This is a genomic window from Njordella calcicola (assembly GCF_056494125.1).
On the sequence record NZ_CM151396.1, the window covers coordinates 2,191,517 to 2,249,187 of the forward strand.

Here is a 57,671-nt window from a genome sequence, read left to right on the forward strand (position 1 = left end):
GGGGACACCGCAGTATATGTCGCCCGAGCAAGCGTCTGGAGATGCGTTTGATCATCGCAGCGATTTGTTTTCGCTGGGCAGCGTATTGTACTTTATGCTGGCTGGGCGACCTCCGTTTCGCGGTAGTTCTGCCGTCGCGGTGCTGCATCGCATTTGCAAATATCCGCACGAGACAATCACTTTAGTGAACCACCAAGTTCCCTTTGAAGTCAGCAGTTGTCTGGATGTACTGCTACGGAAAAAACCGCAGCAACGCTACAGTTCTGCAACTGATGTGGCAGAGAAGCTGGAGTTACTGCTTTCAAAACATCAAAGCGGTTGCTTGCGATTAGGTCGCTCTAGCGATGGCTGGTACGCCGCCGCCGTGTGTTTGGCAAGCGTGTTGACGGTTGCCCTTGTACTATGGGTCTGGGGCGTCCGTTCGACTGGGGTAAGCACCGAGCTGCCGGATTCCAATCGAGCGATCGCAGAAGCAACCAACGCTAAAGAGAACCTTGGAGAGGATCAAACCATCCCAGCTTCGAGCGATGTGGGTCAGCAAGCTGAAGCGGAACTCTTATGGATCATGGCTAGCGGGATTTACCCAGAGAGCGGTTCGGATTCGTTCCAACAATTGCAAACTGAATTCGACCGTATCGAATCGCAACCGATCCTTGATCCATCGACTCGCACGATGATCGACAATCTGCGATTGAAACTAGAACAACCTTGATTTTGCGTCTGAACCATTTACCGTTTCCTCTCTAGGAGTTTTGAAGATGAGAAAGTACTGGATCATAGGCGGCATTGTGATTGCCGCTGGCCTTACGACGTGGCAGTTGGTCGCGATGGCGCAACCGCCTGGGGACCGTCCACCGCCTCCGAGGGCTGAACAAGATCGCGAGGGCCGCAGGCCACCTCAACCTCGAGATGACAACGGTCGTCCCCGAGATTTTCGAGAACATGGGCAGCAAGATTTTCCGAAAGCTCGAAATTATTCAGATTTAGAACAACGGATGCGTATGCTAGAAGAGCTACGACAGAAAAATGAAGAAATTAGTAGGAGACTTGAGCAGAGTGAAGAGTATGTCATGCAATTGCAGTCTGAATCGCATGATCGCTTGAATGACAGAAGAGGTCATCCTCCGGGAATGATGGGGGGACCAATTCCAAACATAATGGGTGGACCGGGTCCAGAAATCAGGCGCGAGGTTCGCATTGTCCATTCGGGCGAACCATTCGGACCGGTGCTGATGACCGAGGAAGAGATGCGCCGCTTGGAGGATTTTCGTCGAACGGTTGATAACTATCGCCGCGAGCAAAATCCATCGCGTAAAGAGCAACTGCGCAACGAAATTCGTGAGCAATTGAATCAACAAATGCAACGCGACATCCAGCGACGCGAACAACAGATCGTGGAACTTGAACAACGACTGCAGCGTCTGCGAGAACAAGTTCAAGCGGCCGAAGGTACTCGCAAAGCGACGATCGAGTCTTTGGTTGCGATGCTAGATGGTAACGCTGGGCCTTTCGGTATCTCACCGGCATGGATGGAAGCTCTGCAAAATGACCCCCAACGCTCCGGAAAACCGCCGGGTCGAGAAGGACTTGGTCAGGGTAATGGTAAGGGCTACCACCCGGGCTATGACTATGGTGCAAGCTATGGTGCAGACTATGGTGCAAGCTATGGTCAGAGCCATGATGTAGCGCCTCCTCCGCCACGACCACCTCAACCACCTCGTCGCCCTGACGCACCGCCTCGCGAAAACCAATTCGAGTCTCGACGACGTGAAGGAGATCGCGAGCAACCGCAAGGCGTTCGTCAGCCAACGGCTGCTGAATACCAAAGCGAGATTGAACTGGAAAGCGAGATTGAAGTCGAACTGGACGATGCTGACGAAGCTGACGACGAAGCTGACGACGAAGCTGACGACGAAGCTGACGACGAAGCTGACGACGAAGCTGACGACGAAGCTGACGACGAAGCTGACGACGAAGAATCGCAAGAGACCCGCTAGCTCCCATTTCGGCTTTCCGTTCTGAGCTGTCCGGTTACGATTGGGCTTTACCGACAGGTACGCACCACGTAGACAGGCAGAGGAATGGCAGCGGCATTCGCAATTGGAATCGATTTAGGAACTACCAACACGGTTGTGGCTTATACGCGTCTGGATAGCGAAACGACTTCTATCCAGCGCTTGCCGATTCCGCAATTGACCGCTACCTCTCAAATCGAATCGCTTGGTTCACTGCCATCTTTTGTCTATATCGCCAGGCAAGATTTCGCATCCCTGGACACCATTTCGATCGCACCTGCCCTTGGTCGGGTGCCTTATTCGGATCTCAACAACATTTCGGGCAACCGATTTGTTGTCGGCGAGTTCGCGAGGCGGTCTGCGGCGGAAAATCCTGATCAAACGGTAGTGGCTGCTAAGAGCTGGCTGTGTCACCGCGGGGTGGATCGTCACCAAGCGATTTTGCCTTGGGGCACCGATGGCGACGTCGAATTGCTCTCGCCGGTACAGGCCACGCGGTTAATCTTGGAGCATGTGGTGGCGGCTTGGCAGGCGGCCTTCCCTGAGTTTCCGATTCAAGACCAACATGTTGTTTTGACGGTGCCTGCCTCCTTTGATTTGGCCGCTCGCGAGCTGACGTTTCAAGCGGCTCGCGAATCAGGTTTACCTGCCAGTCTGATCGCTTTGGAAGAACCTCAAGCGGCCGTTTACCACTGGATTTCGAACACCGGCGATCGATGGCGGCGAAGCTTGAGTGCAGGTGATCAAATCATCGTCTGCGATGTGGGGGGCGGAACGACCGATTTAGCGTTGATGCAAGTCGACGAGTCCAACGGCGATTTGATGTTGCAGCGAATTGCGGTTGGCGACCATTTGCTGGTGGGCGGTGACAACATGGATCTAGCTCTTGCCCACTTCGCGGCCTGCAAATTTGCGCAGGCTGGCCACAAACTGAATGCTTGGCAATCCATGTCGCTCTGGCATGCAGCGCGGAATGCAAAAGAAGCCCTGTTGTCGGGCAGCCAGCAAGCGAATTACTCGATCTCGGTTTTGGGACGCGGCAGCAAGCTGATTGGTGGCACGATTTCGACGGAATTGAGTGCGGCGGAAGTCGAACAAGTATTGATCGAAGGCTTTTTCCCAAAGTGTGAGCTGTCGGCTCAGCCAGAGCATGCGCCCAGCAGTGGTTTTCAGGAAATCGGCTTGCCCTACGAAAACGACACCGCGATCACCAAGCATATTGCGGCGTTCTTAAGTCATCACAGCGTTGGTGATTCTGGATTAAATCTGCCCAATCGCTTGCTTTTCAACGGCGGCGTCTTCAAATCGGATGCTTTGCGGCGTCGTATGGTCGACGTATTTAACGGTTTTGGCGCTGCTGATAGCTCGGTGACGATTCTGGGCGGAGTGGAAGATCTTGATGCCGCAGTTGCATGCGGAGCCGCCTATTATGCGTGGTCGAAGGTTCATGGCGGAATTCGTATTCGCGGTGGCACGGCTCGTAGCTATTATGTGGGGATCGAAAGTGCTGGATTGGCGGTACCCGGAATGGCGCGACCGCTCACGGCCCTGTGCGTTGTTCCCAAAGGTATGGAAGAAGGTTCGCAGACGGATGTTCCGTCACGCGACATCGGCTTGATTGTGGGGCAAGAAGCGACATTCCGATTCTTCGCTTCGACGCTGCGGCCGGATGACAAGGTTGGCACGATGTTAAAGTATTGGGATGAAGAAGAGTTGATTGAGACTTCGCCCATGCGATTAAAATTGGACGCCGATGAAGCGAACGAGAATCGACAAGTTGTCCCAGTGCGATTTCAGAGTCGAATCACCGAATTGGGCATGTTTGAATTGTGGTGCCATGGGTTGACCAATGGCGGCCACTGGAAATTGGAGTTCAGCGTGCGTGGGGAAGACGAGTAAGGGTCTGACCGAAAAGGGGTCTGACCCTCTCCGGCAAGTCAAAAATAACAATGAAGTCTGTTCGCATCGAAATGGGTCAGACCCCTTTTCGGTTAGCTGAGTTTATATGGCCATAGAAAAATTTCGCGTTCAAGCGAACATCCCTGCGCCGGGTCGGACCGTGATTGCGGTGATTCAATCGCATCTGAAAATTGCTAGAAAACAAGCGGAAGAGTTAGTTCATCGCGGGCTGGTGCGGGTCAACAACCGCGTGGTAAATCAAAACCACAAGCTATTGGAAATCGACGATCAGATCTCGGTTGACTACGTTCCTATGCCTGCTGCGATTCAATCCAAAAATTCATCGATTGCGACGGCGACTCCTTTTACGATTCTGTATGACGATGAGGACATCATCGTCGTCAATAAATCCGCAGGCTTGCTGACAGTTCCGACGCCGCACCGCGAAGCCAACACTTTGCTGGGCCTGCTCAATCGCTATCAAGAACGCAAACGTTCGCAGGACCGAGTGCACTGTGTCCATCGGTTGGATCGTGGCGTCTCAGGCGTCCTGGTCTTCGCAAAATCGGTCGAAATTGCCATGCAAATCCGCGATCAGTTCGCTGCTCGCAAACCAGAACGCGTCTATGCCTGTTTGGTAGCCGGGCGTATGCACGAAGCTTCAGGGACTCAGCGTTCCTACTTGGCAACCGATGATGATCTCAATCGTTATTCAACCGGTGATGCCGAGCGCGGACAATTGGCGATCACGCACTGGAAGCAGGAATCGGTCTATGCGGATGCAACTTTGTTAAAGGTCCAATTGGAAACCGGTCGTCGAAATCAAATTCGCGTTCATTTGGCAGAACTGGGGCATCCCATCTTGGGCGATCCACGTTATCGCAGTGATCTGGCGATCCATCGTCGCTGGCCATACAAGCGAATCGCTTTGCATGCAGAAAGTCTCACATTTCGCCATCCGCAGTCTGGGCAACTGATGAAGTTTCAGACCGACTGGCCTCAAGAATTTCGTACTTTTCATCGGCAAATGAAAGAAAAACCCAATCGATGAATCGCCGTAAACCCATTCCGCGGCTCTGGCTGATTTGTCTGGTGCTGGCCGTCACGCTAACCCCCCCCTCGATGGTAGTGGGTTTCTTTCTATATCATCGCCCGGCTCCCGAACCACTGTTGCAGGTGCAAGTGGATTTGACCGTCATGCAGTATCGCATGAGTCCGGACAATCCATCGGATATTCGCCTGTTATCGGCAGTGAAGGTTACCAATACGGGACGCGGCGACTACCGGAACTTGGCGGTCTCGTTGAACAAGCAATTCTTCTACTACCATCCCAAACCCTTGCCTGAGCAGCAGTCGATCGAGATACCGTTGGAGTTCTTCGTCACGAAAGGCGGCAGTGTGAAGTTTCAGACAGGGAACAAGAAAGTCAATCGCGTGACGGTTTTCGCTCAGATAGAATCTAACGCAAGAGCTGTCGCCGAACGGTACTTCGACGACAGCGGACTTGCGATCGATGGGCCTGCAGTCCAATCAGATCAATGACTTGGCTTGCTTGACGATCTCTTCAGGCGTGATCTTGAAGTGTTCGTATAGTTTGTTAGCTGGGCCAGAAGCGCCGAAGCTATTCATGCCGACAAACTTGCCATCAAAGCCCAGGAAGGCATCCCAGCTTTGGCGAATCCCTGCTTCGCAAGCAACGCGAGCAGTCACTGCCGGCGGCAGAACACTATCGCGATATTCTTTGCTTTGCATCGCAAAGAGTTCAAAGCAGGGCAACGAAACCAAGCGAGCCTTCACGCCCTCTTTGGTAAGTGCCGTATGCGCGTCGATTGCGATTGGCAATTCACTGCCGGTCGCCATCAAGATGACTTGAGGCGTGCCCTCGCAATCAATCAGGGTGTAGCCGCCTTTGGCACACTCAGAAGCGGGGCTCATATTCGTACGGTCCAGTGTCGGAACATTTTGCCGCGAGAGGACCATGATCGAAGGATGGTCTTGGATCTGCATCGCCGTTTTATAGCAATGGAGAACTTCGTTGGCATCGCCAGGGCGATAAACGAACACGCCGGGGATCGCGCGGCAAGCTGCCAGGTGTTCGACGGGTTGATGCGTTGGGCCATCTTCGCCCAAACCGATACTATCGTGAGTCATGACGTAAATCACATCTTGATGCATAATACTGCTCAGACGGATTGCGGGACGGCAGTAGTCGGTGAAGACGAAGAAGGTCGCGCCGTACGCTCGCAAGCCGCACAGAGACATGCCATTCAGAGCGGACGCCATTCCGTGCTCGCGAATACCGAAGTGCAGGTTACGACCTTTGTAGTCTTCGGCGCTGAGGCTGCCTTCGCCGTTTATCAGAGTCATGGTGGACGGAGCCAAATCCGCCGAGCCGCCGATTAGGGCAGGAACATAAGGGGACAGCATGTTGAGCACTTTGCCCGAGGAGACTCGGGTTGCCATGCCTTTTGGATCGGCTGGGAACTCCTTCAGACCGGTGTCCCAACCTTCTGGCAGTTTCTTGCTGATGATCGACTGCACTGCAGCCGCATCGGTCTTGTAGGTCGACTGGTACTGGGACCAGACGCTTTGCCATGCCTTGTTTGCTTCAGCGCCACGTTTGCCCATCGTGGCGGCGAAATGCTCCGGTACATCGGCTGGTACAAGAAACTTCTCATTTTCAGGCCAACCATAGGCTGCTTTGGTGAGTCGGATTTCTTCTTCGCCCAGAGGAGCTCCGTGTGCTCCGTGCGTGTTCGCCTTGTTGGGCGAACCGTAACCAATCACGCTCTTGACGACAATCAAAGTAGGTTTGTCATCGTTGGCTAGGAACTGTTCAAAGGCGGCCCGCAGTGCGTCCAAGTCGTTGACGTCCGAGATGGAAATTGTGTTCCAACCCAACCCTTCAAATCGCTTCGGCACCTTCTCCGAGAAAGCCAGTTCCGCATGTCCTTCGATGGTAATGTTGTTATCGTCGTAGATCCAGCAAAGGTTGCTGAGCTTAAGGTGCCCAGCAATGGAAGCGGCTTCGTAGGAAACACCTTCCATCAAGTCTCCATCGCCACACAATGCGTAGACGTTGTAGTCGAACAAAGTGGCGTCTTGCTTGTTATACTTTGCGGCCAAATGCTTGCCTGCCAACGCCATACCAACTGAGTTGGCGACACCTTGTCCAAGCGGGCCGGTGGTCGTTTCGATTCCTGCGGCGTAACTGAATTCAGGATGTCCCGCACAGGGGCTATCGATCTGTCGAAACTTCTTCAGGTTATCTAGTGTCAACGAAGGCTGGTTGAGGACTTTCCCGTTCTTATCCGTCGCCTTGATGCCTGATAGATGGATCATGGAGTACAACAGCATCGACGCATGGCCGCAGGACAACACAAAGCGATCGCGGTTTGGCCACAACGGGTCATTGGGGTCGTAACGCAGGAATTCAGACCACAGCGTGTACGTGACCGGCGCTAGGGCCATCGGGGTGCCTGGGTGGCCGCTGTTGGCGGCTTGGACGCCGTCCATGCTGAGTGTTCGGATGGTGTCGATCGCTAACTGTTCGATGCTGGCTGTTTGCAGATTCATAGTTTTCTTTGGATAAGTTCTTTCGAAGCAATTCGAGATATAGGTTAGCCGCTTGCCACCTTAGCGGACGCTTAGCCGAAAAGCATAGCAGCCCCGGCAAATTCGATCAATCATGGCCGGGGCTGACAAAGGATTTTGGATGGAAAACGCGGGCCACGAGCGATGATTTCCGCCGCAGCCGGGGGGATCGCGTCGTAAGTTCTCAGGGCAGGAATTGGTTGGTAAAGACGGTTTCCGGCTTGAGTTTACCCGCTGTAATGAAGTTCACCTTTTCCAACTGCTGGATGATCGTCTCCCAACGTTGGCTGCTCATGCTGCCAATGGTCTCCCCTGGGGCGACTTGGCAAAGCTCTGCGACTGCTTTGGCACCGAAATCTAGAGCTCCGGCGGTCATCTCTTGAGAGTTGGCAGCCAAGATCGCAGCGTTCGCCTGGGATGGATCCTCGATATAGGCGTTCAAGCCTCGAAGGGACGCAGAAACAAACTTCTTGACAAGCTCCGGTTGCTTTTCAATCAAGTCACGACTGGTGACCAAGAGCGAGCAGTAAGGATCAAAGCCCGTCTGGTTGACCAGCAGTACGTTGACCTCAATCCCCTGTTCGCCAGCCAAGTACGGTTCGCTGAAGCTGTAGCCTTGGCAGCCATAGCGTGCGTCGGTGGCTAGTGGAGCGATATTGCCAAAGTACGGCGCGATCTTGACGCTGTCTCCCAAATAGCCAAGGCTCTTGAGATAGGGTACGTAGGCTCGGGAGGAATCGAGCAGCAGCGTCACATCCTTTAACTGATCAAGGCTCGTGATGCCCGAATCCTTGCGAACCATGATACAGCGCGGCGTGTGTTGCATCGTGCTCATCACCGCCACTACTGGTGCATCTTGTTGTGCGGCCACGAGCACGTCATCGGCATTCCCGATACCAAACTGAACTCGTCCCAGTGTCAGTTCTTGTGCCAGCACGGTTGTTTTGCCGCCGGGAATGATTTCGACATCTAAACCCTCTTCGGCGAAAAAGCCTAGTTCTTTGGCTGCATAGAAGCAACCGTGTTCGGCTTCGGGGAACCAATTGAGCTGCAGTTTGACTTTTTGCAGTGTGCTCGCCGAGCCTTTGTCAGTCGCGTTGTTGCTGTCTGCCGTTGAGTTTGAGTTGTTGCAGCCGGCTAGCCATGCGATCAGGCAACACAACATCAGCGGCTTCAACCGGCCAAAACGGCTCGCAAAAGCAGCAGTAGACTTACGGCGAGAGATGTTGAAGCGATTTGCGTTCGGCTTCAAGCATCGAAGGATGCGGAGGGATTCGGTTGCCATTTTCATCAAGAGCCACGTCGTAGAGTCGGAGACAGCGTAAGGTGCGGAGCAAAGATTCTAACGGAAACAGCGGGCCGCTGCCGAATCGTTCATCCAAAAACGCGAACCACAATTCGAGGTCTGCGACGCGTTGCTGGCCAATCGTAATTTCTCCAGCCACAACAGCGCCCGACTCCTGGACGTTTTGAATCGTTGCCTTAAGCCTTAGTGTATCGCCTGGTAAAGCGCTGCGATGAAAAATAGCCTTGCCCACTTTTGCAAGGACAACGCGGCGCGAAAAACCAAACGGCTCAGCGATTAAAAGACCGCCCGTTTGGGCCATGCCTTCGATCATTAACGAGTGCGGATAATGAGGATATCCAAGTTGATAATCGTCCAACGGTTCTTCGGCCATGGTCACGTTCTTGATCGTAGTTGCGTGACTGCCGCGGACAAATTCCTCAAATCGGTCGATCCAAAACCAACGCATTAGATCTTGCTTTCGACGTATCGAACCAAATCGCCAACGGTTAGAAGGTCACCGAAATCTTGAACGCGAGGATTCGCTTCGAATTTCGTCAAATCAGCCCAAGGCAGTTTGCTCTTTAGCTCCGCTAAACCGGCCGGAGTGACTTTTCCATCAGCGATATAATCAGCGTTTGTCAAAATGTCGCCAGGGAACAGGTCTTCGCGAGGGATTTTGATATCGAATGCTTTTTCGAGCTTGAAGACAATGTCCAAAAAGTCGATCGACTCCGCGCCCAAATCGCCGACCAATGTCGCTTCCGGTGTTACTTCGTCGTCATCGACTCCGAGGGCATCGATAAGAGCTTCCTGTACTTTGCTATAAACTTCGTCGGATGTGGGGGCCATGTGCTGGAGAACTTTCTACCTTTTGAACCAACTCAAAACTAAACCATCGCGAGAACGTGGAAAACATCGCTCGCAAACCGAAAAACTACAGAGTTGTTGATAATCTCGATAGACCAGAATGTAGCGAAACGCCAACAGAATGCCTAGGGCCTCTAGCGTTTCTGGATAGAACACTTGGGTTAGGTCTGAGCACGAGCAAAAGATTTGGTTACACTGAAAGAGATTTTCCAATACTTCGCGAAATTTCTATTCAATAACTCAATACCGAGGGGTATTCGACCATGTTCAATCGCAGACAAATGATCCATACAACGGCCTTGTCGGCCGCGGCCATTGCCGCTTGCAGAACGCGGATTGCAAACGCTTTGCCCGCTGAAGATCCGTACATGAAAACCATGGGCCTGCAGCTTTGGACGGTTCGAAATCAAATGGCTGCAGAACCAGCCGAAACGATCAAAGCGATCAAAGCCGCTGGCTATGCACAGGTCGAATTGGGCGAAGTTATGGACGCGGACACCTTGGTTCCCCTCGCCAAAGAAAATGAACTGGATGTCACATCGTCTTTCATCAATTGGAGCACGATTGGGGAAGCGGATCCCAAAAATGCGCCGACGATGACGATGATTATCGATAAGGCCATCCAGCACGGGCTGAAGCACCTAGTATTTGGGTACATTGGCAAGGGGCACCGCGAGTCAGCGGACCAACTCAAAGCGATTGCGGACCGCGCCAACAAAGCTGGCGAGCAGTGTTCGGCCGCCAACCTACAGCTCTGCTACCACAACCACGCGTTTGAGTTTGAGAAGCTAGACAACGGCCAAACCGGCTTCGACATCTTCATGGAACGTTTTGATTCCAGTGCGATGAAGTTCGAGCTGGATATTTTCTGGGCCGCCATTGGTGGTTGGGACCCTTTGGAGACTATGCAGCGTTTGGATGGTCGAATTAGCCAACTGCACCTCAAAGATCTAAAGGCAGGCGTAGGAACGATTTACGACGAAGGCAAAGTGCCTGTAGACGCCTTTCAAGAGGTCGGCAGCGGCACGATTGACATGGCCAAAGTTATCCAACTGGCACGCAAAATCGGTGTGCAACAGTGCCATGTCGAGCAAGATCAATCGCCAGCACCGTTGGAAAGCATCGCCACCAGCTATGCTTATCTGAAAAATCTGGATGCGTAAATCCAAGTCACAGCGAACTTTGGGACGGGACGCAGGTTGCGTTTGCGGTCTCCCGAACAATTTGTGTCTTTCCAAGATTCGCTGGCTTGGTATCCTCATCGCCTGATTGATTTACTGGGAATGATAGCTAATTTAGTGTGGTCGGGGCATGGTTGCTTAGGCCGCACTGGCTTAGAAATCAGTTCGATTTTTGCTTCGCAGTCACAGGACTCTCGCATCGCAGGATGTCGCAGACAAATACACCGCCGAACAGTCGCGAGAAGTTGTTAAGCTCCTTACGGGAGGCTGCTCCACTTATTTTGCCATCGATGCTGCAATGCAATTTTGGCAACCTACAGGAGGAAATCGGCCAATTGGAGGAAGCTGGCATTGAGGCCATCCACTTGGATGTCATGGACGGACATTTTGTCCCGAATTTTACTTACGGGATGCCGATTGCGGAAGCGTTTCGGCGGATTACCGGGATGCCGATGGATGTGCATCTGATGATTCAAGATCCTGGGCGATATGCCAAGGATTTCATTGCTGCGGGTGCAGATCTGATTACCTTTCATATTGAGGCGGTGGAAGATCCGCGACCGTTGTTGGCCGAAATTCGACGCTCGGAAGTGGGCGCTGGCCTAGCAATTAACCCTTCAACGGCCGTGGAGCGTGTGCTGCCATATTTGTCGGAATGCGATTTGTTACTGGTGATGAGTGTCGAGGCAGGTTTTGGTGGCCAAGCGTTCAATGCCGGGATGTTGGATCGTGTCCGCCAGATTCGAGCAGAGATGGGCCCCGATTTTTTGATTGAGATGGACGGCGGGATTGGTGAAAGTACGATCCAGGACTGCTGTCAGGCAGGCGCAAACCTTTTGGTTGTTGGGTCTGCCATATTTGGCAAGTCGCAGTACGGAGCGGCTATTGCGCGGTTGGATGCATTGATTTCCGCCGATTCATAACTTTGTATTGAAGGTTTATATGGTAAACGTGGCTTTGATTCGTCCGGGCTCGACGCAGTTCGACGATGAAGGACGCATAAAGGGGTGCTTGGATTTTCCGTTGAGCACCAGCGGCAAGGATCAGGTTCGCAAATCTTCCGAGGAATTGCGGAGAGCACTGGCCGAGTCTAACGGCGGCGATGAAATAGAAGTGATTTATTGTGCGCCATGCGACTCGGCGCGCGAAACCGCGGCGATGATTGCTGGGAACTCCAATGCGAAGATTCGGGTGGTTGATTGTTTCCAGAACCTGAATTTTGGTTTGTGGCAAGGTCGCACGATTGATGAGCTGCGAAGGTTGCAGCCAACGATTTACAAGCAGTTTCAGTCCAATCCATTGAAATTCTGCCCGCCAGGTGGAGAAAGCATGGAATCCGCTGCGGTTCGGATCGGACGTATGTTGCAAAAACTGCTGAAAAAGCACCGAGGCGCAGGGACGGTCGGGCTCGTGATTCCTGAGCCGTTGGCATCTTTAGTTCGGCATATGCTCTGTAGCACCGACATTGGTGATCCATGGAAGGTCGAACAAGATCAGGCTCATTGGGAAATTATTGCATTAGATGGCGTGACGCCCGCTTTGGTCTAAAATCGAGCTTTTACGAGACCGCGATTGGCGATTAGAATATGTGCCAGTGAAGCTCCCTGTGTGCTCCGTCGCATCTAGCGAGGCGGAGTAAGGAAGCTGAAAGAAATTAAGCTGAAGGTAATTCAACGTGTCCATCGTCGATCGAACTGAAGTCATTCCCATTCCGGTTTCTGCAAAGCGTGGTGTGCCTGAAGGATTGTGGATCAAGTGCCCAGGTTGCTCCAATACGATCTATAAAAAACAAGCTGAGCGGCAGTTGAACATTTGCCCGGTTTGTCGATTTCACTTATATGTTTCGGCCCGCGATCGTATCTCGCATGTTTTGGACGATGGCACGTTTGAATCGTGGGATGAAAGCGTTTTGCCCACGGATCCTTTGCAGTTCTCCGACAAGAAACGCTATGCCGAACGTTTGGTTGCCGAGCAACATCGAACTGGGCTGGACGACGCGGCGATCACGGGCTGCGGGATGATTCGCGCTCGAAGAGTCGCCATTGGGATCACCGATTCGGCCTTCATCATGGGATCGATGGGATCTGTAGTGGGCGAAAGGTTGACTAGGCTCATTGAGCGAGCGACGGAGCAGACTTTACCGCTGATTATTATCAGTGCCTCTGGTGGTGGAGCGCGAATGCATGAGGGGATTCTGTCGCTGATGCAGATGGCGAAGGTTTCAGCGGCACTAGCTCGCTATCATGCTGCCGGCGGATTGTATATCAGCGTTTTGACCAATCCGACCATGGGCGGTGTGGCCGCTTCCTTCGCGTCGTTGGGAGATCTGATATTTGCCGAGCCTAAAGCGCTGATTGGATTTGCCGGACCGCGAACGATTAAGGCGACGATTCGCGTCGAGCTTCCGCCGGGGTTTCAGACCAGTGAATTTCTGTTGGAGCATGGCTATATCGATCGCATTGTAGACCGCAGCCGACTGAAGACCGAGATTGCACAAGCGATCGATTATTGCGGCAAATAGTGCCCTGGCGACGTTTGATGTTCGCGTTGCGAGCGAAACGTGCAGTATGTCGCAGCATTTTTACTGGGCGGAAGGCGACCAACCTTTTCCGCACGTCGGCGGAGCGACAACTTAGTCTTCGGTAAGGGTATCGAGCCGTAGAAGTCCTGAATATTTCGCTTCGAAAAAATCCGAAACACTGCCCAATATATCCAGACTACCGAGCAGTTCGGATTCGGTCAGCCACATCACGGCGGCAACCTCTTCGGGATTAGGAATGGGGTCGTAGGCGGCCGGTCGGCGGACATGAATCCATTCCAAGTGTGTGCCCCAACTGGTGATTGAGCTCCACAGATGCCCTACAATTTCGATCGGCAAGGCGAGTTCCTCTTGCATCTCGCGAATGATCGCTTGTTCGAAAGTTTCGTTCGCTTCGATATGTCCGCCGGGAAAGCAAAGCATATTGGGGGCGCGAACTTTTGCTGAGCGGCGGATCACTAGAAACCGATTTGCTTCATGGCAAACAGCCACCACTCCGTGTCGGACACCTTGCGTTTTTATTTGATCTAGTCCACGATTCTGATCGGGTGAATTCACGAGCGAGCCGCTTTCTTCAGAGAATCGTGCATCGGTAATGACGTTGGATAAAAGTTGGGATGAGTTGAATCGCGAATTTGCAGTGGAGATTGTCGCTCGACTGCGAGCTCAGCAATTCATGGCATATTTTGCCGGCGGTTGCGTTCGCGATCAATTGCTTGGCGAAACGCCGAAGGATTATGACGTCGCAACCAGCGCGTCTCCAGAGCAGATCATACAGATTTTTGGTCGCCGCAACACCCTGATGGTGGGTGCAGCATTTGGTGTGGCGTGCGTACATCGGAAATTGGACTCGCTGGTTTTCAATGTCGAGGTCGCTACGTTCCGTACCGATGGCGAATACGTAGATGGACGACGTCCCAGCAGTATTCGATTTGCAACCGCCCAGGATGACGCTCAGCGGCGTGACTTTACGATCAACGGCATGTTCTATGACCCGTTGGAAAACTGCTTGCATGATTTCGTAGGCGGCCAAAGCGATTTGAAGACGCGTGTGATCCGCGCTATTGGTGATGCTCGTTCACGCATCGCCGAAGACAAACTCAGGATGGTGCGAGCGGTGCGTTTCGCTGCGCGACTGAACTTTCTATTGGAAGCTGAAACCGAAGCTGCCATCGTTGCATCGGCCCCGGGCTTGTGTCAGGTTTCTCAGGAAAGGTTAGCAGACGAATTGACTAAGATCGCGCTGCTACCCCGCGCGGCCTGGGCGTTGGATCATTTGCATGTTTATGGATTGCTTGAGACGATTTGGCCTCGCATTGCGGATGCATGGACGAACGATCTTGCGTTGAAGCGTGCATGTTTACGCGTTGTTGAGGAATGTCCTGTCCGCGACATCGCTAGCTTGTTGGCAATTCTGTTGTATTACCTGTCGACGGGCGATCGCCAGCTTCATCGCCTGCAACTGGTTGATGAGATTGCGAAGCATTTGAAGCTGAGTAATCAACTTCGAGACGATGTAGCCTATCTGCTAATCAACATCGATCTCGTTTTATCCGCCGATCGGCTGCCCTGGTCGAAACTGCAACCGATTGCTATCCACCGCCGTGCATATGATCTATTAAGTATTGCGGGCACAATTGCTCTGGTATTGGGCTTAAGTGAAAAGGGGGGGCGATTTTTGAATGAGCGCATGACGCAACTCTCAGCCGACCAACTGAATCCGATACCACTTTTAGATGGCAGTGATTTACAAGAGATTGGTTTAAAGCCAGGCCCGATCTTCAAGCAGATTTTGAAAGATGTGCGAGACCAACAATTGGACGGCCAGTTGCACTCACGGCAAGATGCAATCGCGTATGTGAAACGCTGTTACTGCGACGCTTGATTGCCGCCTAATGTTATCGCCCTTTGGCGAAGCTAGTTTTCTGGAACAGCGCGGCTTGGTATCAAGCTAAAGATTCAATGCCTTTCGCGGTCGCCTCTGGCCTGCGGAATAACCTTTGCTGAGCGTGTGGACAGTAACAGTGTGTTTAGTACTGTTCATTTTCCTCCCACACTTGGAGAGACCACATGAAGGCATTTTTATTTCGTGTACTGTTGGTTGTGGCTTGTACGTTAATACCAACGATAAAATCGCGAGCCGAACTGATGACAGCCCTGGTGGACATACCAGAGCTTGGCAGTCAAGGGCTTTACTACTTTGATAGTACGTCGCCGCTGATTGGAACGCCGGTACTACTTTCTGGACTAGCGTTTGGTGAATCGATCGTTTCAATTGATTATCGCCCTGCGACAGCGCAACTGTATGGCTTGAGCAGTTCCAGCGCGGTTTACACGATATCGCAGTTCGGTTTTGCAACGCAAGTTGGGTCAGGCTTCGCGACTGCACTAGAAGGCACGCAATTCGGGTTTGATTTTAATCCAGTCATTGATCGAATTCGAATCGTAAGCGATACCAATCAGAACATTGTGGCCAATCCGATTACGGGCGAGGCGAACGTGGCGTCAACCGTACCCGTCTTTTATGCCGCTGACGATGACAATGTAGGAGTCGATCCCAATGTGGTTCATCACGCTTACACAAACAATGTAATTTTTGGCACAGCGGATACGACGCAGTTGTATGCGATTGATACTTCTCTCGATGCGTTGGTAACTCAAGCCAACAACGATGGGATACTCCGCACGGTCGGAAGCTTAGGTATTGATGCCAACGATGTTGGCGGCTTTGATATTTCGTCAACTGGAGCGGCCTATGCCGCTTTCGGTAACGGCGTGCTTTCTGATTTGTATTCAATTGATTTAGCATCCGGTACAGCAACCAATTTAGGCGTCATACCTTTCAATGTTCGAGGTTTGGCCGTTACAGCCGTTCCGGAGCCCGGTTCGGTCGCGATATTGGCTTTAACGACCGTTGGCGGTGCGGCTTGGCGTTGGCGGAAGGGGCGTGCCTTCGTCGAAAAGACGCTGTGTTAGTCGACGCTTGAAAACAGCGTCATTGATTGCAAGCCAAGTTAGGAAGCGAAAACTTGGGAAATTGATCTGTTAAAAAAATTTCGCTGGTTTATTATGTTCGACAGTGATTGATCCAAGCATTTAGCCTTGGCAGCCTGTCGAACGCTGGGAAGCGTGCGGCTCCGCTCTCTGTGAATCGCTCTTCGCACTCGTGAGATCCATGTTATGCCTAGATTCTAGGCCGTGTGCGATTTATTCTCCATTTCACCCGATGCAAGTAATCGTATGAAACCGCCACGCAACCGCCCGATGAAACTCGATTTGGACGGCAAACAAAGATTAAACAAAGTGCTAGCTGCGGCTGGCTATGGTTCGCGACGAAGTGTTGACGAATTGATTGAAGAAGGCCGCGTTGAGATCAACGGCGAGACCTGTTCCCGATTGGGGACACAAGTTGATCCAAGTGTTGACAAAATCAGTGTTGATGGAGAATCCATCAAGCTGGGCAAACCTACGTACTATGCCGTGAACAAACCGGCGGGCGTGGTTTGCACCAATCGCGATCCACAAGGTCGACCGCGCGTGATCGATTTGATTCCTCAGGGAGCTCGGCTGTTTAGCATTGGTCGATTGGACCGCAGCTCGACAGGCTTGATCCTGATGACCAACGACGGCACGGTCGCGCAGCGATTGACGCATCCTAAGTACGGTGTCCGAAAGACCTACCGTGTGTTGGTTGCTGGTAGCATTGACCGCGAAGAGCTAGGCGTGCTGCGAAAAGGCGTCTATCTGGCAGAAGGGAAGGCGAAAGCCGATGATGCCACGATCAAGAAATCGCATAAGAACTCCACGGAGATCGAGATTGTTTTAAGCGAAGGCAAGAACCGCGAGATCCGCCGCGTGCTGGCCAGGATCGGACATAAGGTGCTTGCGTTGCAACGCACTTCAGTCGGACCGATTAAGCTGGCCAACCTGGCCGAAGGCGATTACCGACCGTTAACACCTCAAGAGATCGATTCGCTCAAGAAGACGGCCGTTCGACTGAGCGAAGGTAAGTCTGGGCTCCGAGGGGAAAAGAAATCGATTCGTGACGAATCGTCCAGTTCGAAGCATAAAGACAAATCGCAGGCAGCCAAAGGCGACAAGCAAGATTCCGTCGCAGCCAGGCCTGTGGATCTAAGCCAAGTCGATGTGCCTGAGCATCTGACCGATGACGCGCGTTTCGTAACCGATCCAACTCAGATTCCTGTCGCTAATTGGGATGACGATTTCGAAGCGGACATTGTCAGCCAGGAAATAACTCCTGAACTGGAAGAAGACCTGAAAAGCTTTTTCGAAGAATCCTCCGACGATGATTCGGAAGAAGATTCGGACATGGCCGACGATGATGATCTTGCATCCATGATCATTGGAGATGACTCCGATGATGATGACGACGATGATGAATTCAATCCGTTTATGGAGCAAGACGTCGACGGAGACGATGGACTTGACGATGATCTTGATGACATCAAAGCGGGCGATCCTAGCAACCCGATGAGTGGCATCGAAGCGGAAGCGATTTTAGTTCGCGAAACCGATTCGCCTTGGCGCGGCCGCGTTATCGGTAACGAGTCAGAACGTGGACCAAGAGATTCGAAACCTCGTGAGCGTACTAATGATCGCCGTCCTGAAGGACGCGGTGAACGTGGTGCTAAAGAGCGTAAACCTTATGGCGAACGTTCCGGCGGCGCTGGCCGTTCAGAACGCAAGCCTTACGGCGATCGAAACGCTTCGTCAGGTGAACGTAAACCATACGGTGAACGCAAGCCTTACGGCGATCGAAACGCTTCGTCAGGTGAACGTAAACCTTATGGTGATCGCAAGCCGTATGGTGACCGAAACGCTTCGTCAGGTGACCGTAAACCTTACGGTGATCGCAAGCCTTACGGCGATCGAAACGCTCCGTCAGGTGAACGTAAACCTTATGGTGATCGCAAGCCTTACGGCGATCGAAATGCTTCGTCAGGTGACCGTAAACCTTATGGTGATCGCAAGCCTTACGGCGACCGAAACGCTTCGTCAGGTGAACGTAAACCATACGGCGACCGAAACGCTTCGTCAGGTGAACGTAAACCTTACGGCGATCGAAACGCTTCGTCAGGTGATCGTAAACCATACGGCGATCGAAACGCTTCGTCAGGTGATCGTAAACCATACGGCGATCGCAAGCCCTATGGTGACCGCAAACCTTACGGTGATCGGCCAGCTCGGTCCGGTGATAGTCGCGGGGGTGGGCAAGGTCCACGCGGCAATGATTCAGGTGATCGACGGCCCAGTGGGCGAGGGCGTGACGATGGGCGACCTCCTCGCGCTGGCGGGCAAGGGAGTCCGTTTCGCGGTCGCTCCAGCAATGACAACCGCAGTCGGCGTCCTCGTCGCGATAGTTAAACCGCGCGGGCTGACGGCTAGGACATGACGGATTTCGTTAAAGAATTGGTAAGACGAGCTTTAACGAGATCGACTACGGTGGAATTTGATTTAGCGAATAGGCTTTAGCATGGAAAACTTTGGTGCCAAACTTCAGCATGCCGTACAGACAAAAGGCAATGCCGTTTGCGTTGGCTTGGACCCTCGTTTGGACCAGCTTCCTGAGGTTGTGCGTCTGGGCAAAAGTCCGGCCAGCGCGTATGAGGAATTCTGCTATCGGATCATCGACATAGTCGCACCGTTAGTTCCAGTTGTAAAACCTCAGGCGGCGTTTTTCGAAGCGCTTGGACCCACGGGATGTATTGCGCTGGCCAATGTAAATGCGTATGCTCAGCAGCGCGGCTTGATCGTGATCATGGACGCTAAACGCGGCGACATCGGCTCGACGGCAGAAGCCTATGCAGAGGCGTATTTGAGCGGCCGAGATTGTTTGTGGCATTGCGATTCGCTAACAGTCAATCCGTTTCTAGGGGATGACACGTTGGAGCCGTTTCGCGCAGCTTGCCAATCGCACGGTACGGGAATTTTCGTCTTGGTAAAAACGTCGAATCCCGGTAGCAGCTTTATTCAGCAAGCGACTTCCGATGGCGAGGATGTTTCGCATAAAGTTGCACGTTGGATTTCTAGAACCAATGCGCACTTTATGGAGGGGACGGATGCCAGCTATGGCCCGATCGGAGCGGTCGTAGGCGCAACCTATCCTGATGAACTGGCTCGCTTGCGTGACGAACTGAAGAATGCATGGCTGTTGATTCCCGGCTACGGAGCCCAAGGTGGCAAAGCGACTGAGCTTGCCGCTGCTTGGAATAGCGATGGTTTAGGGGCTGTAGTTAACAGTTCACGCGGAATCATTTTCGCCTATCGGAGTGCCCAAGAGTTTGCGCATGATTGGCTAGGTGCTGTCCGCAAAGCCACATTGGATATGATTGACGACCTGAACCGCAAGTAAAGTAACTGGAAGGACGAAACCATGATGCGCATCTCCCTGTTGTCTGCTTGTCTGGTTGTCTGCTTAGGTAGCTGGGCTATCAACGCGAATTATGCGACCCCTCCCCTGCCCGATCCTGGCTCCCAAGAAAATCCGGAGCTTGACGACCAGCAACTGAAGTTGCAGCCATTGGACCTGACGCAACCTTTGACGGTTGATGCTGATCCACTGCTGGCTGAGCTAACGGAGTTGTTTCTCAAGCAAGAGCAAAAGCCTAATGCAGAAGTTAAATCGCCACAGCCCAGAGGACTAACTGGCGCGAAAAGTTCGGCGGAATACTTTGCCGCTGAGCTACTCTTGAAGGCGGCCAGAGTCTTAGAAGCTGACTCCGCTGGCACGCTACCGGCCGCCGAGCGCAGCGAACAAGTCCAACGGATACGAAGTATGGCTGCAGAGCTAATCGCGAACTAGGCTTTGTTTCTAAAGGGCCCTGGCCTACAGTTTGTGCAGTTGGACGCGGTTGTAAGCCAACGCCATGGCAGTGCACTGCGGGTCGATGATCCCTGCTTGCACGTACTGAGGAATTGTCCATGTCGCATCGACGTCACAAGATTTCAACAGCACGCATTGGTCCGCTGCTAGCAGCGTTGCGCCGTAGATGGCAATCGAATCGGTAGTGGTCTGCCAACCTGGTTGCGGAGTCGGGTCGCTCAAACTCAGTGCACTGGCAGGCTCGTTGCTTGGGTTGTAAAACGCGCTGGAATCCACGAGGCAGACGCTTGCAGTAGTCGCTTTGGATTCGCAGCACTTTTGAAAGCATGTTGGTGTTGAAACGCGCAAAAGCGGAAGGTGCAACTTCGAGCGTTCCAAGATTTCCCATGCAATATCCGTGGTTGCTTTCAGCATCCAGACACACCGCCAGTGCATGCTTACTTCATCCAGACGATGGATGCGATCTAAATTTCGCATCGCTTCAATCGTTTCGCCGCCACCGACAATCAAGAAGTATTCGTGATCGCCGTTGTCGCTTAAGTACTGAACCAACCGGTCGCACCAATCGGAATGATCTAAATGGCTGCCACCAAGTTTTAAAACGATCCGTTTCATCATCCGACGATAGTTGTACGTTCTCGAAGTATGGCAATCGCGTAAGCGCAACTTGCTCGCGACAGTTCACGCCCAAGTGTGATTGATAACGATGCAATGGATCCGGTCCAGCCCAGTTCTTGCAACGTCGCGATGGCTAAAAAGTCACCGTGTCCGCTCAAGATAACTTGTTGGCAAGGTTCGCGGAACGCCTTCAACCTCTCTTGGATGGCCGTACGCAGCAAACTTCTCTGTCGATCAAACACTGCATTGGCCAAACCAACGATCAGTTCGTCCGTAACACAGTCGGCGTCGGTACCGATGGTACGGGCAAGTCGCTGGCGACTGTTGGCCAGGGATTGCGATTGGCCGTCGGCCGTGTCTGTGTTGTCGGCATCGCAGGGCACCAATTCGAGGATGCGAAAAGCGTCGCCGGCGGTGGCAAATTGCTCGTTGACGATGGGGTAAACGGTATTCTTGAATACAAAGTTTGAGATTAAGCCCGCAACGTTAGACCGCTGGATACCGGTGTAGACAAGTTCGTTTTTCTGTAAGCGGTCGAGATCCGTGCGAGAATGTGTGACCACTTTGCCAGCTTGTAGATTCAGAAGATCGGTCGTAGTGGACCCGATGTCGATCAGCAGTGTTGGCGAGCGAAACTCTATAGCGACGTAGGCTGCTAACGCATGCCAATTCGAAGCGGCAACGGACCACGGGTCCGCGATGGCTTGGTCCGCATTCATCCATTTTCCATCGACGCAATAGTAGTCGCATGGAAGGCCGAACGTTGCATGACGTGTGGCCTCGACGATAAATCGCACACCATCGCGGCGAGTGGCAAAGCAATCGGCCATCTCGCCAGTCATGGTAATAGCGATGCTATCGATATCATGGAACCTGCGTAGACCCGCGATTAACTCATCGGTCAATTCGCGGGCCCGTTTCCACATCGGGAAAGCGACCGAGTGTGCTTTGCCGCGAGAGTCCGCGAACTTGAGATTCGCGCCTCCGATATCGATCCCCAAGACGGCCATTACTGTGACGTCATTTGCGCGAACTGACGAAGTGCATCGGTGACGCGAATCATATCCGCTTGAGAGATTTCTTCCCAATCGCGGCAGCGGTGTCGAACGATCGCCAGCTTCATATGTTCAAAGGCCTCTGCGACATCGTCTGGCATTTGCGGCAAGCCAGCAAATGGATTGACCATCTCGATCGCATCAAAGTTGGTTTGGTTGTCATCATTGGCGGTAGCGACATTGGCGGAGTCGTTATCGGCATCGCCAAAGTCAGGGCCTTCGGCAAGCGGGCCGCTAGCGACGACGCGATCATCATCTTCGCGATCGCTGGCTTCTTGGTCTTCGATGGCCGTCAGGGCTTCGAAGCCGTCATCGGTTTCGACCGAGACGATATCTTTGCTTTCCGGAGTTTCATTCGGGTTGGCTCCGGTCGCTTGCCAGCGTTGATGTCGCATTTGCGAAACGCTCCATTCGCTTTGCGTCGCTCCCTCCAACCACAGTTCTGCATCATCCCAATCCAGAGCGGCAAGGAAGTGGCTCCAATACAATCGAGGGTATGTCGAGTGGGATTCACCGAATCGCGCGAATACTCGTCGCAAACGACCGACATGCTGAGCCGATACGCCTTCGACCTTTCGAGCCCAAGCTTCATCGCTGTAGGCCATGGCATCCAGCGATTGGGCGACTGCCGACTCTCGCCATTGGATAATGATTCGGCCCTTCTCCCAGTTCGTTTGGCTTACCAAGCGATTCCACTTCCCAACGTACTCGCTGGCAACGGAATCCTCTTGATCTGTATCGCGAAGAGGTTCTTCTGTGATAGTGTCGGCGTTTGATTCGACATTCACTTCGAACGGAATATCGTCCATTGCGGTGTCTGCATCGATTGCGCGAGAGGTGACTTTTTTCAAAACAGGTCGTTTGTCAGTTCCCTTACTCATAATCCTCAAGAGTGTATGTGTCTGCATGTTTGGAATCTGGCGAGGTCCGTGCATCTTCGAAGACCATCGCGGCGAGTTAAGTTTTGCGACACGAATCGAAATGGACTAGATGCAAAGGGATATTTTGTGGTGCGAAGGCCAAGTTGACCGTCCGTTATGCGGACCAATACGCCTAAATCGATTAGCGAGAGTTTGCAGCGGGCTTTGAAACTTACTCGCTTTCAACACGTTATCCACAAGCGTAACACTCGCTGTAGATGTGGATAAGCTGTTCGCATTTGGTAAATTGGATGGGCGCTAAGCTACCGACCAAGAAGTGCTGCTCCCACAACTACTAATAGCACGCTTAGCAACAGAAGGAGGAAGATCCAGACAATGATAGAAGTTCTATATTTTATGTGCGGAGTTTGCGCGATCACATTCTTGTAATCAGCAGAAAACACCATTGAGCCCTTGGGCGACCAAAGCAGATACAGCACGTAGACGCTGATCAAAGTCCCGATGGGGATTCCTAACAGACCGAACACGGCCACAATAGTTCCGATGAATCGTCCCAGTTTGTTCAAGCGACGGAGATTGATGGCGGCGACCAGTTGGATGATGGCCATCGCGGCCGACAGCAAAACAATGCCGATCGTTAATGGTAAGTCCCCTGCAACTTCTGCCGCGGTCTGAATTATGGCGAAAAGCGAAAACAAGAAATACATCATCGCTAAAACCGCGCCCAATCCGTACAGGAAACCAATCGATTTGATGGAAGCTTCGTGAGCGATATGCTTACGCCGAACAAGTTCTGCATCCACGTTGGCTATGCCGGGATCGTTTCGCAATTCAACGTCGGGATTGGCAGCGTAGGGATTAAACTGTGGTGGTTGGTTGGCTTGCATAGTTAAGGGGCTTGAAGGCGATTTTATAATGGAAGATGCATGTTGAGCGGGCAGTGAGCCGGAATATTCATGAAGCTATTCTACACCGACCATTTTGAGTTGCCTCTCCCCCCAGGACATCGGTTTCCGATGTCGAAGTATCGCTTGCTGCGCAATCGGATTGCGATGGATGCGGAGCATCGAGATGACGTGTTGTTGGTGCCTCAAGCGGCCACGAACCAGCAACTGCAGCTAGCTCATGATCCGGATTATATCCAGCGCGTGGTGGAGGGGCGGTTGAGCTCGCAAGAGATTCGTCGAATTGGTTTTCCATGGTCGGAAGCGATGGTGGAACGCTCGCGGCGCTCTAGTGGAGCGACGATAGCGGCTGCGAAAGTGGCTTTGCAGGAATCGATCGCGGTCAATCTCGCGGGCGGAACGCATCATGCAATGCGAGCAGCGGGAGAGGGTTACTGCGTCTTCAATGATGCAGCGGTTGCGATACGTTGCTTGATGGACCAAGGATTGATTCGACGAGCGGCTGTTGTGGATTGCGATGTGCACCAAGGCAACGGAACGGCGGAGATCTTTGACGGTGACTCTCGTGTGGTCACTTTTTCGATGCACGGTGAAAAGAACTTTCCATCCAGAAAGCATCCCAGTGTGATCGACATCGATCTGCCGGACGGGACGCAGGATGAGCAATATCTGCTGCAGTTGCAGGCAGGGCTGGATCGAACTCTGGAGCTAGGTCCATTTGATTTTGTGGTTTACCTCGCTGGCGCAGATCCCTTTGAGCGTGATCGGCTGGGGCGACTGAAGCTGTCGAAGGATGGTTTGCGGCGGCGGGATGAGTTGGTTTTGCAAACTTTTGTATTGCGAGAGAAGCTGCCTGTGGCGATTACAATGGCTGGCGGATATGCGCCGGATGTCAACGATATCGTGGACATCCATGCACAAACAATCCTTTGTGCGAAACAGGTTTGGCGAGAAAATGCGATTGGCAAGAACTTCTGTGATTGAAGAGGGGTTATAGAATCGCGACGCGTTATGGGCTAAACTTGCAGACCTTGCCCCACTGCTATCCCGCTCTGCGGATAGATCACTTGCCCCCCGCACTTAAAAACTAAATGAACAAGACATCTCGCTCGGTTGTCATTCTCATCTGTGTCATTGCATCGATTGGTTTCGCATTCGACATCTACGAATTGTTGATGTTGCCTCTGATTCTGAAAGATGCGCTGGCCAGTTTAGGCGGGATGGTGGATGGTCGACCGCGATTGACTCCTGGATCACCGGAATATACCCAGTGGGCGAGAACACTGTTTTTCGTACCGGCGATCATGGGCGGTATCTTTGGGTTGTTGGGCGGTTATTTGACCGACATGTTTGGTCGCCGTCGGGTTTTGACGTTCAGTATTCTGCTCTATGCATTCTCCGCTCTAGCGGCTGGTTTTTCGACCAGTATTGAGATGCTGCTGGTATGTCGCTGCTTGGTCTTTATTGGAGTTTGCGTTGAATTCGTGGCTGCGGTGGCTTGGCTAGCCGAACTGTTTGAGGAGCGAGACCAACGCGAACGAGTCTTGGGGTACACGCAAGCGTTTTCATCGCTGGGTGGTATTTTGGTAGCGTTCGCTTCCTGGATCGCTAACCGTTTTGCGGATGACTTTCCTGCGATTTATGGACAGCATGAAGCATGGCGTTACACGTTGATTTCGGGAGTCATTCCAGCTCTGCCATTGATTATCATACGCCCGTTCTTGCCGGAGAGTCCAGCATGGGCCGCCAAGCGTGCGGCGGGAACGTTGAAGCGTCCAAGCATTTTGGAGTTGTTTCAGCCCAGCTTAATACGCACTACGATTGTGACCACTTTGGTCTTTGCAGCCAGCTATGGATTGGCGTTTGGTGCGATTCAACAGTTACCTCAAATTCTGAGTGCCGCAGGTAAAGGTCACAAAGTGGTGTTAGCGGCTGGCCAAGCGAAGGTCGATCAAGAAGCTCAAAAGGCCGCTGAAAACAATCAGACATTGAGCCCAGGGAAGATTCAAGAGATTCGTGCCAGCGGCAGCGGTGAAGTGGTCGCGGGCATTCAAACTTGGCAAGAGATGGGTGGTTTGGTTGGGCGAGTTGCTTTAGCGATGTTGGCTGTTCGGATTGTCTCTCGCCGAAAGCTTTTCCGCATCTTCCAAATCCCGTCGCTTTTCGTTGTCCCCGGCTTGTTCTATTGGCTGTCCAATAACTTAGATGCCGACACGCTAACGCCGCTGAAGTTGGGGATCTTTGCCGCGGGGTTCTTTACCGTCGCTCAGTTCAGTTTCTGGGGTAACTACATTCCGATGGCGTTTCCGCTGCATTTGCGTGGGACGGGCGAGAGTTTCGCAGCCAACATTGGAGGTCGTATTTTGGGAACAGCCGCTGCTTGGATTACGCTGACGTTGTCTGCATCGACGCCTCCGGACCCAGCCAAGATTGCTTTATGGGGAGCGATCGTGGCGGGCAGTTATGCAATCGTGGGGACGGTACTTACCTTCTTCTTGCCGGAGCCGACCCACAATGCAGAAGACTGATGTTAGTTTGATTTCATAGCGGCCATGACCATCTTCATATCCTCCCAGGTCAGCTTTTTGGCTTCGGGAGTTCGCAGCAAGTAAGCTGGGTGATAAGTGACAGCGACCTGGGCCGCTCCATAGGGATGGAACTTACCTCGTAGTCGGCCGATGCCCATGGTCGTTTGGAGCACTGCTCGTGAAGCGACGGCCCCCAAGCAAACGATAAATCGTGGTTGCAGTACCTCCAGTTGCTTGATGAAGAAAGGTTGGCAATTGGATATTTCTTCATCGGTCGGCGTGCGGTTGTTTTGCGGGCGGCATTTGACTGCGTTCATAATGTAGACATCGTCGCGACGTAGATTCATGGCTGCGATGATTTTATCTAGCAGTTGACCGGCAGCGCCGACAAAGGGGATGCCTTGACGATCTTCATCGGCCCCTGGTCCTTCCCCTACAAACACCAGTTCCGCATTTGCATTGCCCACGCCATAAACCGTCTTGGTTCGCGAAGCAACAAGTTGCGGGCACTTTTGGCAAGCGGCAACAAGCTTCGCTTCGTCGTTGAGCACTACTAGTCGATCAGCCAGCTTCAGTTTTCGGCTTGTCCAGTTTCCTTTGGGAGCCAATTCGATTTGAACGGGGGCGGGTTTGGGCGGCGGCGATGGGAGCGAGAGCTCTTGAGAATTGGAGCTCAATTGCGGATTCACATGGGAGGCCGCTGTGGTGGCGTTGGAACTGGAGACTGGAACGTCGGCAACGATCGACTGCCCATGGCTTACCATCCATGCTTCGATCGTTTTCGAATCGCCGCGGGGCAGCCAATGAACGCCCGCTCGATGCAAGTTCTCGAGCGCTTGCGCGATTCCCAGTTGAAGATTGTTCTCTGCGGAGTGCTGCATCATCGCAATAGTGGGTGTTAAGCTGCTAGGGCTGGGTGGTGTGGGGTGGATGAGTCGTCTTTTCTGGTTGCATCGAGTTTAATTATTGCAAAGATTTTGCCGATTTGATTAAGTTTGACGGTTGGGGTGGTCGATGAGTACCAAAGGACGGGGGCTGGATTCGTGAGCTGGAGGCAAGTAGCCCAACCAGTAACGCGAATGTTCGGGTTATACATTGATTTTCCGCACGGAAGGCAGAAAAGTGAATCGTCTCATTGCCATCGGACTTATCTTAACCGCTTTTGCAGCGGACTTACAGGCTCAACAGCCGACGCCGGCCCGTCGCTCGCCTGCAGCCACCGTTCCAGCAAGAAATGCTGAACCGGCCACGAGCAGTTCACGTCGCCAGGTTAGTCCGGCCGCCACGGCTGCACAGCCTGCCGTAGCTGTTCAAGACAAAGCTGGACGGCCTGTGGGAACAGGCGTGCAAAAGGCAACTAATCCGGTCGTCAAAGCCAGTGCAATGCAAGCTGGTGAAGTCATTTATGACGAACATATGCCGATGCCGATGGCCAGTGGCCCAATCGTTTTTGACCGAGGACCTTCCATTGGCTGCGATAGTTGCGGTGGTGGATGTGGTGTTGGCGGGTGTGCGGCACCTCTTGGTTTTGGTGGCGTCAACATCTGCAATCCGCCAGCGGGTTCACGTCAGTTGGCGATTTGCTTGCCGAGCCACGGTTGGGCACAGTTCGATTACCTGAACTGGTATCAGCGTGGAATGGATGTGCCTCAGTTGGTAACAGGCACCGCGCCTGGTTACGTGTCGACCAATGCCTCTTCGCTCAACGACCGTCTGTTGACCGATGCGATTGATGGAGGACGCATGCGTTTTGGTTGGTGGTTTGCCAATAACCCCAATCTAGGTATCGAGCTTGAATACTTCCGCATGAGCAGTGCAGAGTTTGCTTTCGAGCAACGATCGACGGGAGCACCGTTCATTGGCCGTCCATTTTATGATATCGATCGAAATCAAGAAAATGCAATCCGTATAGCAGAAACAGGGAATTCAACCGGTTCAATCAACGTGGACGCGACTAGTCGACTACAAGGTGGAGCGGTTCGGCTTCGCAAGGCACTATGCTGCGGCGACTCGTGCAAGACATCTTGGATTTTTTGCACACCCGTAGCGACTCAAGCACGTGTTGACGCAACTGCTGGATGGAGAACACTGGAGCTTAACGAAGGTATCCGTATCCGAGCGACGACGAATCCAACGGCAGCGCCTGGAAGCTCCATCAGCCAAACGGACATTTTTGATGCTCGCAATATTTTTAACGGTGGAGAGATCGGATTCATGTGGCAAGGACGCCGCGGATACTGGACTTTGGATCTGTTGTTACGAACCGCGTTCGGCAACACTAACTCAGAAGTCGACATCGCAGGCTCATCGGAGTTTACCGTAGGAACGACGACGACGGCGGGAGTTGGTGGTTTACTGGCTTTGCCATCGAACATCGGAACCTATAGCAGCAATCAGTTCAGCGTCGTTCCTGAGGTCGGAGCGACTCTGGGATACCAGCTTACGGAACGAACGCGGGTGACCTTCGGATACACCATGATTTACTGGTCGAATGTGGCTCGACCTGGAGACCAGATCGATTTGGACATCAACAGGAACTTTATTCCTACAGAAGTCGGTCCAGGAAGTGGCGTTGGACTGCGTCGGCCAGGGTTGCCTGCGATCGAGCTGTCTAACTACTTTATCCATGGTTTCAACGTAGGAGCGGAATACCGCTGGTAAGGAATGTCGGATGCTGCCGTTTAGTGCAGGCGAATGATTTTGTCTAAAAAGCAGAATGGCTTGGAACTCTCGCACTCGAAAAGGGTCGAAAGTACCAAGCCATTTGTTTTGTTAGTTTAGGCAAAATATGCGTTTAATCGGTCTTAAAATGTGTTCCTTTGTCCCAGTGAAGCTTTGGGGGATGGGTTCCTTCGTCGATAAACCTGATAGATGCCCGAAGTTCGCTTCGACCCATATATGCGTAATAGTCCTCTTGGAGCGTTCAAAATGCTGCCTGCCGCTTTTCGAAATTTACTCAGCATTTTCAGCCGTGAGCCAAAATCGAACCGCAGAATCCGAACTCGTCGTGACCGGCGGTTGCTGAAGCTTGAGCAACTGGAAAATCGTCAATTGCTGGCTACTGACTTGGCGACGATCACCGGCATTGCATTTCTGGATGCCAACGATAACGGTGTCTTCGATTCTGGTAGTGAAACGCGGCTAGCCAACGTATCGGTAAGTCTGTTCTTGGATGATGGAGACGGTGTCTTTGAACCTACCGGTGACGATGGACCTGCACTGGCGAACGTCACGACCAATGCGCAAGGCATTTACGAGTTCGATCGATTGGAAGCTGGTACGTATTTTGTGCGCCAGACGATTGGGTCTGGTGACAGTAGCGGGCTGTTAGTCCGCGAAACAGTGCACACAGTCGTGATCACTCCGCTGCAGGCTCAGGGCAGTGAGACAATCATCGACGATTATAATACAGGTCTATCGGGCGGCGGAGCTCAGTTGGTAACAGCCGCTCCGGGTACAACAGCTTCCGATGGCCAGGACATCCCAGGCGTGCTTGGTGGCCAGCGAGACATCTTTATTGACAATACGGGCGTTAGCGGAAATGTGACGGCCGAAGTGGATGGTGCGGGGGCTGCAGCGAATCGTTTGCGATTTGAGGGGTCGACCGATGCGATTGGAACCATTTTCGTAATCTATGATGGAGCAGCAGATACCTTACCAGCGGAAAAAGAAACGGTTGAACAAAATGGATTGGGTGGGATCGATATTACCGAAGGCGGAACAAGAACCGCTTTCGCCTTTTCTGCATTCTCTGATTTCGACGTTTTCGTGGCAGTCACGGTATACGACGGGACCAATAGCCAAACGGTAACTCAGTTGGTGGCCGGTACGGGGTTGGCCAACGTCCTGGAAGAATTCCTTATTCCATTCAGTTCATTTACGAACGTTGACCTCGAAAGCGTTGGCGCTGTCGTTCTGGAGGTTGCAGTTACCAGTTCAGTCGATGGGATGATTGACTTCACTGGGACTGTTGGACCTACGGTCATCACACAGGATCTGCCAAACCTTAACCCGATGTCGATCGGAGATTTGGTTTTCGCGGATTCGAACAATAATGGTTTGTTCGATACGGGCGAAGTTGGCATCGCGGGGGTTCAACTGCAGTTATTCTTGGATGCTAACGGCAACGGCATTTTAGACACGGGTGAAACGGCGGTACTGGATGGAAGCAGTAACCCAGTGACCGCGACGACCGATAGCAACGGGAATTATCTGTTCACGAACCTGTTACCCAATAGTCCATCGCAAAGCTACATTATCGTTATTGATAACAGCCAGACTGCGTTAGCCAATCGCACGACCAGTACAGGGAACAATGTGTCGGGAGCGGCACCGGACCCCAGCGACAACGTTGACGATGACGACAATGGTACGTTATCTGGCGGGAACACCGTTTCTGGCGGGATCGTTTTGGTGGCGGGCGCAGAACCATCCAATAATGGTAACTCAAATCTAACCGTCGATTTTGGTTTCACACCCGAGTTGGATGTTTCGATTACCAAGTCGGGTACGGCGACAATCGATGCTGGTGGTAATATCACCTACACGTTGACTGTGACCAATAACTCGCCAATCGCAGCGACGAATGTCGTTGTAACCGATAATCTTCCAACTGGCGTAACCTTTGTTCCTAACGGTACGAACGGCAGTACATCTTCTGCGATTTGGACGGAGCAAACAGACCCCGATGCAGAATTGATTGCAACGATTGCCACGTTGGCGGCCAATACTAGTCAAGTATTGACTGTGGTGGTTTCAACCAATCCGGCGGCTCCTGCCACCACGCTCAGCAACGTTGCTTCTGTGACCTCTGATGGAATCGATACCAATCCAGCGAATAACGAAGATGACGCCGACACGGACATCACTCGCAATGCGGTGTTAACATTGACCAAAAGTGACGGTTCTCGCACGACAGTCAGTCCCGGTGATCAGTTTTCTTATGTGCTGACCGTAACTAATACGGGCGTTTCTACCGCGAACAATGTCACGTTGACCGACTTGTTGCCCGTCGGCTATACCTTCGTAAGCTTTGGAACAGGCAGCGAAGGCGATCCGCAGGTCGCTGACGTGGGCGGACGCGATCAAATCACGGCCGGTGTGACATCGCTGGACGTCAACGAAACCATGGTGGTCGAGATTGTGGTAGCCGTCGATCCAGCGATCACGGGAACCAGTATCACCAATTCGGCTACTGCCGACTCAGACGACAGTTCACCGGTAACGGCGGATGACACCAACACGATTGTCAGAAATTTGGACTTGGGAATTACCAAGACGGTTTCGTCACCGACAGTGGGCGTGGGAGGGCAAGTGACCTACACACTCACCGTAACCAACAACGGTCCTTCGGCAGTGACAGGGGTTGAAGTCGATGACGATCTCCCTGCTGGATTTACATTAGCTACGGTCGGCAATCCAACGAGCATTGTGAGCGATGTCACTTCCACTCGCGATTTCATTTGGAATGTTGGTGATTTAGCTGTGGATCAAGTTGCGACAGTGCAAGTCATTGTGGACGTTGGCACATCGGTTACACCTGGAGCTTTCGTAAATTCGGCGACTATCGCCGTCGACAGATTGACGGGCTTTACAGATACCGTGACCAGCAACAACTCAGACTCAGTGTCAGTCACCGTGCAGCCTCGCTTTGATCTGCTAATAACCAAAGACGATAACCTTAGTTCTGTCACTACTGGCCAATTGGTAACATACACTCTGACGGTGAACAACGATGGTCCGAGTGCAGCCACGAACGTGGTGGTCACTGACGCATTGCCAGCTTCGCTCGAGTTCATTTCGGCGACCAGTAACTCAGCGAGTATCGGAACCATCACTGGGCAAAATTTCACCGCCACTATTCCAACGCTTGCATCTGGCCAAACACGCACGATTGATTTGGTTGTCCGAGTACGGCCTAGCGCGACGGGAACAAGCATTACCAACACGGCCACAGTTACAGCAGACGATGCCGGAACCTTTGAGATTGGAACTCGTCCCAACACGGACAGCGATGTCAACACGTTGGATCGCGTGGTAGTACTGAATATCAATAAGACAGATACGGCCGATCCGGTTTTGGCAGGCACAGCTTTCTCTTACATCGTCACCGCGTTTAATAGTGGATCTGCTGATGCACCTAGCGTACTTTTCAGCGATCCGTTGCCTGCTGGCGTGAACTTTGTAAGTGGTACATTCACCGTCAACGAAACGGTTCCTCGCACGGGAACGGTTACATTCAATTCGGCGACAAATCGTTTAGAAGCGAACTTAGGTACGTTGCTGGCGAATGGAAGTTCGACGGTCAATCGCGCACTGATCACTCTAAACGTGACCGCCGCGGGAACGACTGTGGGATCGGTGTCCAATACCGCAACGTTAACAAGTCCCGACAATACGGTTGGTGTCAGTGATACGGAAACCACGACGATTAATCCAAGTTTTGATCTGACTGTCACGAAAACCGATGGGGTCAGCGAAATCGCCGTCGGACAGAATTTGACTTACACGATTGTGGTAACCAATAGTGGGCCATCGACTGCCAGCGGGATTACCGTCACCGACGTGCTGCCAGCGCAATTAACCTTTGTAAGTGTCGCAAGTACGCTTGGTACATTCACGCAAAGCGCCGGTACCGTCAGTGGGACCATTCCGACTCTGACGTCAGGACAGAGAGCAACGATCACCATAGTTGCTAGTGTACGAAACGATGTCCCTGACGAAACGTTGATTAGCAATACGACGTCAGTTTCGGTTGCGAGTGGTTCTGGAGAGACCAATACTAACAATAACAGTGCAACGGACACGACTGTCGTACGCAGCTTTGGCGCAATCACCGGGCTTGTTTATATCGACGCAAATCGTAGCAATTCGCCGACTCCCGGCGTTGACCGACCGCTGAGCGGGGTGACGATTGAGTTGACTGGCGTTGTCGATGGTACCAGCACACCTATAACGCCGATCACTGTCGTGACCGACGCGAATGGCCAATTTGCATTCTCGAATCTGAGGGTTGGGACTTACAGCCTAAGACAAGTTCAACCAGCAGGATTTATCGATGGAGCTGAAACGGTGGGCTCTGGTGGTGGGACGGTCAGTAGTAATGACTTAATCTCCGGAATCCGTGTCACGGCCAGTCAAACCGCGTCGGGATATGCTTTCGGAGAGATAGTACCACTGAGCATCATGGATCTGTCCTGTATTGACCTTGAGGAGATGGCTGCCCTGGGCTTCATCTAAGCAGAATTGATTTAGGGCAGTTCCGTGCGAGCCGCAGAGGCGATTTCGAAGCATGCGGCGCAAACTCGGGGTGGATGTCATGAGCCGTTATGCTCTGCTCGATCAACTCGCGTAACGGCTTTTGCCGCTACCGGCTTCAGCACGTCCAATGACGCTGACCTCATAGCCTTCTGCGGCGATCATATTGCGGATGTTGTCGGCATAGTACTCGCTGACGCTCAGGACTAATCCCAAGCCCATGTTAAAGACATGGTCCATTTCCGAAGGCGGGATTTGGCCAAGTTCTTGAAGCCAGGTAAACACTGGTAGAACGCTCCAAGTGCCACGCTCAAAGACAAGATCGACCGTTGAGGGCAGAATTCGCTCGGTGTTCTCCAGCAGTCCGCCGCCTGTAATGTGGGCGATGCCATGCACAACGCTTTTGACTCGATAGTGTTGTAGTACACGTCGAACAAGTTTGGCGTAGATCAGCGTTGGAGTCATCAAGACATCGGCCACGGTGCTCTCCAACTCGGGAATATACGCGTCGATGGCGAGTTTGGCTTTATCGAAGACGACTTTGCGAACCAATGAGTACCCGTTGCTGTGTAAACCCGACGATGCGACGCCCAGCAGGACATCGCCGGGGACAATCTCTTTTCCGGTGATAATATCTTTGCGATCGACCACGCCCACGCAAAAGCCCGCAACGTCATATTCATCACCATGATAAATGTCGGGCATGATGGCAGTTTCGCCGCCCAGCAAAGAACAGTCGGCTTGGATGCATCCCTCGGAAACGCCGCGGACAATCGCTTCCAGCAGGGGTGGGATATCGCGAGACATCGCAATATAGTCCAAGAAGAAAAGCGGTTCGGCTCCGTTGCACAAACAATCGTTCACGCACATGGCAACCAAGTCGATACCAATGGTATCGTGTCGTCCGCACATGGAAGCGACCTTTAGTTTGGTGCCAACACCATCGGTACCTGAGACCAGGACGGGTTCTTTGTAGTTTCGCGCGAACAGGGAATTGGCAAAATCTAGGGCGTACAGTCCCGCAAAGCCGCCGTCATTGCGGATGACTCGTGGACTAAAGGTCCGATGCATTAACTTCGGTAGCCGACGCATCGCGTCTTCATAGAGCTCTAAATCTACGCCGCTGTCTTTGTAAGTTGTCATTTCAGGCTTCTAGTTTGACACCAAATCAAGGTGCTAAATGGAATATGTTCGAGCCAGATTATGACCGACACAAGCCATTTCTGTTAGGGTGGACCCGCAGAATCTTGCTGGCAATCATCCGTGAAAAAGTCGATAAAAAGACTATTGCATGGGGGGCGAGGTGGGTACGATGCAGATATTGAACGTAATTGGAGGTCAGAAGGAAAGCTGCGGGCGGGCGGCGTTCTACCGAAAGCGTTAAAGTTTGCCAAGCTAGAAGAGTTTTTGTACTTGTCGCATTAGACTTTCATCCTCTGTTTTTTCGCACCAATATCCACATTTGAGTCACGTTTCCTAGGAAGGGGAGTGCTATGGTTGGCTTGTCTAGGTCGAACACATCGACGAACAAATCACCTCGCCCTCGGAAAGGAAGCAGACCGGCCATGCTCATGCGGCAACCGCTCCCTGAATTACAATTCACTTATACACTGCCATACGGAGCGAACGTCTCCGATCGTGGCGTCCAATTCACTATATTCTCGCGGTCAGCGACCGCGATGCGAATCCTCCTATATAACGATGTTGAAGATCGTGAACCAAGCGAAATCATTGAGCTTGATCGTTCCACCGATCGCTGGGGGGATGTCTGGAGTGTCTTTATTCCAGGCCTCAAAGCAGGACAACTTTATCACTTTCAAGCCAACGGTCCTTTTGATCCTGAAATTGGTCAATGGTTCGACGGCAGCGCTCGCCTGATCGATCCCTATGCGAAAGCGCTCTCGGGCGTTTTTCAGAAATCCACCGATGGATTGATTCGGCCGCCGAAATGCGTCGTTGTTGATGATCATTTCGATTGGGAGGGCGATCGCCATGTGCGACGGCCTTTGTCAGAATCGATCATCTATGAGATGCATGTAAAAGGTTTTACGCAGAGCAAGACTGCCAAGGTCAAGCATCCTGGCTCTTACCTCGGTATCATTGAAAAGATTCCGTACTTAAAGAGCCTCGGAATTACCGCGGTTGAGCTAATGCCGGTGCATGAGTTCCCTACCAATGATTTTCACGGTCATGTCCATGAACGAGCGAACTATTGGGGCTACGATCCGCTAGCTTTCTTTGCGCCGCACCGTGGTTACGCTCATGATAAGACGCCGGGGGCTCAGGTCAACGAGTTCAAGGAAATGGTCAAGGCGCTGCATCAAGCAGGAATCGAAGTCATCCTGGATGTCGTCTTCAATCACACTTGCGAAGGCAACGAACGGGGCCCTGTCCTGTCGTTCAAGGGCTTGGAGAATCAAGTCTACTACATCTTGAGTGGGGGGGGGGCGTATTACAACAACTACAGCGGCTGCGGCAATACGTTCAACGGGAACCACCCAATCTGTCGCGAACTGATTTTCCATTGTTTGCGACACTGGGTACACAACTATCACGTCGACGGTTTCCGCTTTGATTTGGCCAGCATCCTGTCGCGTGACCGATATGGTAATTTGATGCCAGATCCTCCGTTGGTGGAGATGATTGCAGAAGATCCGATGTTGGCTGATACCAAGATCATCGCAGAAGCTTGGGATGCAGCAGGTGCGTATCAAGTTGGATCATTCGGTGACTTGCGTTGGGCTGAATGGAATGGACGATATCGCGATGACATTCGTCGATATTGGCGCGGCGACAGTGGACTGACGGGTGCACTTGCCACGCGCATTAGCGGCTCAAGCGATCTGTACGAACATGCTGGACGAGCTCCGTTTTGCAGTATCAACTTCATTACGTCGCATGATGGTTTCACCATGAACGACCTTGTCTCGTACAAGGATAAGCACAATGAAGCCAACGGCGAAGGTAATCGCGATGGCGATAACAATAACGCCAGCGATAACTACGGTGTAGAAGGGCCGACGCGGCGCAAGTCGATTGAAGAATTGCGACTGCGACAGATTAAGAACATGATGAGCACGCTGCTGCTCAGTCAGGGAGTGCCCATGATGGTGATGGGCGATGAGATACGTCGCACGCAGAAGGGCAACAACAATGCGTATTGCCAAGACAACGATATCTCTTGGTTCAACTGGAATTTGGTCGAAAGCAACAAAGACTTGTTGCGATTCGTGCAGACTTTAATCGAATTTCGCAAGAGCCAACCTTCCTTGTTGCGTGACCAATTCCTCACGGGACGACCTCAAGATCAACGCGGCGTGCCTGACGTGAGTTGGTTTGAATCCACTGGCCAAGCGATCAATTGGGATGCCCCTGATGGGACTGTTGTTTGCTGGTTAGCGAAACCTGCTCCGTCGGCTGATCCGAATGGTTTCGGACGCGATATTCTGATGCTATTTAATGGCACTCCTGAAACTCGTACGTTTATCATGCCCGAATCGGTGCGTGGAACTCGCTGGCGATTGTTCATGGACACTCAGTCACCAAGTCCGAACGATATATTTCCGGATATGGATGGCCCTGAACTGCCCGCGACGCGACATGTTCAGATGATGTACCGGTCTTGTGCAGTTTATGTATCGGACTGCTAAAGCCCAACTTATTACCGCTCTCGCTTCTTGCGTTGGCGGTAATACTTAAGTCCAGGGATAAAGAAAGCCAACCCGCTTACGACGGCAAAAATTGCGTGAGCGTAAGCGGGATAAAGGGCCATGAAGATCGACGAAGCGAATAAGCTCGCCGCTTGTACGTAGAACGCTCCGCTGAGTATCCCCGCCTTGATTGCGAAGACCATTCCTGTGATCACACCCAACATGGGGCTAAGTGCCAGGGTGGGCAAATCAAGCCACCATTCGAGCGGAAATAGAGCCGCGATGGCAAACATGCTTGCTCCCCATACGTGGGCAATCTGCCGCTCGACGAAAGTGACCGGTCCCATGCGCCGGCGCAGCGCCCAGAATACTGCGGCCCAGGCTCCTAAGCCTAATGTCCATAACGCTGTGTATGCGTATCGATTCGTCACTCCAGAAAATTGAAGCCACTCGGTCATCGTGCAAGCGATCAAGAGGGCTAACGAATGCCATATCCAAAGCAGGCCCCAGTTTTCCAAGACCGGTGCATGATGCGTCTCGCGCAGAATGCGAGCGAGAATCTGAGTGAACTGTCCAGACCGAGCGCTGATCGGTTCATCACGCAAAAACGCTTCCAGATCATCGGCTAGATCATCCGCGGATTTGTAGCGCAGATCGGGTGGCTTTTGCAAGCAGCGGACGACGATCATCTCCAAGTCGCGGTCGAGTCGTGGCTCAAGCAAGCGTGGGGCGGGCGGATCTTGCTCGACAATCTTCATCGCAAGTTCGATGGGCGAGTTAGCGACCAGCGGGGGGCGTCCGGTCAATGCGTGGTACAGAACCGACCCGATGCTATAGACGTCGGAGGCGGGACCGATCTCGCGTTCCTGCGCCGTGGCCTGCTCAGGGGACATGTAGGTGGGGGTGCCCAGGATTGCGCCGGTTTTGGTCAGTGCATCTTGCTCGCTATCGATCAGTTTTGCCAAACCAAAGTCGGTTAGTTTGGGTGTGCCATGTTCGTCTAGTAAAATGTTGCTTGGCTTGATATCCCGATGGATGATGCCCTGTCGATGCGCGTAGGCGATAGCTCGGCAAATTGGCGCGATGATTTGGACAGCACGGCGCTGGGGAATCGGGCTTTGGCTGATGCGATGCATCAGCGTCTGTCCGCGCACCAGTTCCATGGAAAAGAATGGGCGGCCTTGCAACTCGCCGACTTCGTAGACCGGTACGATGTGCGGATGATTTAGTCGAGCGGTTGATTCTGCTTCGACAAAGAATCGCTTCATTTCGTCGCTGGAGCCCGAGCGGCCGGTTTGGATCATTTTGATGGCGACTTCGCGACCTAGCTTAAGTTGAAACGCGCGATATACCACCCCCATACCACCGCGACCGATTTCTTCCAACAGTTCAAAGTCGCCTAAAATCGTCGGCAACACAATTTCCCTGTGCCCTTCGATGGGGGCAGAGCCCTGGCTGGAGCTTGCTCCGCCGATGGCATCGGTCACTAGGATAGTTCCCCAAAGCTCTTTCAGATCAGCGGCGAATGCGGGATAAGTATCGCAGGCTTCAATCAACGAGATGTTCTCTCCTCGTTGAATTTTATCCGTCAGCTCCGAAATGCATTTTGCGAGCGCTTCGTCATGCTCGTCAAACTCCTCATCGAGCTCTCCATCCAAATACGATTTCGTAGGCACATCATAGCTCATTAAAGGCAAGGAGGGCCGGTTCGGAAACTCCGCCGTATCGGCCAGCGGGTTTTCCGCGGGGGGGACCGATGACTCGGATGAAACCATATCAGAATTGCGATCGCGGCTGTGCGATGTCATGGAGGCTACTTTGTGCGTTGCGAAGGCAACGGAAGCAAATCTTGGAAGGGGTTATTCTTTGGTTTGGTCTGGTGGTAACAATTCGCTGTTTTGTTGATTGAGCAATTCTCTTAGTCGGCGAAGCGCGCGAAGGTACCTCATGCTCGTAGCCGGCTCAGTCAAACCGAGGCTTTGAGCGACCTCAAGATTACTCAATTGCTCGTAATGACGCATCAAAATAATCTCTCGGTCTTGATCTCGCAGTTGATGGATCGCGCTTTCGAGTTGTGAAGCGATCTCACGTTGGGTTGCGGCTGCGGCGGGAGTCAATTCGTGATCGCATAATTGACCGGCCAGTTCCACGGAGGATTGGTCCAGTTTCGCTGGGGCCGTTAAGCTCATTTCGCGTTCGACACTGCGTTTGGCCGAAACAGCGTGTCGGCGATGGGCGTCGATAATGCGGTCTTTCGCAATCTGGCGAATCCAAAGATGGAAAGCCATTGGCGGGTTGGCCAGGAAGGTTTGCAGGCGTCGACTGGCTTCGATCATTACATCTTGCAGCACATCACTGACGTCGACCCGGCGCATAACGCGCTGGTCCAAACGCATTTCGATCATCCGGCGCAGAGCTTTACGATGCCGTTCCAGCAGCAAATCGACAGCACGATTGTCGCCTTCCTTTGCGTTGGCGAGCAGTTCATCGGTTTTGTCATGGTTGGGCCAAAGCGGTTCTGGCATGCGTTTTATTCACCTACTGCGGGACTAGCCACTGGTTGTTTCGGGTCTGGCGACAAAAGATCGCTAAGGAGTTTTCCAAGCATCAGCCCGCGGGCCTCCAGATGAATCACTTTACCTTCTTTATCTAATAGGATAGGCGTTGGGATAGCGCTGATGCCATACTTTTGGACAATTTTAGGCGACCATTCATCACCTGCCTCCCACAAAACGGTAAAGGGGACTTCGTTATCCTTTACAAAAGTGGCTAACGCTTCTCGTTCAGTGTCAAAACTAATTGATACGATTTCAAATCCTGCGTCCCGGTTTTTTAGATAAACTTCCTTCAAGTACGGGTATTCCGTGGGGGTGACGCGGTCCCAAGTCGCCCAGAAGTACAGCAGCACATACTTGCCCCGGAACTGGGTCAGATCAAATGCTTGGCCTTCCAGAGTTGTAGCCGCCAGTTCAATGGTTTTGCCGAAAGATTCTAGCCGCTGAGCGTTCCCTTTGAGCATTTGGACCCAAGTTGAATAGTCACCACCGGTTTTTGATTCGAGGATCACCACCAGTTCTTCGTAAGCTTTTTTGGCGATACTGCGATCATCCAGTTGTTCAAGGTTTTGGCCAGCCAGCAAGGCCATTGTTAGATCACTATTGGTGGGAGCGGTCTTCGTCTTTAGATAGTCGGTAAAGCGTTTCATCGTTGCCTGCTGAGCATCTTTTCCGTCATTACCCATCAAGAGAACGGAGCTATTCATAAAATGGCTCTCGAGTTCCGAGGCTAGCTCAGTTGATCGATCCGGCAGATTCTTTAGCGCCACCTCAGAAGCGATTTTGATGGCCGACTGCATTTCTAGATATTGATCGCGAGTGGCAGGCTGACGCTTTGCAATACCGGAGATGAACTCTAAAAGTTCCGCTGGCCGCGTCGTCGGGGGTTGCTGAATCGCTTCCCATTCTGGCAAGGGGGTGGGCGTGGGGGCCGGCGGCGTTTGGGCCAAACCGGATGTCGTATCGGCCACACCTGTCCCGATCGTTTCTTGCGCGCAGATGTTCACGGGCTGAGTGAATAAGGCCACAAGACTGAGCGTCATCGCACATGCTTGCGTCAAGCACGTGTGGTTGGTACCTAGACAATCAAGAGTCCATCGTGTAATCATTTGGCCCTCATAGTAGCTAGCTTGAGCACGGAGACGTTGCACTGGGAAATAGCCCTAGGAATACTAGCCTGAGTGTGCAATACTTTAAGGTTTCCCTGTGGTTACATACCACTACCTACCTGTTTTACTCTCATTATTCAACATTGGCGAGAAGCCTCAAAGGATAAGACAACGGATGTACAAGAATTTAAACCCAGCGGTGTTGGGTATTTCTGGTCGGCAAAGCGAATTGATTGAATTGGCGATGACTTATGGTTTTAAGGGGCTGGACATTGACTTAAAGGACTTGGTCAAGCGCAGCAAACGAAGTGACTTTGATCATGCCGCACGTTATCTGAAGAGTGCAAAGCTGGGCGTCAGTGGTTACGAAGTGCCTGTCGATCTTGATTCTGATGAAGAGTCATTTCAGAAAGCAATTGGCGAACTTCCTGACACAATTGAAACGGCCTCTAAGGTAAACGCGACCAATGGCTACCTGCGGTTGCCCGCAGGCACAGATCGGCTGCCTTATCATGAATACTTTGAGGTGCTGCGAAAACGCGTCACGCAAGTTGGTGATGCTATGGGCGAAAAGGGCATGAAGTTGGGATTGCACTTTACGGCGGCCAAGGAGTTCCGGGCCGACAAGCAGTTCAAGTTTGTGGCTGATACGGAAGGATTTTTGGCATTCTTCAATGCGATAAATCACCCGGCCGTCGGAGCAGTCATCGACACATGGTCATGGACTTTGGGCGGAGGCACGTTGGCTCAGTTGCAATCGATTCCGGCTGACAAAGTTGTTGCTTTGCGTTTGGCGGATGCGGCTCCGGAAACCGATCCAGAAAACGCCAGCACCAAGCATCGCCTAATGCCCGGTGAAGACCGCTTAGTGAAGAACACCGAGATCGTCGGGTACTTGGCGGCACAAGGCTATGACGGCCCGGTGGCTGCCGCTGGTCATCAGTCAACGCTGAGTGGCATGACACGAGATGCGATTGTGTCTCATGCGCAAGATTGCCTGGATAAAGTTCTCGCGGCCGCTGGAGTGCCAACCGAGACGCGTAAGCCAGAGATGTTCGTCGATCTCTATCAGCCAGCCTATGCGAACGCTGAATAGCAGCCAATTCGCGATAAGCACGCAGTAAAAAACTCTGTTAGCCATGCACGAAAAATCTTGCATGGCTTTTTTCTGCGCTCATTCGGTCGTGCCTACTTCTTAAGCAACTTTGCGATGCAATGCAAACATCGCGTGCATGGCGATGCTGGTTGCAAACTTCCGAATTAAATTTTTATTCCTTAAACCCTTGTCTCGCTGGGGTTTGTGCACAATTGGTGGCATGGTGATGCGGGATTGGCATGCAGACTGCATAAGGAGATTTTAACGAACAACGAACTACCCAGCGTTGCGACCGTGTAGCACCGATGCGATTCAAACCGCATTGGTGCTACCGGCCCACGTGGTGGCCCAGGGCGATAATCTGAAACACCTCGAAGCCAAGAGCTTCTGCCCAGAAGCTCGAAGGTGCCCCAATGACCTGTGACAAGTGTCCGCCTCACTTATCCAGGTCGGGGTGTCTTCGAGCTTTTTTTATTTTACAAGTTCAATTCCAGCTTGCTTTTCAAGATAGCTTGGGTGGAAATGGAACGCCCGCGATGGTTGCTTGTGGATTTAGGTCGGTTGGCTCGGTAGTCGATTTTCGCTGGCCAAACTAAACTATCGACACTCTGACGTCTCGAAGCCTTGCCACAAGAATAAACGTGTATGAAGTTACTGATCGCAATCATCCAACCCAGTCGGCTGGAAGCGGTGAAAGAAGCCTTGACCGAGATTGAAGTCTCACGATTGACAGTGCTGGACTGCCAGGGTTTTGGGCGTCAGAAAGGGCAGCATGTTGGCTATCAAGGCCCTTCGTTTGCCTCCAATTTGCTACGCAAAGTAGAACTGCAAATTGCGGTCAACGAGGACTTTGTTGAACCGACGATTGCCGCGATCGTGAAAGCGGCCAAAAGTGGCCAAGATGGAAGCGTCGGGGACGGCAAGATCTTTGTCTTGCCGCTGGATGAGTGCGTACGAATCCGGACTGGTGAACGCGGTTCCGAAGCGATCTAGATCGCAACCTAGATCGTGAATGATTGGCAGAGGAACGTTAGGCGTTTTGGCGATTCTGCCGGAACTGGTTTTCGGCGGGAGCTTTGTTAAGTTTCGGCTTGGCGACTGTCAAACGGTGCGATTGCGGTCCCAACAAATCGTCCAGTCGTCGACGTAATTCGTCGTTGATGGAGACTCGATATTGTTTGGTCTTCATATGCACTGTTTCGCCGCGATCCAATCGGATGGCTAGGGTCACATCGCGGTTGCCAGGATACCCCCGCAAGATTTCACGCAGCTTACTGGGCAGTGCTTCGTCCGCTGAGTGTTTTTCCTGGACGAAGATTTGGATGCCGGAAGTGAAATGCGATTCGGCTTCGTCGATCGGAATCATTTCATCGATGATCAAGTTCAACTCGTCTTCACCGCGTTTGTCAACTTTAGCACGTACGATAACGACGGCATCATGCTGCACCAATTCGCCGGTCTTTTCGAACTGGTCGGGCCACATGATACAACGCACGTTTCCATCGAAGTCTTCGAGATCGAAGTTAGCGTATTTGCTGGGTTGGTTGGGTTTCGGGTTGCGCGTGTGAGCTATTTTAATTGATGAAATCATTCCCCCGACCATCACCTCTTCGCGCCGTTTCTTTTGTTTGAGTTCGGATGTCGAGGTGGTGCCGATACGTTCTAGGGTCGGCTTGTAGGCTGATAAAGGATGCGCTGATAGATAGAAGCCTAGGACTTCTTTCTCGCCAGCGAGCAGATCTTTTTCGTCAATCTCGGGCATGTCTGGGTAGGAGGCCGCGATGGCTGCCGATTCATCTTCAACGACTTCGTCAAACATGGCGAACAGGTTGGATTGACCGCTGCGACGATCTTTTGCTTTGGCCATACCCGCTTGAATTGCCTTTTCCATCGTGGCGAGCAACTGCGAACGCTTGAGGCCAAAGCAATCCATGCTGCCGCTCTTGATCAAGGATTCAATGGCGGATCGATTGCAGGACGAAGCATCGACGCGTTCGCAGAAGTTGTACAAATCTACGAATTGCCCGTCCTTTTGTCTTGCAGCGACAATGGCCGCGGCCGCCGAAGCGCCACAGCCTTTGATCGCAGACATGCCGAAGTAGATCGCTCCCTCTTTGACGCTAAAGTGGACGTTCGAATGGTTTACGCTGGGGTGGCGCACTTCAACACCCATCCGCGAACAATCTTCCAGGTGTTCGACCAGCGAGTCCTTGCGTTTAAAGTTTCGTCCATCGATATCCCCTGTCAGCAGTGCGGCCATGAACTCGACGGGGTAATGTGTTTTCAGGTAAGCCGTTTGGTAAGCGATCAAGGCATAGGCTGTCGAGTGGCTTTTGTTAAAGCCATAGCCAGCGAATTTAAGAATCATATTCCATAGTTCGCGCGTTTCGTTGGCGGTGAGTCCTTTTGCGGTGGACCCCTCCATGAACTTCGCTTCATTGGCCGAGATCAGCGCTTCTTTCTTTTTGCTGATCGCCTTAATACAGGTGTACGCTTTGGCCAGCTCGATTCCACCCAAGCGGTTTAAGATACGCATGACTTGTTCCTGGTAGACCATCACGCCGTTGGTCTCTGCCAGAATCTCTTCGAGAATCGGATGGATGTATTCCGCTTTTTTGCGTTTGTGTTTTACCGCTACATAGTCATCGACCATCCCCCCCTCCAGCGGGCCTGGGCGGTAGAGCGCATTGGTAGCGATGATGTCGTGAAAGCTGTCGGGCTTCATGCGTTGGAGCAAGTCGCGGATCCCGCCGCTTTCCAACTGGAAGACCCCTTTGGTTTCGCCACGTTGTAGCAATGCGAAGGTGGCGGAATCTTCCAGCGGGAACTTCAGTGGATCGATCCGTTCCCCACGCGTTTCTTCGATCAGATCGACGGCTTTGGAGAGGATTGTAAGGTTGCGCAGCCCCAAGAAGTCCATTTTCAGCAAGCCGGCGTCTTCAACGTCGCCCATCGACCACTGCGTGATCACGTCGTCTGCCCCGGTTCCACGGCCCAGTGGCACATACTCAGTCAATGGTTTGTCGGCGATGACAACAGCCGCGGCGTGCGTTCCGATATTGCGAGCCATGCCCTCGATCTTTTTGGCATAATCCAGCAACTCGCGGATGTCGTTGTCTTTTTCATACAGCGCTTTGAGGTCCGAGTTCTGCTCGATAGCGGTCGCGACCGTAATCTTCAAATCATCGGGAACCATTTCCGTAATCTCGGCGACTCGGCTCAGCGGCATCCCCAACGCTCGGCCCACATCTTTGATGGCGCCTTTGGCTTTCAAGGTACCAAAAGTTCCGATTTGGGCGACATTTTCTGCGCCGTACTTGTCGCGGACATACTTGATGATTTCGATGCGGCGTTCCTGGCAAAAGTCGATATCGATATCGGGAGCTTCCAGGCGGCTTTCATCCAAAAATCGTTCGAACAGCAAATCGTATTTGATCGGACACACGTGCGACATATATAGCGCGTAGCAAACGATGGCCCCTACCCCGCTACCTCTGGCGGTGGCTGGCACATTGATCTCCCGCGAGTAGCGAACAAAGTCCCATACGATCAAGAAGTAGTTTGAGAATCCAAGTTTAGCGATCACGTTTAGTTCGCGATCCAAGCGATCTTGGACTACCTGGGACAACTCGCCATCGATCAGCATATCAGGCTGGTCGGCATAACGTTCTTTTAAACCCAACACGCATAGTTCACGCAAATAATCATCGGCAGTACGCTGAGGCGGTAGTTTGTAGGATGGGAAGTTGCGGACTCCCAAGTCCAATTCGATATTCACCGAGTTGGCGATTTCTTGAGATCTTGCAACGGCATCTTCCAAGCCGGGAAATGATTCGTACATCTGTTCCGGGCTACGCAAGAAGAACTGGTCGCCTTCCATTTGCATGCGATTACGGTCGGTTCGGAACTTACCCGTGCTGATGCACAGTAGCACGTCTTGTACGTCGGAATCTTCTTGATCGACATAGTGCGCGTCACTGGTGGCAACCACTGGCAAGCCCATGTGGTTGGCGACGGCGACAGCACCTTCCAGTTGTTGCCTTTGGATCTCGAGGCCATTGTTCATGACTTCGACGTAGAAGCGGTCTTTGAAGACGCGTTCAAACCAATGAGCGACTTGTTTCGCATCCTTGATAATGGTTTCAACATCGCCGCCTTTCAAAATCGTGCGCGAGAATTCGCTCGATACGCATCCGCTCAAGCAGATGATACCTTCGCTGTGAGCTTCAAGGATCTCTTTGTCGATCCGCGGCTTGAAGTAGAATCCTTCTAGTGAGGCCATGGATGCCAGTTTGACTAGGTTACGAAAACCGGTTTTGTTTTGCGCCAGCAGCGTTAGATGGTAGGCCGCCTCTTTGCTGGACGACGCATCGCGTTCGAATCGTGAGCCCGGAGCCACGTAGGCTTCATAGCCCAGGATGGGGTTGATGCCGCCATCTTTCGCTTTGCGGTAAAACTCCAACGCGCCGTGCAAATTTCCGTGGTCGGTTAGGGCCAGGGCGTTCATGCCGTGTGATTTGGCTCGACTGACCAAGCGGTTGATGGAACTGGCTCCATCCAACAAACTATAATGGCTGTGACAATGAAGATGGACGAACGGGCGCTGCGACATCGAATCGATCCTTGACCGTAAGCAGAGAAAAATGAGAAAGCGGACTCTAGTAACGTGCCTTTTGAATTGCACCGCTAGCCGAGATGGTATTTTGGCAGCTAAACTAGATGCGATCAATCCGAAACAGTCGGCGGTTGGTTCGGACGTTGCAATTTGACAGAATTGAATCTTGAAAGAAAGCCTCTTGACATGTCCTTGCTAATCAAAAATGGGAATATCGTTACCGCCACCGACAGCTATACGGCGGATATTTTTTGCGAATCAGAAACTATTACGCGAATTGGTTCGCAATTACAGGCACCGCCCGATTCGACGGTGATTGATGCGACAGGAAAATACGTTTTTCCAGGTTTCATTGACCCACACGTTCACATTTATCTGCCGTTTATGGGCACCTTTGCCAAGGACAACTACGAGAGTGGCTCTCGAGCGGCTTTGGTGGGGGGAACTACCACGTTGATTGAGATGTGTTGCCCGAACCGCACAGAGAACGCGTTGGAAGCGTTTGAGCTGTGGAAGAGCAAGGCGGAAGGGATTTCAGCCTGTGATTATACCTTTCACATGGGAATCTCACGTTTTGATCAAGAGACCCAGCAGCAACTGCGAGAGATTGTCCGACGGGGTGTGGCCAGCTTTAAAGTCTTTCTCGCATATAAAGGCTTCTTTGGCGTGGATGACGACGAACTTTACCAGACGCTGAAGTTGGCCAAAGAATTGGGAGTCATCGTCACAGCCCATTGTGAAAATGAAACTTTGGTATCACGCAAGCAACAAGAGTTACTGGCAGAAGGCAAGACGGGGCCGCAATGGCATGAGCCGTCGCGGCCGACCGTAGTGGAAGCTTCCGGTGTCGAGCACTTGTTGAGATTTGCGGAGATGACGGGCGCAAGTGTCTATGTGGTGCATACCAGTTGTCGTGAAGCGGTGAATGCTGCGATGGCTGGCCGCAAGCGCGGATTGAAGGTTTGGGTGGAAACCGTCGCGCCCTATTTGGTCTTCGATGATACTTACGCTCAAAAGCCTGATTTCGAGGGTGCAAAGTATGTCATGTCACCTCCCATCCGAGCAAAGGAGCATCAAGAATTTCTTTGGAAAGCGATTGCTCGCGGTGATGTCGATACGGTTGGCACCGACCACGCGCCTTTTGATTTTCACGGTCAGAAGGAAATGGGTCGCGACAACTTCACGTTGATCCCTAACGGTATACCCAGTGTGGAACATCGGATTGACGTGCTCTACAGTTACGGGGTGTGCAAAGGCCATATCGACTTGAATCGATTGGTAGAATGTGGCAGTACAAAGGCGGCGAAACTATTCGGGCTATTTCCTCGCAAAGGTACCATTGCTGTCGGCAGCGATGCAGACCTGGTCGTGTATGATCCAAGTTATCGCGGCCAGCTTTCGGCCAAGACGCATCACATGGCCACGGATTACAGTGCCTTTGAGGGGTGGCCAGTGGAAGGACGGGCCGATGTGGTAACAGTGCGTGGGAAGGTTCAAGTGCAAGGCGGTAAGTTTGTTGGCAGCCTAGGTCATGGAGAGTTTCTTGCGAGACAACCTTGCCATTGAGTTAGGAACTGCCATTGAGTTAGAAATTGGCGAACCAATGAGCGATATGCTGCGTTCAATTGGATGGATGCAAAACAGATGGAAGAACGCTCATGAGTAAAGACTTCACCGAATTCCAGACCGCTGGCGAGCAGATGCAGGCCGAGGAAATGAGCCGCGTGCCGACGGTTCCGCCCGCTCAAATCCCAGGCTATCGCATCGACCATTTGCTGGGTCGCGGCGCGTTCGGTCAAGTGTGGGTGGGCGTCGATCGGAACACGGGACGCAACGTGGCGATCAAGTTCTATCTGCACCATTCCAAAATGGATTGGAAAGTGCTCTCGCGAGAAGTTCGGCATTTGGTCAGCATGGCCGCAGATCGAAATATCGTGCAGGTATTAGCGGTCGGTTGGGATCATGAGCCTCCCTACTATGTAATGGAGTATCTTGAGAACGGTTCGCTGGATGATTTGATTCGACGCGGGGGGCATTTAAGTGTCCCGCATGCGCTGCACATGTTTTCGCAAATCCTGACCGCTCTGAAGCATTCGCATGGACGCGGTATTTTGCACTGCGATTTGAAACCAGCGAATATTTTGCTGGATCCGCAATTGCAACCACGAATCGCGGACTTTGGACAAAGCAGGATGTCAGACGAACAGACTCCCAGCTTGGGAACGTTGTTCTATATGGCTCCCGAGCAAGCGGACTTGACCGCGATGCCTGATTCCAAATGGGATGTGTATGCGCTGGGGGCCATTCTTTATTGCATGTTGACGGGCGAACCGCCTTATTTTTCCTCGGACCGCATCACCACTTTGCGGACCGCAAAAGATCTACCTGAACGTTTGGAAAAGTATCGGACGATGTTGCAGCGTTCCTCCTTGCCCAAGCGGCATTTGAAAGTGCGCGGTGTCGATAAGGCGTTGGCAGCAATCATTGATCGCATGTTGTCGCCTCAACCGCAGGATCGGTATGAGAACGTTCAGCAAGTAATCGACGCTTTAGCCCATCGCGATGCGCAACGTCTAAGAAAGCCACTGACGTTGTTGGGCATCGTGGGGCCGGTGTTGTTGCTAGCCGTGATGTCGTTGTTCTTTTGGCGTGGGATATCTACCGCCAAGCAGCAAAGCACCTTGCGACTACAACAAGTTGCCAGCCAGTCCAATGCGTTTGCCGCTAGGCTAGCGGCCAGGACGATGGAACGCGACATCGCAACGCTTTACCAGTTGATCGAGGATGAAGCGAATCGGCCAGCGCTGCACAAGCAATTGATCGCAACCGTTGATGCGCTGCCCCAGGTTGCTTGGGATGAAATGGTTGCTCCAGAGCCTCCGACTCAGTGGTATCAAAAACTAATTGATAATCCTGAGCGACACAAATTGAAAGATTATTTGATCAGCGTGTTCGCGAGATTCAATGCCGTGGACAGCAAGGCGAATGATGCCGCCCAACTCGATTCGATGTTCGTGCTAGATAGTCGAGGGACCATGATCGCAACGGCGTTTGCCGAGCAAGTCGAAACGACCCGTGTCGGCTGGAATTTCGCTTATCGCAGTTATTTTCATGGCGGCGCGAAGGATGGCGGAGCCAGTTCGGATTTGCAAAAGTACGCCGTCTTTCCGGTAACTCATTTGAGCCCACCATTTAAATCCACGACAACGGGCAATTGGAAAATCGCTGTTGCAACACCTGTCGTCACTACTCGCAATGCAGGTGATGCTGATGATGCAGCCGAACCGTCTACTCCATCACGAGAGCCGCTGGGCGTTTTGGTCGTGACCATCAATCTTGGCGATTTTCGGTTGTTAGCCAACGATGCAGAAGCAAGCGATGCGCCCAAAACGGTAGAAGGTGCGACTGCCGATCGATTCGCGGTCTTGGTGGATGGTCGGATAGGTGAACATGAAGGTGACCTTGTTCAGCATCCGTTGCTGGAGGTGTTGGCCAACCAGTCAGAGGAGGAGGGCCGGATTGAAAGTGACCGAGCGATCAATGCGTCATTGAGAATCGATCCGATACAATTGTCGGCACTTCGGCGCGGAGGCCTTCTGAATTACCGTGATCCAGCGTCAGCGCATCCAGCCGGGGATCGTTTCTCAGGCGATTGGATTGCCACGTTGGAGACGATTCGGTTGCCCTATCGGGGCGACAAAGCGGTCGATGCGAGCCGAGGTGATGGCATTGGACGAGAGTTACTGGTCCTGGTTCAGGAGCCTGCTCGTAAGACCGCTGAACCCGTGCAAGAGTTAGTCAACGCGATGACACGTGAATTCGGGATCGCCATTTTCGTTGTTTTAGCGGTGATTGGATTGCTTTGGTACTTCGGACTGCGAATGTATCCAGTTGCACAAAACCGCAGGGCCCACCCCCTGCCGCCAGCGTAATGTCGCCTTGGCCAAACGGCAGTTGCTTCTGCAATGCTGATAGGCAAAGCACCGGATTCAATGAAACGGACTACGAAACGAAGCCGGAGCATGTTATAATTGCGAAGGCGATTCAAACCGATTCCAACCGATGGGATAGATTTTCCATGGTGCTTTGATCGCTTCCCTGCCCCCCTATCCTGCCCTCCCCTATGGGTTGAAGTTGCTGCAGCGACCCACCCACCTCACTCTGACGTAACGTGCAAATGTTCAATCTTGCTAAGCATTGCGATCTTCCACTATCTCTTGCTGCCGTTTGGCTGGGATTGTTGCTCACTGGTTTGTCCCCCTTGCAAGCGGAAGAACTGACGCCTGAGGAAGCCATTGCTAGAACCGATTTCTTCGAAAGTAAGATTCGACCGCTGTTGATCCAGCACTGCTACGAGTGCCATTCCGTTGAGCATGGAAGCGCCGAAGGCAAACTATTGCTCGATAGCAAGCCTGCAATGACACGCGGCGGAACACGCGGAAACGTGATCGATCTCAAGGATGGCGGAGATAAATCTGTTTTATGGACGGCAATCGCTTATACCGACGCGGACTTGCAAATGCCCCCCAGCGGCAAACTGTCCGCCGATGAACTGCAGTTGATTCAGCAGTGGCTGAGCGATGGTGCTTACGATCCTCGAACCCAAGAGTTGGGCCAACTGGAAGGTTCGCCAGCCTTTGATCCATCTGGACATTGGGCATACCAGCGGCCTCATTCGAAAACCATTGTGCGAGCCAGCGATGATCAGTGGTCTCGAGATCCCATTGATGAACTGGTCTACCAGCGTTTGCGCGAGAAGCAACTTGTTCCAAACAGTGATGCCGCTGACGACGTGTTGGTCCGTCGGCTTTATTATGATTTAACCGGGCTGCCCCCTTCCTATGAAACGATTGAAAACTTTATGCAATCGCCGGCCGCCGATCGATATGAAACTTTGGTAGATCAGCTTTTGGCAAGCCCAGCTTTCGGCGAGCGGATGGCGCGGCGTTGGATGGATGTCGTCCGATATGCAGATACCAAAGGGTACGTTTTTCAAGAAGAACAACGTTACAAGTCCGCCTATCTCTATCGTGATTGGTTAATTCGAGCTTTCAATGAAGATATGCCGTTTGACCAATTCGTGAAGTATCAGCTTGCAGCCGATGTTCTGGACCCCAACAACGAACAAGGCCATCAAGCCGCGATGGGGATGATTACTCTTGGTCGACGCTTTCTCAATGACAAGAATGATATCGCGGACGATCGTATCGACGTGGTAACTCGTGGGACTATGGCGCTGTCGGTGATGTGTGCGCGGTGCCATGATCACAAATATGATCCGATTGAGATGGCTGATTATTACTCGCTGCATTCCGCGTTCGTAAATTCGGATGAACCCAACGCCGATCATGCTCCGTTAGCGTTGGTCGACAAAGCGGAAATTAAGCCGGCGTTTATTTTTCAGCGCGGTAATCCTCGTCAACGAGGCGAGCAAGTGGATAAGAAGTTCGTCAAGTTTATCTCGTTGAGCAAAGAGTATCCGCTCGCCAGAGGTAGCGGGCGAATCGATTTAGCCGAGGCGATTGTAGATCCCACCAACCCGTTGACTTCGCGTACGATTGTCAATCGTGTTTGGGGCTGGATTACCAACGCTCCGATTGTCGCGACGCCCAGCGATTTTGGCATGCGATGCCCGCCGCCGCTGCAGCAAGATGTTCTAGATCATCTGGCGTGCAATTTTGTGCACGATGGTTGGTCAATCAAAAAACTCGTACGACGAATTGTCCTGAGCAGCACTTACCGCATGTCAAGCCAGTGGAATACCGAGCTTGCAGAGGTTGATCCCACCAACGAGTATTGGTGGCGTTCCAATCGCCGCCGAGTGGATTTCGAGTCGTTACGCGACGCGATGTTGGTCGCGACGTCCTATCAGGATTTTCAAGTTGGTGGGGATAGCGTACGAGTGCTGAAGTCGCCTTTTCCGGGCAGGCGAACTATTTACGCTTACATTGACCGGTTAGATCTGCCAGGCGTATTTCGAGCATTTGATTTTGCTAATCCGGATACGCACGTTCCGATTCGATCGCAAACGACCGTTCCTCAGCAGGGACTTTTCTTGCTGAACAGTGAATTCATGTTCCAACTAGCCGATCAATTTGCGCAACGGCTTGCAAGCAATGGAACGTTGCCGGATCACGAGATAGTCCAGCAAGTTTTTCAAGCGGTATTAGGCCGGCGTGCTACTGCTTCTGAATCGGATTTAGCCAATCGCTTCTTGAAGTATGCCGAGGAGGCTACGCCCGATCACGTGTCTTCCAATTGGCGTTATGGGGTTGGAGTTTGGGATGCAGAGACACGGGGGCTCACGTCATTTACCGACTTACCTTACTTTGGTGAAGAACGCTGGAAAGGGGGAGCGACATTACCTGATGAGAAACTCGGATGGTGTTCGTTGTCAAAAAACGGCGGTCATCCTGGAACCAGCAAGACACATGCCGCTGTCCGGCGTTGGATCGCTCCAAAAACAGGGACGGTTGTCATCCGTGGGAAGTTGAAGCATCCTATTGACCAAGGGGATGGTGTAGAGCTCTTTGTCGCGAGGCAAGCTGTCGCAATCAGCGACACCATGAAAGTGTTTAACGCGGAGTCGCCAATTGAATTGAATGAGGTGGCCGTGCAAGCTGGCGATTCAATCGACTTTGTTGTCGACAGTGGCGAGACGATTAGCCATGACAGTTTTGAGATGACTGTGAGGATAAGGTATCAAGGTGAAGACGGCGAACGCTTCCAATCGGAGCGTGAGTTCGCTGGTCCGCCGCCAAAGCCTGCCGGTAAATTGCAACAGTTGATCCATGCTTTGCTTGCGTCCAACGAATTCGCATTTGTCGATTAGGCTTTGTTACGAACGAAGAACTTCAACCAGGAACTTGAGATGCAAAAATCGCCTTACGAAACGTTGTGCTCATGCCTTCAAATGCCAACCACGCGCCGTCAGGCACTGGGGCGGATTGGGATGGGACTGGGGGCCGTGGCCGCACAGTATCTGGCTGCCGGTGGCACTGCCAGCGCGGCGGATACCATGATGATCAATCCGCTTGCGCCACGCGAACCCCAGTTTCCTGCGAAAGCAAAACATGTCGTGCATATCTTTGCTAACGGTGGCCCTTCGCAAGTCGATACCTTTGATCCTAAACCAGCCTTAGAAAAATATTCGGGACAGGTGATGCCTGGAGAAACCCCGCGGACCGAACGACCGACGGGTACACTCCTGCAGTCACCTTTCAAATTTAAGCCTCGTGGTCAAAGTGGAATCGAGATCAGCGAACTCTTTGGAAATTTGGCGGCGCATGCCGATGACCTCTGTGTGATCCGTTCTATGTACGCCGATGTGCCAAATCATGAGCCCTCTTTGATGCTCATGAATACCGGAGAGAGTCGGCAGGTTCGCCCTAGCGTAGGCTCATGGGTAACCTACGGTCTAGGCACAGATAACCAGAATCTGCCAGCGTTCGTTGCGATGTGTCCCAATGGCTTTCCAATTCAAGAATCGCAGAACTGGCAATCGGGTTTTCTGCCGGGAATTTATCAAGGAACCTATGTCGATACCCGGCATGAACAGATCGAGAAATTGATCGAGGACTCCAAGAACCATCACTTAACATCCGCCGCCCAACGCAAGCAACTGGATTTTATACAACAGTTGAACAGTTTGCATCGTGAGCAACGTCCTGAGGATCCGTTGATTGACGCGAGGATTCGTTCGATGGAACTTGCCTACCGGATGCAAGAAGAAGCGGCAGAGGCGTTTGACATAACACGCGAACCGCAGAACATTCGAGAACTATATGGCAATGGATTGCAGGGGCGGCAACTGCTGATCGCTCGACGACTGATTGAACGCGGAGTTCGATTTGTGCAAGTGTGGCATGGACAAGGGCAACCTTGGGACAATCATGACCACTTGGAACAAGAGCATCGTAAGCTGGCTGGTGAATCCGATCAGCCCTTGGCTGCATTTTTAACCGACTTGAAGCGCCTGGGGCTTTTCGACGAGACGTTGGTCATTTGGGGGGGCGAGTTTGGGCGTACACCGACAGTCGAAATGCCCAAGGAAGGCAGCAATCAAGGAACGATGACTGGACGTGACCACAATCATTACGGTTTCTCGATGTGGTTAGCCGGAGCGGGAGTCAAAGGAGGTCAAGCATACGGAGCAACCGATGAGTTTGGTTTCAAAGCGGTCGAGAACCGCATGCATGTGCATGACTTACACGCCACGATGCTGCACTTGCTGGGCTTTGACCATGAAAAACTGACTTACCGTTGGGCCGGCCGTGACTTCCGGCTGACCGATGTCCACGGCCGTGTTATCAAAGATCTATTGGCCTGAGGACGCCTTTTAAGACACCGAGGCGGCGAGCCTTAGTGGGATCGCGCTGTGTGGTGGTTCATCAGTTGTTTCGCTTCTACGATGGCGCGTTGCAAATCTTTGTCTTCCGCTTGTTGGCGTTGTTGGCGATTGACGCGACGCATGGCAGAACGTTCTGCGGGGTCTTCAGCCATAATTGGTTTGGCTACGAAAACCTCTTTCGCGTTGGAATCGATCTCAAATTTGATATGAGGTTCGATGCCGCGCGAGCTGATCGCGTAACCGCTCGGAGCGTAGAACTTGGAGACAGTCAAGCGAATTCCGCCGGGGCCGGAATCATTATGGAAGACGCCTTGGACGGTACCTTTTCCGTAGGATGTGCGTCCTACGATTACTCCGCGATTGTTATCACGTATGCCACCTGCAAAAATCTCGCTTGCACTAGCGCTGTCTTCGTCGATCATGACCATCAGCGGCAAGCGGTTCGTGTTGGGATAGTGAGCCACATAGTTGTGGTTTTCAGCACCATTGCGTCCTCGAGTGGAGACAATGTTGCCTTGTTCTACGAATCGATCTACCAAATCGACGGCTGCTTCCAGGAGACCGCCTGGGTTGCGTCGCACGTCGATAATCAAAGAACGCATCCCTTGCTGGGTAAGATCGTTCACGGCAGCATCTACTTCGCGAGGTGTCGTCATTTGGAAATTGGAAATGCGAATGTATCCGATTCCTGCTTGCGCATCGACCATTCGAATATCGTTAACACTGGGAACTTCGACGCGGCGGCGAACCACATCAAAAGTTTGCTTGCTGCCGTCGGGGCGTTCAACACCAACGACCACCGTGCTCATCTCTTCTCCTCGCAAAAGGTCTGCGGCACGTTTTGCGCCCAGGGTCGAAACCAATTGACGATCGATGCTTACGATACGATCACCCCGACGCAGTCCACTGTGATAGGCTGGTCCGTTGGCGAAGACTTCTTCGATTTCAAGATCCTGTTGTTCTGCCCAAAGCTCAACACCGATACCGATCAAATTGCCGCGAATCTGCGACATCATTTCGTCATACTCACCTGCGGTTAGGTAAGTGGAGTAGGGGTCCAACATTCCAACAGCCCCAGCGATATATTCATAGATGATCGCATTGGGTGCGACACCGATTTGATCGCGTGCTTGTGTAGCAACTTGCATCACGAGCTGCTGTGCTTCGCGGATACTGTTGATTTCGCGGCCTAGGACCATGCGGTGGACATTCGCACGGAAGTTTTCTACGCGCTCGGCCGGTACTCGGCTCACATTTTGTTGTAGAAAGTCTCGTTCGGTCAGGGCAACTTCGACGTAAGCCGTGCCATTGCGAAGAAGGTCTGAGAACTTGACCTTGTCAACGTAGTACATCTCCAGCTTGGTCAAGATCTCGGCGAACAGACCGAGTGCCGCTTGAGGGTTGGTGTTGTCAACGGTCGCGATGAAAGTCTGGTCGGTATACCTGCGCCAAACGTCATAGTGAATGCGAACGATCTGAAGTCGACGCGTAATGTCGGACCGTTCAGGGAGCTTGCGATGCAGTTTTTCGTAATGCGCAATCGCTTCTTGCCAGCGTTGCTGGATTTCAAGCTGGCGACCCACTGCGATTGGATCGTCTTGATCAGCAAGTGCGCGCGCTTCTTGGGCGCGGACCAGATTGATCGGACTGATGATTGCAGGTTGCAGTACCCATGCAAGTGCAACCATGCACGCAAGCAGCTTCCTCGGCATATTGTCGTTCCACGTTAGCAGGAGGGGATTTGCTCTCACGACCACAGATTTGGAGCGATGGTCATTGAGAGTTCCATTGGTTTGAAGTTGAACTGCGGGGAGCCACCCTTTGGATGCAGTCAATATTCTCACCGCTTGGAATATAGGTCACGAAAAAACGTCGGTCAAAAAACTCTTGAGCAAGTATGCCGTTCTTTACTCAGGTATCTAACGCTCAGTCGCTACAGCCGTTGTGGGTGGTTGAAGTCCCTGCTAGGTGTTGCATTTGGTGGCTATCAAAATAGCCACAATGCATACAGCGTGAGTATCCGTCATAGTTGGCATATTCAAGACATTGCGAATTGCACGTCGAGAGAAACGTGCATGCGCTTCGTGCGCTCACCCAAGATTGGATCGGTTTAAGGGGTTACTCAAAAGCGACCCGGGTGCTGCTTCCTGGGGAACTATACGCATCTGGTCAGGGAAAGGCAAATCGTGAATGGCAGCCAATTGAATAATTCAGCTTGTTTGTGGAGCACGCCAGGTATCTTGGCGCAGAGGATTTCGGTAAGATTTAGTTTCGGCAGCGAATCTGGCCCATTTTGCTGGGTTGAATTCCAGTTAGCTTTGGTTTTTCTTAACTAAAAAATGGCGGTGGAAAATGACGACGCGACACGATTGGTTCACTCGGCGGCGAATTCTGGGCAGCATGGTTGGGGCTGGAGCGCTGGCGTGTTTGTCGCAGCGTGTTTCTGCGGAAGAATTCCTGGAAACTGTGGCCTTGACGGAGGGGCCGTTTTATCCAGACAAGTTGCCGTTGGATACTGACAACGATCTGCTGATCATCAATGACAAATTGACCTCAGCGGTGGGAGAGATCACTCACTTAACTGGACAAGTTTTGGACAAATCCGGATCGCCGGTTCGCAATGCTTTGGTAGAGATCTGGCAGTGCGATAACAACGGCGCTTATCTGCATTCCGGTACCACCAACGCAGATAAACGTGACTCCAACTTTCAAGGCTACGGAAGATTTCTGACCGACGCCAAAGGTCAATACTACTTCCGCACTATCAAGCCCGTCCCCTACCCTGGCCGTACACCGCACATTCATTTTGCAGTAAGCACCAGCGG

At 52.4% G+C, this 57,671-nt stretch carries 43 protein-coding genes (2 of these 43 running past the window's edge); 27 read left to right on the plus strand and 16 right to left on the minus strand.

All coding sequences use genetic code 11. The features are described 5' to 3' along the window. From SH302x_RS08235 to SH302x_RS08255, 5 genes are all read left to right on the plus strand, one after another. Positions 1 to 712 carry the 3' end of a serine/threonine-protein kinase gene (locus SH302x_RS08235; protein WP_479368250.1) on the plus strand. The gene continues 863 nt to the left of window position 1, outside the view, so the window shows 712 of its 1,575 coding nt (coding positions 864–1,575); the start codon falls outside the window, past its left edge; the stop codon is at positions 710 to 712. 46 nt (positions 713 to 758) lie between these two features. Beyond that, positions 759 to 1,997, plus strand: coding sequence for an AAA family ATPase (locus SH302x_RS08240; RefSeq protein ID WP_479368251.1), 1,239 nt, complete (start codon positions 759 to 761; stop codon positions 1,995 to 1,997). Positions 1,998 to 2,081: 84 nt separating this feature from the next. After that, a complete protein-coding gene (locus SH302x_RS08245) occupies positions 2,082 to 3,914 on the plus strand; it encodes an Hsp70 family protein (protein WP_479368252.1) in 1,833 nt (610 codons plus the stop codon). A gap of 106 nt (positions 3,915 to 4,020) precedes the next feature. After that, positions 4,021 to 4,965 (plus strand): RluA family pseudouridine synthase, encoded by a 945-nt coding sequence (locus SH302x_RS08250; RefSeq protein ID WP_479368253.1) that lies wholly within the window; start codon positions 4,021 to 4,023, stop codon positions 4,963 to 4,965. Then, positions 4,962 to 5,456 (plus strand): hypothetical protein, encoded by a 495-nt coding sequence (locus SH302x_RS08255; protein WP_479368254.1) that lies wholly within the window; start codon positions 4,962 to 4,964, stop codon positions 5,454 to 5,456. Before SH302x_RS08250 ends, SH302x_RS08255 begins: the two co-directional genes overlap by 4 nt. On the opposite strand, the gene tkt is transcribed toward SH302x_RS08255, so the two are convergent. From tkt to SH302x_RS08275, 4 genes are all read right to left on the minus strand, one after another. Next, positions 5,445 to 7,490 (minus strand): transketolase, encoded by a 2,046-nt coding sequence (gene tkt / locus SH302x_RS08260; protein ID WP_479368255.1) that lies wholly within the window; start codon positions 7,488 to 7,490, stop codon positions 5,445 to 5,447. The two genes, SH302x_RS08255 and tkt, sit on opposite strands and share 12 nt — an antisense overlap. A 202-nt stretch (positions 7,491 to 7,692) precedes the next feature. After that, complete coding sequence (locus tag SH302x_RS08265) at positions 7,693 to 8,673, minus strand: ABC transporter substrate-binding protein (protein ID WP_479368256.1); 981 nt, start codon at positions 8,671 to 8,673, stop codon at positions 7,693 to 7,695. A gap of 46 nt (positions 8,674 to 8,719) precedes the next feature. Then, positions 8,720 to 9,262, minus strand: coding sequence for a 3-hydroxyacyl-ACP dehydratase FabZ family protein (locus SH302x_RS08270; RefSeq protein ID WP_479368257.1), 543 nt, complete (start codon positions 9,260 to 9,262; stop codon positions 8,720 to 8,722). After that, on the minus strand, positions 9,262 to 9,645 hold the full coding sequence (locus SH302x_RS08275) for an acyl carrier protein (RefSeq protein WP_479368258.1): 384 nt from the start codon (positions 9,643 to 9,645) through the stop codon (positions 9,262 to 9,264). The genes SH302x_RS08270 and SH302x_RS08275 overlap by 1 nt, the downstream gene beginning before the upstream one ends. Positions 9,646 to 9,926: 281 nt before the next feature. Here SH302x_RS08275 and SH302x_RS08280 point away from each other — a divergent pair, with 281 nt between their 5' ends. The 4 genes from SH302x_RS08280 to accD all read left to right on the plus strand — a co-directional run bounded on the left by SH302x_RS08280 (position 9,927) and on the right by accD (position 13,365). Then, positions 9,927 to 10,826, plus strand: a complete 900-nt coding sequence (locus SH302x_RS08280) for a sugar phosphate isomerase/epimerase family protein (RefSeq protein WP_479368259.1) — start codon at positions 9,927 to 9,929, stop codon at positions 10,824 to 10,826. Positions 10,827 to 11,050: 224 nt separating this feature from the next. After that, positions 11,051 to 11,767, plus strand: coding sequence for a ribulose-phosphate 3-epimerase (gene rpe, locus SH302x_RS08285; protein WP_479368260.1), 717 nt, complete (start codon positions 11,051 to 11,053; stop codon positions 11,765 to 11,767). A 19-nt stretch (positions 11,768 to 11,786) separates the two neighbouring features. Next, entirely contained in the window at positions 11,787 to 12,392 is a 606-nt protein-coding gene (locus SH302x_RS08290) for a histidine phosphatase family protein (protein ID WP_479368261.1), read from the plus strand. Positions 12,393 to 12,519: 127 nt separating this feature from the next. Then, complete coding sequence (gene accD / locus SH302x_RS08295; protein ID WP_479368262.1) at positions 12,520 to 13,365, plus strand: acetyl-CoA carboxylase, carboxyltransferase subunit beta; 846 nt, start codon at positions 12,520 to 12,522, stop codon at positions 13,363 to 13,365. 111 nt (positions 13,366 to 13,476) lie between these two features. On the opposite strand, the gene SH302x_RS08300 is transcribed toward accD, so the two are convergent. After that, positions 13,477 to 13,941 carry an NUDIX hydrolase gene (locus SH302x_RS08300; RefSeq protein ID WP_479368263.1) on the minus strand — a complete coding sequence of 155 codons (465 nt, stop codon included), beginning with the start codon at positions 13,939 to 13,941 and terminating at the stop codon, positions 13,477 to 13,479. A gap of 37 nt (positions 13,942 to 13,978) precedes the next feature. Between SH302x_RS08300 and SH302x_RS08305 the strand changes: the two genes are divergently transcribed. The 5 genes from SH302x_RS08305 to SH302x_RS08325 all read left to right on the plus strand — a co-directional run bounded on the left by SH302x_RS08305 (position 13,979) and on the right by SH302x_RS08325 (position 20,206). Continuing rightward, positions 13,979 to 15,268: a CCA tRNA nucleotidyltransferase gene (locus tag SH302x_RS08305; RefSeq protein WP_479368264.1), complete on the plus strand. Its 1,290-nt coding sequence runs from the start codon at positions 13,979 to 13,981 to the stop codon at positions 15,266 to 15,268. Positions 15,269 to 15,453: 185 nt separating this feature from the next. Beyond that, positions 15,454 to 16,359, plus strand: a complete 906-nt coding sequence (locus tag SH302x_RS08310) for a DUF4394 domain-containing protein (RefSeq protein ID WP_479368265.1) — start codon at positions 15,454 to 15,456, stop codon at positions 16,357 to 16,359. A gap of 288 nt (positions 16,360 to 16,647) precedes the next feature. Continuing rightward, a complete protein-coding gene (locus tag SH302x_RS08315; RefSeq protein ID WP_479368266.1) occupies positions 16,648 to 18,768 on the plus strand; it encodes a pseudouridine synthase in 2,121 nt (706 codons plus the stop codon). Positions 18,769 to 18,877: 109 nt separating this feature from the next. Further along, positions 18,878 to 19,756 carry an orotidine-5'-phosphate decarboxylase gene (pyrF, locus tag SH302x_RS08320; RefSeq protein WP_479368267.1) on the plus strand — a complete coding sequence of 293 codons (879 nt, stop codon included), beginning with the start codon at positions 18,878 to 18,880 and terminating at the stop codon, positions 19,754 to 19,756. 21 nt (positions 19,757 to 19,777) lie between these two features. Next, positions 19,778 to 20,206, plus strand: a complete 429-nt coding sequence (locus SH302x_RS08325; RefSeq protein WP_479368268.1) for a hypothetical protein — start codon at positions 19,778 to 19,780, stop codon at positions 20,204 to 20,206. A 24-nt stretch (positions 20,207 to 20,230) separates the two neighbouring features. Here SH302x_RS08325 and SH302x_RS08330 read toward each other — a convergent pair whose 3' ends face one another. The 4 genes from SH302x_RS08330 to SH302x_RS08345 all read right to left on the minus strand — a co-directional run bounded on the left by SH302x_RS08330 (position 20,231) and on the right by SH302x_RS08345 (position 23,668). After that, on the minus strand, positions 20,231 to 20,845 hold the full coding sequence (locus tag SH302x_RS08330; RefSeq protein ID WP_479368269.1) for a hypothetical protein: 615 nt from the start codon (positions 20,843 to 20,845) through the stop codon (positions 20,231 to 20,233). Further along, a complete protein-coding gene (locus tag SH302x_RS08335; RefSeq protein ID WP_479368270.1) occupies positions 20,842 to 21,855 on the minus strand; it encodes a hydantoinase/oxoprolinase family protein in 1,014 nt (337 codons plus the stop codon). Before SH302x_RS08335 ends, SH302x_RS08330 begins: the two co-directional genes overlap by 4 nt. Further along, positions 21,855 to 22,781, minus strand: coding sequence for a hypothetical protein (locus tag SH302x_RS08340; protein WP_479368271.1), 927 nt, complete (start codon positions 22,779 to 22,781; stop codon positions 21,855 to 21,857). The genes SH302x_RS08335 and SH302x_RS08340 overlap by 1 nt, the downstream gene beginning before the upstream one ends. A gap of 302 nt (positions 22,782 to 23,083) precedes the next feature. Beyond that, complete coding sequence (locus SH302x_RS08345; protein WP_479368272.1) at positions 23,084 to 23,668, minus strand: hypothetical protein; 585 nt, start codon at positions 23,666 to 23,668, stop codon at positions 23,084 to 23,086. Positions 23,669 to 23,737: 69 nt separating this feature from the next. Here SH302x_RS08345 and SH302x_RS08350 point away from each other — a divergent pair, with 69 nt between their 5' ends. Then, the gene (locus SH302x_RS08350) at positions 23,738 to 24,670 is read left to right on the plus strand and encodes a histone deacetylase family protein (protein ID WP_479368273.1); all 933 of its coding nucleotides are present in this window, start codon (positions 23,738 to 23,740) and stop codon (positions 24,668 to 24,670) included. A 107-nt stretch (positions 24,671 to 24,777) separates the two neighbouring features. Then, complete coding sequence (locus tag SH302x_RS08355; RefSeq protein ID WP_479368274.1) at positions 24,778 to 26,214, plus strand: MFS transporter; 1,437 nt, start codon at positions 24,778 to 24,780, stop codon at positions 26,212 to 26,214. 2 nt (positions 26,215 to 26,216) lie between these two features. On the opposite strand, the gene SH302x_RS08360 is transcribed toward SH302x_RS08355, so the two are convergent. Next, on the minus strand, positions 26,217 to 27,098 hold the full coding sequence (locus SH302x_RS08360) for a uracil-DNA glycosylase (protein WP_479368275.1): 882 nt from the start codon (positions 27,096 to 27,098) through the stop codon (positions 26,217 to 26,219). A gap of 238 nt (positions 27,099 to 27,336) precedes the next feature. Here SH302x_RS08360 and SH302x_RS08365 point away from each other — a divergent pair, with 238 nt between their 5' ends. Both SH302x_RS08365 and SH302x_RS08370 read left to right on the plus strand, forming a co-directional pair. Then, positions 27,337 to 28,875 carry a BBP7 family outer membrane beta-barrel protein gene (locus tag SH302x_RS08365; protein WP_479368276.1) on the plus strand — a complete coding sequence of 513 codons (1,539 nt, stop codon included), beginning with the start codon at positions 27,337 to 27,339 and terminating at the stop codon, positions 28,873 to 28,875. A 237-nt stretch (positions 28,876 to 29,112) separates the two neighbouring features. Then, positions 29,113 to 33,453, plus strand: a complete 4,341-nt coding sequence (locus SH302x_RS08370; protein ID WP_479368277.1) for a beta strand repeat-containing protein — start codon at positions 29,113 to 29,115, stop codon at positions 33,451 to 33,453. Between the two features lie 102 nt (positions 33,454 to 33,555). Here the strand turns inward: SH302x_RS08370 and purM are convergent, their stop codons facing one another. Next, positions 33,556 to 34,614, minus strand: coding sequence for a phosphoribosylformylglycinamidine cyclo-ligase (purM, locus tag SH302x_RS08375; RefSeq protein WP_479368278.1), 1,059 nt, complete (start codon positions 34,612 to 34,614; stop codon positions 33,556 to 33,558). A gap of 120 nt (positions 34,615 to 34,734) precedes the next feature. Here purM and SH302x_RS08380 point away from each other — a divergent pair, with 120 nt between their 5' ends. Beyond that, the gene (locus SH302x_RS08380) at positions 34,735 to 34,896 is read left to right on the plus strand and encodes a hypothetical protein (RefSeq protein ID WP_479368279.1); all 162 of its coding nucleotides are present in this window, start codon (positions 34,735 to 34,737) and stop codon (positions 34,894 to 34,896) included. 140 nt (positions 34,897 to 35,036) lie between these two features. Then, the gene (glgX, locus tag SH302x_RS08385) at positions 35,037 to 37,121 is read left to right on the plus strand and encodes a glycogen debranching protein GlgX (RefSeq protein ID WP_479368280.1); all 2,085 of its coding nucleotides are present in this window, start codon (positions 35,037 to 35,039) and stop codon (positions 37,119 to 37,121) included. Positions 37,122 to 37,132: 11 nt separating this feature from the next. Here glgX and SH302x_RS08390 read toward each other — a convergent pair whose 3' ends face one another. From SH302x_RS08390 to SH302x_RS08400, 3 genes are read right to left on the minus strand one after another with little or no spacing between them, the layout of a single operon-like run. Further along, on the minus strand, positions 37,133 to 38,929 hold the full coding sequence (locus SH302x_RS08390) for a serine/threonine-protein kinase (RefSeq protein ID WP_479368281.1): 1,797 nt from the start codon (positions 38,927 to 38,929) through the stop codon (positions 37,133 to 37,135). 51 nt (positions 38,930 to 38,980) lie between these two features. Beyond that, positions 38,981 to 39,646, minus strand: coding sequence for a sigma-70 family RNA polymerase sigma factor (locus SH302x_RS08395; protein ID WP_479368282.1), 666 nt, complete (start codon positions 39,644 to 39,646; stop codon positions 38,981 to 38,983). Between the two features lie 5 nt (positions 39,647 to 39,651). Then, on the minus strand, positions 39,652 to 40,719 hold the full coding sequence (locus SH302x_RS08400) for a peroxiredoxin family protein (RefSeq protein ID WP_479368283.1): 1,068 nt from the start codon (positions 40,717 to 40,719) through the stop codon (positions 39,652 to 39,654). Between the two features lie 241 nt (positions 40,720 to 40,960). On the opposite strand from SH302x_RS08400, the gene SH302x_RS08405 reads away from it, so the two are divergent. After that, positions 40,961 to 41,881, plus strand: coding sequence for a sugar phosphate isomerase/epimerase family protein (locus SH302x_RS08405; RefSeq protein WP_479368284.1), 921 nt, complete (start codon positions 40,961 to 40,963; stop codon positions 41,879 to 41,881). A 645-nt stretch (positions 41,882 to 42,526) separates the two neighbouring features. After that, complete coding sequence (locus SH302x_RS08410; RefSeq protein WP_479368285.1) at positions 42,527 to 42,874, plus strand: P-II family nitrogen regulator; 348 nt, start codon at positions 42,527 to 42,529, stop codon at positions 42,872 to 42,874. A gap of 37 nt (positions 42,875 to 42,911) precedes the next feature. Here the strand turns inward: SH302x_RS08410 and dnaE are convergent, their stop codons facing one another. Beyond that, complete coding sequence (dnaE, locus tag SH302x_RS08415; protein WP_479368286.1) at positions 42,912 to 46,493, minus strand: DNA polymerase III subunit alpha; 3,582 nt, start codon at positions 46,491 to 46,493, stop codon at positions 42,912 to 42,914. Positions 46,494 to 46,682: 189 nt separating this feature from the next. On the opposite strand from dnaE, the gene hydA reads away from it, so the two are divergent. The 4 genes from hydA to SH302x_RS08435 all read left to right on the plus strand — a co-directional run bounded on the left by hydA (position 46,683) and on the right by SH302x_RS08435 (position 54,825). Beyond that, positions 46,683 to 48,062 (plus strand): dihydropyrimidinase, encoded by a 1,380-nt coding sequence (hydA, locus tag SH302x_RS08420; protein ID WP_479368287.1) that lies wholly within the window; start codon positions 46,683 to 46,685, stop codon positions 48,060 to 48,062. A gap of 92 nt (positions 48,063 to 48,154) precedes the next feature. Next, on the plus strand, positions 48,155 to 50,428 hold the full coding sequence (locus SH302x_RS08425) for a protein kinase domain-containing protein (RefSeq protein ID WP_479368288.1): 2,274 nt from the start codon (positions 48,155 to 48,157) through the stop codon (positions 50,426 to 50,428). 245 nt (positions 50,429 to 50,673) lie between these two features. Then, entirely contained in the window at positions 50,674 to 53,328 is a 2,655-nt protein-coding gene (locus SH302x_RS08430) for a PSD1 and planctomycete cytochrome C domain-containing protein (RefSeq protein WP_479368289.1), read from the plus strand. A gap of 39 nt (positions 53,329 to 53,367) precedes the next feature. Then, positions 53,368 to 54,825, plus strand: a complete 1,458-nt coding sequence (locus tag SH302x_RS08435; protein WP_479368290.1) for a DUF1501 domain-containing protein — start codon at positions 53,368 to 53,370, stop codon at positions 54,823 to 54,825. Positions 54,826 to 54,857: 32 nt separating this feature from the next. On the opposite strand, the gene SH302x_RS08440 is transcribed toward SH302x_RS08435, so the two are convergent. After that, entirely contained in the window at positions 54,858 to 56,534 is a 1,677-nt protein-coding gene (locus SH302x_RS08440) for a S41 family peptidase (RefSeq protein ID WP_479368291.1), read from the minus strand. A gap of 664 nt (positions 56,535 to 57,198) precedes the next feature. Here SH302x_RS08440 and SH302x_RS08445 point away from each other — a divergent pair. Continuing rightward, positions 57,199 to 57,671, plus strand: the 5' portion of a protein-coding gene (locus tag SH302x_RS08445) for a dioxygenase family protein (protein ID WP_479368292.1). It continues 226 nt past the right edge of the window; only the first 473 of its 699 coding nucleotides appear in the window; it begins with the start codon at positions 57,199 to 57,201; the stop codon falls past the right edge of the window.

Coding starts and splice junctions, on each gene's coding strand:
- SH302x_RS08240 (WP_479368251.1), top strand. CDS start 759: ATGAGAAAGTACTGGATCATAGGCGGCATTGTGATTGCCGCTGGCCTT.
- SH302x_RS08245 (WP_479368252.1), top strand. CDS start 2,082: ATGGCAGCGGCATTCGCAATTGGAATCGATTTAGGAACTACCAACACG.
- SH302x_RS08250 (WP_479368253.1), top strand. CDS start 4,021: ATGGCCATAGAAAAATTTCGCGTTCAAGCGAACATCCCTGCGCCGGGT.
- SH302x_RS08255 (WP_479368254.1), top strand. CDS start 4,962: ATGAATCGCCGTAAACCCATTCCGCGGCTCTGGCTGATTTGTCTGGTG.
- tkt (WP_479368255.1), bottom strand. CDS start 7,490: ATGAATCTGCAAACAGCCAGCATCGAACAGTTAGCGATCGACACCATC.
- SH302x_RS08265 (WP_479368256.1), bottom strand. CDS start 8,673: ATGTTGTGTTGCCTGATCGCATGGCTAGCCGGCTGCAACAACTCAAAC.
- SH302x_RS08270 (WP_479368257.1), bottom strand. CDS start 9,262: ATGCGTTGGTTTTGGATCGACCGATTTGAGGAATTTGTCCGCGGCAGT.
- SH302x_RS08275 (WP_479368258.1), bottom strand. CDS start 9,645: ATGGCCCCCACATCCGACGAAGTTTATAGCAAAGTACAGGAAGCTCTT.
- SH302x_RS08280 (WP_479368259.1), top strand. CDS start 9,927: ATGTTCAATCGCAGACAAATGATCCATACAACGGCCTTGTCGGCCGCG.
- rpe (WP_479368260.1), top strand. CDS start 11,051: ATGTCGCAGACAAATACACCGCCGAACAGTCGCGAGAAGTTGTTAAGC.
- SH302x_RS08290 (WP_479368261.1), top strand. CDS start 11,787: ATGGTAAACGTGGCTTTGATTCGTCCGGGCTCGACGCAGTTCGACGAT.
- SH302x_RS08305 (WP_479368264.1), top strand. CDS start 13,979: ATGACGTTGGATAAAAGTTGGGATGAGTTGAATCGCGAATTTGCAGTG.
- SH302x_RS08310 (WP_479368265.1), top strand. CDS start 15,454: ATGAAGGCATTTTTATTTCGTGTACTGTTGGTTGTGGCTTGTACGTTA.
- SH302x_RS08315 (WP_479368266.1), top strand. CDS start 16,648: ATGAAACTCGATTTGGACGGCAAACAAAGATTAAACAAAGTGCTAGCT.
- pyrF (WP_479368267.1), top strand. CDS start 18,878: ATGGAAAACTTTGGTGCCAAACTTCAGCATGCCGTACAGACAAAAGGC.
- SH302x_RS08325 (WP_479368268.1), top strand. CDS start 19,778: ATGATGCGCATCTCCCTGTTGTCTGCTTGTCTGGTTGTCTGCTTAGGT.
- SH302x_RS08330 (WP_479368269.1), bottom strand. CDS start 20,845: ATGATGAAACGGATCGTTTTAAAACTTGGTGGCAGCCATTTAGATCAT.
- SH302x_RS08335 (WP_479368270.1), bottom strand. CDS start 21,855: ATGGCCGTCTTGGGGATCGATATCGGAGGCGCGAATCTCAAGTTCGCG.
- SH302x_RS08340 (WP_479368271.1), bottom strand. CDS start 22,781: ATGAGTAAGGGAACTGACAAACGACCTGTTTTGAAAAAAGTCACCTCT.
- SH302x_RS08345 (WP_479368272.1), bottom strand. CDS start 23,668: ATGCAAGCCAACCAACCACCACAGTTTAATCCCTACGCTGCCAATCCC.
- SH302x_RS08350 (WP_479368273.1), top strand. CDS start 23,738: ATGAAGCTATTCTACACCGACCATTTTGAGTTGCCTCTCCCCCCAGGA.
- SH302x_RS08355 (WP_479368274.1), top strand. CDS start 24,778: ATGAACAAGACATCTCGCTCGGTTGTCATTCTCATCTGTGTCATTGCA.
- SH302x_RS08360 (WP_479368275.1), bottom strand. CDS start 27,098: ATGATGCAGCACTCCGCAGAGAACAATCTTCAACTGGGAATCGCGCAA.
- SH302x_RS08370 (WP_479368277.1), top strand. CDS start 29,113: ATGCGTAATAGTCCTCTTGGAGCGTTCAAAATGCTGCCTGCCGCTTTT.
- purM (WP_479368278.1), bottom strand. CDS start 34,614: ATGACAACTTACAAAGACAGCGGCGTAGATTTAGAGCTCTATGAAGAC.
- glgX (WP_479368280.1), top strand. CDS start 35,037: ATGCTCATGCGGCAACCGCTCCCTGAATTACAATTCACTTATACACTG.
- SH302x_RS08390 (WP_479368281.1), bottom strand. CDS start 38,929: ATGACATCGCACAGCCGCGATCGCAATTCTGATATGGTTTCATCCGAG.
- SH302x_RS08395 (WP_479368282.1), bottom strand. CDS start 39,646: ATGCCAGAACCGCTTTGGCCCAACCATGACAAAACCGATGAACTGCTC.
- SH302x_RS08400 (WP_479368283.1), bottom strand. CDS start 40,719: ATGACGCTCAGTCTTGTGGCCTTATTCACTCAGCCCGTGAACATCTGC.
- SH302x_RS08405 (WP_479368284.1), top strand. CDS start 40,961: ATGTACAAGAATTTAAACCCAGCGGTGTTGGGTATTTCTGGTCGGCAA.
- SH302x_RS08410 (WP_479368285.1), top strand. CDS start 42,527: ATGAAGTTACTGATCGCAATCATCCAACCCAGTCGGCTGGAAGCGGTG.
- dnaE (WP_479368286.1), bottom strand. CDS start 46,493: ATGTCGCAGCGCCCGTTCGTCCATCTTCATTGTCACAGCCATTATAGT.
- hydA (WP_479368287.1), top strand. CDS start 46,683: ATGTCCTTGCTAATCAAAAATGGGAATATCGTTACCGCCACCGACAGC.
- SH302x_RS08425 (WP_479368288.1), top strand. CDS start 48,155: ATGAGTAAAGACTTCACCGAATTCCAGACCGCTGGCGAGCAGATGCAG.
- SH302x_RS08430 (WP_479368289.1), top strand. CDS start 50,674: ATGTTCAATCTTGCTAAGCATTGCGATCTTCCACTATCTCTTGCTGCC.
- SH302x_RS08435 (WP_479368290.1), top strand. CDS start 53,368: ATGCAAAAATCGCCTTACGAAACGTTGTGCTCATGCCTTCAAATGCCA.
- SH302x_RS08440 (WP_479368291.1), bottom strand. CDS start 56,534: ATGGTTGCACTTGCATGGGTACTGCAACCTGCAATCATCAGTCCGATC.